The sequence below is a fragment of the Streptomyces sp. Ru72 genome (genome assembly GCF_002920635.1).
Lineage (GTDB): Bacteria > Actinomycetota > Actinomycetes > Streptomycetales > Streptomycetaceae > Streptomyces.
In genome coordinates this window covers 1-48,971 of sequence record NZ_PQSR01000060.1, presented here as the reverse complement: position 1 = coordinate 48,971, position 48,971 = coordinate 1, and the positions used below count along the sequence as shown (strand labels likewise).

The following is a 48,971-nucleotide window of genomic DNA, read 5'->3' as shown; positions in this document are numbered from 1 at the left end:
GGTCAGCAGTCCTGACCGGCAGTGGTCCGATCACCCGCCGAGACCGCGCAGGAGGCCGCCCGATGAGTGCCCGCCCGTTGCCCGTCGGCACACCCGCGGAGCAAGGGGTCGACGCCCGAGGGATCCATGGGGGCACTAGTGCCCCGGCAAGCAGCGTTCGCCCCGTCGCGACGCCCGGCACTCCTCCAAGCTCTTCGAGCAGGGGGTGCCCCCACTCTCGCCGCGCCGGCCGAAAGCCCGAGTACGTCCAGTACGAGGGCTTCCGGCCGGCACTGCCCCAAGCTCTTCCGAGCAGGGGGACCCCCAGAGCACGCACCGGACGCCGCTCCTTGACGGGCAAACGCTGCCTGCCGGGCACTAGTCGCGCTTGGGCCAGATGAGGCCCTGATCGGTCCAGATGACACCCTTGTTGCGGCAGAGGCAGAAGGGGTGGCCGATGGGGTCGGTGTAGACGCGGAAGCCGTAGCCTTCGGGGCCGGTGCAGTCCCGCTGCAGGGTCGCGCCCAGGGCCAGGACGCGGCGCTGTTCGGCCTCGATGTCGTCGACCTCGAAGTCGAGGTGGAACTGCTTGGGGTGCTCGCTGTCGGGCCACTGCGGGGCGCGGTAGTCCTCCACCTGGACGAAGGCGAGTTCGATCTCGCCGCACTGGATACCGGCCCAGTTCTCGTTACTGCCCTCCTTGACCGGGAGCCCCATCACCTCGGAGTAGAAGGCTGCCAGCTTCATCGTGTCCGGGCAGTCGATGATGAAGTCGGTGAGACGTAGCATCCCGCGATCTTGCCACAAGATCAAATGACCCTGACTTCGAGACAAGTCCCAGGGGCCTCTCGTTTGGATCATGCCGGGCTCCTGCGCCTTGCAGATGCACGCTCCCCCCCACGCTCGAACGAGCTCGCGCGGGGAGGAGCCCCATGGCCCCGCTCCCTGATCCGGCCTGATGCAGATGAAAGACCCTAGCCGAGCGTCTCCATCCAGTTGGCCGGGACCCGCCCCCGAGGGCCCGGCGCGGGTTGGTCCTCGGGGTGACAGGCCGGAGGAGCCAACTCGGGCCCGGCCTCGTACAGCTCGGACGTCTCGTAGTTCCAGAACCAGTCCTCGCCCGGCTCGAAGCTGCGGATCACGGAATGCCCGGTGGCATGGAAGTGCGCGGTCGCGTGCTTCGAGGGCGAGTCGTCGCAACACCCGATGTGCCCGCACTGCGCGCACCGTCGCAGATGGAACCACCATCCGCCCGCCGCGTCGCACTCCACGCACCCGGTGCCGCTCGGCGGGACGCTCGGATCGATCCCCTGCACTGTGCTCATGACGACGCCTCCGGTCCTGTCTCGGATTCCACGGCTGTGAGCGGCAGCCGTACCTGGAACCGCGTGTCGCCCGGTTCGGAGCGCACGCTCAGGCTGCCGTGGTGCTTGTTGACGACGATGCGCCAGGAGATGTCCAGGCCGAGCCCGGTTCCCTGGCCGACCGGCTTCGTGGTGAAGAACGGGTCGAAGATGCGGTCGCGGATCTCCTCCGGCACGCCCGGTCCCGTGTCGCGGAACTCCACGAGCAGCTGGTCGTGGTCGAGGGCCGTCCGCACGGTCAACGTGCCCTCCCCGCCCACGTCGTTCATGGCCGACACCGCGTTGTCGATGAGGTTGGTCCACACCTGGTTCAACTCGCCAGGATAGGCGGGGATGTTCGGCACGGACCGGTCGTAGTCCTTGACGACGGTGATCCGCTTGCCGATCTTCCCGGACAGCATCATCAGGGTGCTGTCGAGGAGTTCGTGCACATCGGCCGTCCGGTACGGCGCCCGGTCGAGCTGCGAGTACTGCCGGGCCGCGTTGACGAGCGTGGACACCCGGGTGGTGGAGTCCTCGATCTCGTTCATCAGCAACTCGGTCTCGACCGTGTAGTTGAGCCAGCGGACCGCACCTTCCAGCGTCCGCTCGTCGACGGCCGCCGCGACCTGGTCCAGCCAGTCGGTGTCGAGTCCCGCCTGAACGAACGTCGGCGCGAGCTGCCAGCCGCCGTCGATACCGCGGTCGTCGAGCCAGTCGGTGATCGCGTCCTCGCGGTCGGACGCCTCCAGCGGGCTGACCGGCGTGGCCTTGGCGACCTGTTCGGCCGTCCGCTCCTGGATCTCGACCAGTGTCAGCAGGGTGTCCGGCTCGTAGCGTCCGGCGGCGATCACGCCCAGCTTGTGCCGCATCCCGGCGACCCGCTCGCGCAGCGCCGAGGTGGCGCGCACGGCCGCCGCGGCCGGGTTGTTCAGCTCATGGGTGAGACCGGCGGACAGCGATCCGAGCGCCAGCAGACGCTCCCGCTGGTTGATGACCTGCTGGGTGTTCTTCGAGCCGAAGAACAATCCCTCCAGCAGGTGCACCGCCATCGGGAACCAGTCCCGCATGATCGAGGCGAACGTCTCCGAGGGCAGGACGAAGAACCGCGACGTCTCGGTGACCCGCATCGAGCCGCTGTACGACGCCGCGGCCCGGTCGCCCAGATACGCCTGGAAGGCGCCCGCGTACACACCGCGCTGCGACGTCCGGTTGACCTCCACGTCGTCGGCGCCGACCCGCCGCGACAGCACGACCGTCCCTTTGAGGAGGACGAAGAAACAGGTGGCGGGCTCGCCCTCGGTGTAGACCGGGCCGGGGTCGAACTCCTCCACCCGTCCTTCCCGGCACAGCCGCGCCAGCTGCTCGTCGTCCAGCTTCTCGAACAGGAAGAGCGTCTTCAGCTCCGCCCGGTCGCACGCCATCGGCCGGCCGCTCATCAGCGCTCCCCGCGTCGTGGGTTCATGACTGCTCCAGATACCGGTGGACGAGCATCACGGCCATGGCTCCCTCGCCCACCGCGGAGGCCACCCGCTTGGCGGACTCGGCGCGCGCGTCGCCCGCCACGAACACGCCCGGCACGTTGGTCTCCAGGTGGTACGGCGGCCGGTCCAGCTCCCAGCCCTTGGGCGGCCGCCCGTCGCTCGTCATGTCGGGGCCGGTCGGGATGAAGCCCTTCTCGTCCCGGAGCACCGTCCCCTCCAGCCAGTCGGTCAGCGGGGCAGCCCCGATGAACACGAACAGCCACTGCGCGTCCACGAGTTCGGTCTGCCCGGTCGCCACGTCCCGCAGCGTCAGCTTCTCCAGATGGTCCGAGCCGTGCGCCGCGTCCACCACGGTGCGGGTGCGGACGTGAATGTTCGGGGCGTCGTTGATCTGCTGGATCAGATAGTGCGACATCGACGCCGACAGCGACTCGCCGCGTACCAGGAGGTTGACCGACTTGCAGCCCCGGGACAGGTACATCGCCGCCTGGCCCGCCGAGTTGGCGCCGCCCACGATGTACACGTCGTACCCGGAACAGGCCGGCGCCTCCGTCAGCGCCGAACCGTAGAACACCCCGCACCCCGTCAGCTCGGCGAGCCCCGGCGCCTGGAGCTGCCGGTACGACACACCGGTCGCCAGGATCACGCTGTGCGCGCCGATCGCGGTCCCGTCCGAGAAACGCACGATCCGGGCGGCACCGTTCACCTCGAGAGCGGACACCTCCCGCGCGGTGAGGACCTCCGCGCCGAACTTCTTCGCCTGCCGGCGCGCCCGGTCCGTCAGCTGCGCGCCCGACACACCGTCGGGGAAGCCGAGGTAGTTCTCGATCCGGGAACTCTGCCCGGCCTGACCGCCGGTCGCGGACCGCTCCACGAGCAGCGTCCGCAGCCCCTCCGACGCCCCGTACACCGCCGCCCCCAGCCCGGCGGGCCCGCCGCCGATCACGACCAGGTCGTAGAACTCCGAGGTCGGCGTCGTCGCCAGGCCCACGTGCGCGGCCAGTTCCGGGTCCTCCGGCTCGACCAGCGGCGTGCCGTCCGGGGTGACGACGAGCGGCAGCCGCTCCCCATCCTGCCCGGCCGCCGCCAGCAGCCGCTGACCCTCCGGGGTCTCGACCGAGTACCAGCGGTAGGGCACCTGGTTGCGGGCCAGGAACTCCCGTACGTCCGACGAACGCGCCGACCAGCGGTGGCCGACCACCTTCGTGGTGGGAACCGGCCGGTAGTCCGAGGTCCGCCACGCCTCCAGCAGATCGTCCAGCACCGGGTAGAGCTTCTCCTCGGGCGGGTCCCACGGCTTGAGGAGATAGTGGTCGAGGTCGATCACGTTGATCGCGTCGATGGCCGCGTTGGTGTCCGCGTACGCCGTCAGCAGCACCCGCCGCGCGCCCGGGTAGACGTCCAGGGCCTGTTCCAGGAACTCGATGCCGTTCATCTGCGGCATCCGGTAGTCGGCGAGGATCACCGCCACCAGGTCGCCGCGCAGCTTCAGCTCCCGCAGCGCCTCGAGCCCGCTCTCACCGGACTCGGCGCGCACGATGCGGTACGACTCGCCGTAGCGACGGCGCAGATCGCGCGCCACGGCACGCGACACTCCCGGGTCGTCGTCCACGGTCAGGATGACGGTCCGTGCAGCTGCCCCCGCAGCCTGTGCCATAAGGTCTCCCGCCCCGAGCTCGTCCACGTCCCGGCCATCGTATGTTCGATCGTCCGGTTTCGCCCCTGAACCCGGTGAGCACCTGACCGGTGGCATGATCACCTCCACCGGAGCAGCGACAGGAAGGCAGCAGCATGACCCGCCCGATCACCGTGGGAGTGGACGGATCGCCGGAGAGCGTCGCCGCGGCGGCCTGGGCGGCCCGGGAGGCCGTGCGCCGAGGCCTGCCGTTGAGGATCGTGCACGCCTGGCAGTGGCAGGACCTGGACGTCCCCACGGCGGCCGACGAGGACGCCCAGGCCCGATGGGCCCGTGAGGTCGTGGAAACGGCCCGGGACACGCTCACCGAGCGGCACCGGGACCTGACCGTGACCGCCGAGGCGCACCGGGGAGCGCCCGTCGAGTCGCTGGTCGCCGAGACGGCCACGGCAGAACTGCTGGTGCTGGGCTCACGCGGGCACGGCGCGGTCGTCGGGTTCCTGATCGGGTCCGTCGGCCAGCAGGTGATCGCCGAGTCCACTCGGCCCGTGGTGCTGGTCCGCGCGGGAGACCGGCCCGCCGCCGAGGCGGCGGGCCGCGACATCGTCGTGGGACAGCACGGCGGGCCGGACGACAGCGCGCCCGCGCTCGCCTTCGCGTTCGAGACGGCCGCCGCCCGGGGCGCCGCCGTCCGCGTCGTACGGGCCTGGAGCCTGCCGCCCGTGTTCGCCTACAGCCCCGGCTCGCTCAAGCTGCTCGACGAGGCCGGTGGGCTGGAACAGTTCGAGAGGAAGGCACTGGACGAGGCGCTGCGCCCGTGGCGGGACCGGTACCCCGACGTGCCGGTGACCGAGCACGTGGAGATGGGCAGCGCCGCCCAGGTGCTGCTCTCCGCGGCCGGCGACGCCCAGCTCGTGGTGGCGGGACGCCGTGCCACCCGGTCCGTGGGGCCCCGCATCGGATCGGTGGCGCACGCGCTGCTGCACCACGCGCCCTGCCCGGTGGCGGTCGTACCGCCCGCCTGACCCGGGCTCCGCCTCACAGCGCGCGGTCGAAGAGGGCCAGCAGCTCCCGCCAGTGCCGCTCCGCCGCCTCGGCGTGGTAGCTGGACGTGTCCTCCTGGGTGTAGCCGTGCGGGGCACCCGGGTAGACCTCGCAGCGGTGACGCACCCCCGCTTCGGTGAGCGCCTTCTCCAGCCGCTCGATCTGCTCGGGAGGCAGGGAGTGGTCCTGGTCGGCGTGTCCGAAGTACGCCTCCGCGGTGATGCGGTCGGCCAGCAGATGGGGGCTGTCCGGCTTGTCGGTCGCCAGCTGCCCGCCGTGGAAGCCGGCCACGGCGGCGACCCGCTCCGGATGCGTGCCGGCGGTGCGCAGGGCCAGCCGGGCGCCCATGCAGTAGCCGGTGACGCCGACCGGGCCGTCGGCGGCCTGCGGGATGTCGGCGAGCCGGCGCAGATAGGCATCGGCATCCCGCTCCACACGCTCGGGCGTCAGCGCCCGCATCATCGGCATGACCTGCTGGAAGATGTCCGGGCGCGCCGACGGGTCGATGAAGTCGGGCAGCTCGATCACGGGCGCCCGGCCGTGCCGGTAGAAGACGTTGGGCACCAGCACCGTGTAGCCGTGCCCGGCGAGGCGGTCGGCCATCTTCTTCAGGGACGGGCGCAGTCCGAAGGCGTCCATGTAGAGCAGGACCGCGGGGTGGGGGCTGTGGTCGTCCGGGTGGGCGAGGTACGCGTCCGCCGTGCCGTCCTCGGTGGGGATGTCCAGAGACGTTCCACGGGTGGCGGTCATGTGTGGTTCTCCTGCCTGTCGACGTCCGGCCGGCGACGACCCCGGCCGGGCCTTGCGATCATCATCGCAACGCCGGTCGGCGGGTCGCTCAGGAGGGTCGAACCGGACCGTCCTCTTCTTCCTGTTCTTCCTGCGGGTCGGCCAGCGTCTCGCGGACCCTGGGCAGGATGTTGTCCACGTAGTCCTTCACGGCGATGTCCAGACCGATGTCGTGCTGGGCCCGCTCCGACAGATACCACCGGTGTTCCAGCAGCTCGTGGTACAGCTCCGCCGCATCCATCGACCCCCGCAGCTCCGGCGGCACCGCGCGCACGGTGGGCCGGAACACGTCCCGCACCCAGCGGTGGGCGAGCACCTCGGGCCGGGCGGCGAGGGGGTCGCCGGGCGCGTAGTCGTCCTGGGTGGCCATCCAGCTCTCCAGGTCGTTCAGCAGGCGCCGCGCCTGGTTCTCCTCGGTGTCGAGGCCGGTCAGCCGGAGCAGCTGCCGCTGATGGTGCCCGGCGTCGACGACCTTCGGCACGAAGGTCACGGTGTCGCCGTTGGAGGAGTGCGAGATCTGCATCTCCGCCACGTCGAACCCGAGGTCGTTCAGGCGGCGGACACGGCGGTCGATGTAGTGGTGCTTGCCCGCCGGGTACACGGAGGTGCGGGTCAGTTCGTCCCACAGCCCGGAGTACCGCTGGCAGATCTCCATGCCGAACTCGATCGGATCGACGGACGGGTGCAGTGCCCCGGAAGCCTCGAGGTCCAGCAGCTCACCGCTGATGTTGACGCGAGCCAGATCGAGGTCGTACTCCCGCTGTCCCGGGCTCAGCCGGGGGTGCAGCTCGCCGGTCTCGGCGTCCACCAAGTACGCGGCGAAGGCGCCCGCGTCGCGCCGGAACAGGGTGTTGGACAGCGAGCAGTCCCCCCACGCGAACCCCGCCAGATGCAGACGGACCAGCAGCACGGCCAGCGCGTCCATCAGCCGGTGCATGGTCGCCGGCCGCATGGTCGTCTCGAACATCGAGCGGTACGGCATCGAGCCGCGCAGATGCCGGGTGATCAGCACCGGCTCCAGGGGCCCGCCGTCCTTGCCGGTACGGCCGGTGACCACGGCGAGCGGGTCCACCGCCGGGATACCGAGCCGGTCGAGGTCCCGCAGCAGCTCGAACTCGCGCACCGCGGGCCGCTCGGCGAGCTCCTTGACGGCCACCACCTCCGTACCGGCGCGTGCGTAGCGCACCACGTGCCGGGAGATACCGCGCGGCAGCGGCACGAGGTAGTGCTCCGGCCACTCCTCCAGGGGCAGCTGCCAGGGCAGTTCGAGCAGGAGCGCGGGGTGCTCCGGATTGGTCGCGCTGATCTGCAGAGCCATCGATGAACTGTCCTCGCCTCACGGTCGGCCGACGTACCAAGGAGCATCACCGCACCAGCACGGCACCGGAGTCAACAGGCGGCCCGGATCTTGGACGGGATGAGCCCCCACTACCCGCGCGCCAGAACCTGCGACGCACCATCACCGCCGCCCCGCCGCGCCGCCAGCAGCAGCGCGATGTCATCCGGCCGGTCCGCCGCGCGCCGCGCCCGGTCCGTGAGCCGGTCCCCGAGTTCCGCCAGGGTGAGCCCCGCCCGCCGGTGGGACGCCTCCCACTCCTGCGACAGCGCCGCACGCAGTTCGCCGACCCCCTCGTCGATGTCCGCCCCCGGCCGCTCGACCAGCCCGTCCGTGTACAGCGCCAGCACTGCCCCCGGTTCCAGCCGCAGCCACATCACCGGATACCGGGCCTCCGGGTCCACTCCGAGCACCACCCCGCCGGGCAGGTCGAGTACGTCCGTACGCCCGTCCGGATGGCCCAGCAGCGGCTGCGGGTGCCCGGCCCGCGCGGCCCGCGCCACCCCCGTGACCGGGTCGAGACGGATGTAGCAGCAGCTCGCGAACTGCCCCGGGTCGAGGCCGATGAGCAACCGGTTCGTCCAGCTCATCACCTGGTCCGGAGAATGGTCGCCCAGCGCGAACGCCCGCACCGCGCTGCGCAGTTGACCCATGGTGGCCGCCGCCTGCACCCCGTGCCCCTGCACATCGCCGATGACCAGGGCGAGGCCGTCGCCGGCCTCCACCACGTCGTACCAGTCGCCACCCACGTCCATGCCCTGCGTGCCCGGCAGATAGCGGCCCGCGGTCTCCACCTGGGGGTGTGTGGAGAGCCGCTGTGGCAGCAGGGCCTCCTGCAGACCGCGGGCCAGGGCCGCCTCGGAGTCGTAGCGGCGGGCCCGCTCCAGGGCCTGCGCGATCAGCCCGGCGAGCGCGGTGAGCACCGTGCGCTCCTCGGAGCTGAAGGTCCGCGGCCGCTCGAAACCGAGGATGCACGAGCCGACCGGCCGGCCGGAGGCGATCAGTGGCAGGTAGGCCCGCGAACCCACCTGGGCGTCCAGCGGAATGCCCGGATAGGTCGCCTCAAGCTGCTGCATGGACTCGAAGAACAGGGGGCGGCCGGTGGTGAGCGTCTCCACGCCCGGCAGCCTTCCATCGAGCCCGACCCCCTCGAACTGGTCGAGGAACCTCGGCGGGAAGCCGGTCTCCCAGGCCAGGTACAGACGCCGCTCGTGCAGCAGGTAGATGGCGAGATGGCGCCCTCCGAACGCGGGCAGCAGCTCCCGCATCACCACCTCGGACACCTGACGTGCGGTCAGCGCCTCGGACAGTGCGATCGCGAGCACGATGGGGCGGTACACCGGGGCCAGAGCACCCTGCGCGCCGAGCGTCCCCGCGGCGGTCGTCGCCGCCGTCTCCTCCACCGATGCCGCCTCCGCCGTGTGCCCGAGCGGCACCACGCGGCAGGTCACGACGTCGGGGCCGGGATAGACGGACAGCGTGAGCCAGTCGCCGTCCCGCTCTCCGCGCGGCCCGGTCGTGGGGCGTTCGACCTGGAAGTGCACCGGCTCCGACGACAGCAGCGCCGCCCGCAGATGGTCCTCGTATGCGGGCTTGTCCAGCCAGGGAACGGCCTCCAGCAGCGGCCGGCCGACCAGTTCCGCCGACGGGCGCCCCAGCAGGCCGGCGGCGCGCGGGTTGATGTAGGTGATCAGGCCCAGCCGGTCGAACGCGAAGACCCCGTCAGGGAGCAGGTCCGTGGCGCCCTCCGCCGCCGGGCCGGATCCCGGATCGATGACGAGACCGCCCACCCGGTGCTTCCCGTGCTCCGGCCCCTCCGTCCAGAACTCCAGCAGCCGCTCTCCACCGTCCTCGGCCCGCACCCGCAACGGCCGCACCGGCGAGCCGCCGGCGGCCGTCTCGCGCAGCGCGGACAGCACCAGGTGCGCGTCGTCGGGGGAGACGGCTCGGGCGAGCGCCTCCGGCGACCGGACGACGTCGTCCGCGGAGGGCGCGGCCAGCCCCCGGAAGGTGTCGTCCGTGGTGACCGTGCCGTCGGCCGGGTCCCACACGAAGTGCCCGATGCGGCCCTGCGGCCGGCCGGCCACGGGGGGTCGTACGCACAGCGACGGCCCGTCCCACACCACCGGATCCCCGCGTTCCTCCAGGGCGGCCAGGGTGTGACCCAGGCGGTCCGCTATGGCCGTCAGCCGACCCCGGTCGGGCAGCGTCTCGCTCGTGGACGGCGCCGCGGGACGCAGCACCGTCAGCACACCGTAGGTAGTGGCACCGGCCCGCACGGGCAAGTACACCGAGCCGAAGCGGAACGGCAGCCCGGCGGACAGCTGCGGATAGCGCCGCATCGTCTCCGTGGCGTCGGTGAGCACCACCGGCACGCCCAGCCGGTAGGCGTCCGCGACGGGGAACGGCCGGTCCTGGTGCAGCCGCGACCACGGCCGGAGGAGTTTCGAGGGCAGCCCGCAGAGCACGGCCAGGCGCAGCACACCCGGCGTGCCGGAGCGCAGGTACACACCGCACGCCACACCGCCCCCGGCACGCAGCACGTCCGCCACCGCGCGGGTCAGCGCCGTGGCCGGCGTCCCGAGTGGGCTGCCCGTGTCGTCGATGCTCCCTCGCATCGCTCCGCCCTCGTCCCCGGCCGTCGGGTCCGTACCACAGTCAGCATGCGCCGCCCCGTCGTGCGCGCGCATCCCGGCGGACCGGCGGCCCGGGAAGCCGTCACCGCACGCGTCGGAACACGTCGTCGGAGTCGTCCCAGGTGGGCAGTTCCTCCAGCCGCCGCTCGCGTGGAACGCGCGACGCCGACTGGTACATGGCGTCGATCTCCACCGCGTACCGGCGGGCGATGACGCCCCGGCGCAGCTTCATCGACGGCGTCAGCAGCCCGCTCGCGACGTCGAACGGCTCCGGCAGTACCCGGAAGACCCGGATCGACTCGGACCGCGACACCGTGCTGTTGGCGGCGGCCACGGCCCGTGCGATCTCCTGCCGCAGCGCGTTCTCCTCCCGGGCGTCCCGCCCCGGGGTGTCCCCGCGCGTGAACAGGGCGCCGCGCCAGTGCGCCACGAACTCCGGGTCCAGGGTGATCAGGGCGCCCACGCAGGGCCGGTTGTCGCCCACGACGACCGCCTGGTGGATGAGCGGATGCACCCGCAGCCGCTCCTCCAGCGCCGCCGGGGCCACGCTCTTGCCTCCGCTCGTGACGATGATCTCTTTCTTGCGGCCCGTGATGGACAGGTATCCCTCGGAGTCCAGGTGCCCGATGTCGCCCGTGGCCAGCCAGCCGTCGCGCAGTGCCGCGCGGGTGCCGTGGTCGTCGCCCACATACCCCTGGAACACCGACGGGCCGCGCACCAGGATCTCCCCGTCCTCGGCCACCCGTACGTCGACACCCGCCAGCGGGCGCCCCACCGTGCCGGACTTCTCCCGCCCGATCGGCTGCGCGGTGATGCCTCCGCCCGTCTCGGTGAGCCCGTACCCGTCGTGGACGAGGATGCCGATGCCCGCGTAGAAGAGCGCGAGGTCCCGGTTCAGCGGGGATCCCCCCGACACCGCCCCGCACACCCGCCCGCCCAGCGCGGCGCGCAGCTTGCGGTACACGGCCTTGTCGTAGAGGGCGTGCTGCAGTCTCAGGTCGAAGCCGGGGCCGGGCCCGGTGCCCAGCCGCTGCCGCTCGGCCGCGAGCGCGTAGTCCTGCGCGGTGCGCACGGCCCGCTCGAACAGGGCGCCCCGGCCCGCCTGCTGGGCGGTCTGGAGGAACTTCTTGTACAGCTTCTCGAAGACGAACGGCACCGCGTACAGGTACGTGGGCCGGAATGTCAGCAGCGACGAGGCCAGGGCCTCCGCGGCCGGCTCGGGTTCGTGGCCCATGAGGATGCCGCCGCGCAGACACAGCTGCTGGAGCATCAGCCCGTACACATGCGAGAAGGGCAGGAAGACGAGGATGGAGGGCTGCTCGCCGGGCGGTGCCGCGGTGTGCCCCCAGCCGGCCAGCAGCGTGTCGCACGGGCTCGCCAGGTTGCGGTGGCTGAGCGCGCACCCGCGGGGGTGTCCGCTGGTGCCGGAGGTGTAGGCGACGATCGCGGTCGAGTCCGGCAGCACGATGCGGCGCAGCGAGTCGACGGTCGTGGCCGGGACCGGGCGGCCACGCTGCACGAGGTCGTCCAGCGCGCCCACGTCCAGTTGCCAGACGTGGCGCAGCCGGGGCAGTGAGCCGCACACCGACCCCACTGTCATCACGCCGTGCTCGTCCTCGACGACCACGGCGACGCAGCCGGCGTCCCTCAGGATCCACTCGACCTGCTCGTGGGAGGACGTCGGATGGATCGGCACCACCTCCGCGCCGATCGCCCACAGCGCGCAGCTCAGCAGAGTCCACTCGTAGCGGGTGCGCGCCATGATGGCCACGCGATTGCCGGGGCGGATGCCGGAGGCGACGAGTCCCCTCGCCAGATCGACCACTTCGTCCCGTAGCCCGGCCGCCGACACGGGGATCCAGGTTCCGTCGTCGCTGCGGCGTGCCACCAGGGGAAGCCCCGGGTTCCGGCTCGCCGTGTCGAAGACGCCGTCGGCGAGTCCGCCCGTCATCGCGGGCCCCGGCACCGGGTCCGGGGCGGCCGGACGGGCGTTCCCGAAGTCGCGCATGCGCCGCCCCCCGAGGCTTTCCTGCTTCGTCGCCGATGGCTGCGGCACCGGCGGTGCTCGAATGTAGCCCAGGTTCACGCCGGACGTGCCGGAAACGGCGACGAACCCGCCGGCCCTGCTCTGGCGGTGCCGGGTGGACGGGCGGACGATGAAGGGGTGGGAACCGTTCACTGCGGAGGGAGCGGTCATGCTCGAGGTGAAGCCGGCCGACAAGCCTGACGAGCGGCGTGATTTCCCGCGGGGCCACCTGGAGGCCGTCCATCTGACCGGACTCGACTTCGCGGTCGGGACCTTCGAGCCCGGCTGGCGCTGGTCGGAGTCCGTGGCCCCGATCGCAGGCACACAGAGCTGCCAGTTCCACCACAACGGCTATGTCGTCCGGGGACGGATGCACATCCGCATGGACGACGGGGCCGAGGAGGAGCTCGGACCCGGCGACGTCTTCGTGTGCTCGGCCGGGCACGACGCATGGGTCGAGGGCGATGAGCCCGTCGTGGTCCTCGACTTCGCGGGTCCCATGGCACAGGACTACGCGAGGGCGGACCGCGGATAGCGGCGGAGAGCGAAGGTCTACGGGGATCGGCCGGCGCCGTACGCGGGGAGCGTCGCCGCTGGGTGGAGTCGCGCCGTCCGCGGCGGCTCGCGGTGTCTGGAGCCGCGCCGTCCGCGGCGGCTCGCGGTGTCTGGAGCCGCGCCGAACGCGGGGTGCGCCGCCGCCGGGTGGAGATGCGCCGTGTCCGGGGTGGGTCAGCGCCGGGTGGAGATGCGCCGTGTCCGGGGTGGGTCAGCGCCGGGTGGAGATGTGCCGTGTCCGGGGTGGGTCAGCGCCGGGTGGAGATGTGCCGTGTCCGGGGTGGGTCAGCGCCGGGTGGAGATGCGCCGTGTCCGGGGCGGGTCAGCGCCGGGTGCCGGTCGGCTGTGCGCGTGTCCTGGCCGGGCGCCGCCGCGACCCGCTGCGGGCGGCCCCCGCCAGGCGCCGCCGCGCCGCACCGCGAGCGGCCCCCGCCAGGTGCCGTAACGTCACCAGCGGCCGGGTTGCGTACCCGTGATCGGGACCGAGGACCGGCCGTCCGGGCCGACCGGGACGTCCCCGGCGAGCATCACCCGGTGCATGATCCGGGGATGCTCGGGGGTGACGAGGTCGCTCGGGGCCAGATGGACGGTGGCCCGGTTGTCCCAGAAGGCCACGCTGCCGGCCTCCCAGCGGAAACGGACCGTGTACTCGGGGCGTGTGGCCTGCTCCAGGAGCATCTGCAGGATGTGCGCGCTCTCCGCGCGTGACAGGCCGAGGATCTGCTCGACGTAGTAGCCGTTGACGAACAGCAGCCGTTCGCCCGTCTCCGGGTGCACCCGCACCAGGGGATGCTCCGTGGCCACCTGGTGGTCCAGCAGATGACGCAGGTAGGCGTCGTCGCCGGGCCGCGGCTGGTACCCGACGCCGAGCCGGTGCTCGGCGCGCAGGCCGTCGACGAATCGCCGGACCGGCTCCGACAGACCCGCGTAGGCGGCGGCGAGGTTGGACCACTGGGTGTCCCCGCCGTACGGGGGCACGCTCTCGGCACGCAGGATGGTCGCGGCGGGCGGGTCGACGCGGGCACCGTGGTCGCAGTGCCAGCCGCGCAAGAGCGAGTGGCGCCTGCGCCGCAGCCACTCGTCGTGGTCCATGCCGTAGCGCCCGCCCAGTTCCAGCCGGTCGGCCGTGGTCTCCACCTCCGGGAAGTCCGGCGGTGAGGCGTTGCCGCGCCTGCCCAGGACGACGGGCTCGCCGAACCGCCGCGCGAGCGCGACGTGCGCCGCGTGGTCCAGTTTCTGGTCCCGGAAGAACACCACCTTCCAGCGCAGCACCGCCGACCTGATCGCGGAGACCGCCGCGTCCGGCAGGTCGCCGGCCAGGTCGACCCCGGTGATCTCGGCGCCGATGTGGCCCGCGACGGGCCTCACCTCGACCTCGGTGCCACTGTCCGTCGTCATACGGGCTCCGTCCGTGGTGGGGTCAGGACCTCGAGAGGCAAGCATCCCCCGTCCCCGGCTCGTGCGAAAGATCACACACGCTGCCTGCGTGTGATCCGTCAGTCCTCGCCACGCCGGTCCTTTTGCCGTCCCATTGCCCTCCCATGGGCAATGGGCGACACGGCGGTCGTCATGATGGTTCGGCACAAGTAAGGCATGCCTTCGCTAACCTGCACGACCGACGGCGGGGGGTACGCCGGGGAGGGCCGCATGTGGGATGACGCGTTTCCGAGCTTTCTCATCGGACTGAGGGAGGGGCTCGAAGGCGGACTCATCGTCTCCATCCTCGTCGCGACCCTCGTGAGAGCGGGTGCCAAGTCCCGGCTGCCCCAGGTGTGGACCGGTGTCCTCGCCGCGATCGCGCTCGCCATGAGCTTCGGCGCCGTGCTGACGTTCACCGCCGCGTCGCTGTCCGCGACCGCCCAGGAGGCGTTCGGCGGCACCCTCAGCGTGATCGCCGTCGCCTTCGTCACCGCGATGGTCTTCTGGATGCGCCGCTCGGCCCGCAGTCTCTCCGGTGAGATCAAGGAGAAGGTCACCGGCGCGCTTGCGATGGGCGCGGGCATGTTGATCCTCACCTCGTTCCTCGCGGTGGGCCGCGAGGGCCTGGAGACCGCTTTGTTCCTGTGGACCACGGCGCGTGCGGCCGGGGAGTCCGCGGGTCCGATGGCGGGCGCCGGCATCGGCCTCGTCCTCGCGGCGGGCCTGTGCTGGGGCCTGTATCGCCGCGTCCTGAAGATCAACCTGACCAGGTTCTTCACCGCGACCGGGGCCGTCCTCATCGTGATCGCCGCGGGGGTGCTGGGCTACGGCCTGCGCGATCTGCAGGAGGGCGGGGTCCTGCCCGGCGGCACCGCCTATGCCGTGGACCTCGGCGGCCGCGTCGACGCCGGCTCCTGGTACAGCACCCTGATCCAGGGCGTGTTCAATCTGACCCCGACGATGACGTGGCTGCAGGTCGTCGCCTACGCCGGATACCTCGCCGTGGTGATGACGCTGTTCGTACGCGGCGTACGCGGGGCCGGGGCCACGGGCACCCGGGTGAAGCCCGCGCCGGCCGACCGCGCGAAGCCCGCGGTGAAGGCGAAGGAGGACGTGAAGGCGGAGGAGGGCGGGCAGAGGCCCGCCGCGAAGGCACCGCGGCCCGCGTCCGCCTCCCCGGCCCGCCGCCGCCCCGTCTGGGCCGTCCCCGTCGCCGTCGTCGCCGTCCCCTCCGTCGTGGCCGGGCTGATCGTCGCCCTCAGCGGCTCCAAGCCCGCCGGCGCCCAGACCGTCGCCGTCTCCGAGACCGAGTGCGGCAAGGGCTTCACCGCACCCGAGCCGGGCCGGCAGACCTTCCAGATGCACAACACCGGCGACAAGACCTCCGAGGTGTACCTGGTCGACCCGGCCACCAACGCGGTGTACGGCGAGATCGAGGGCCTCGCTCCCGGCACCACGCGCGACCTCGTCGCCACCGTCGCGGGCGGCAGCTACGCCTGGCGCTGCGTGCCCACAGGAGGCAAGGCCGTCACCTCCAAGGCGGTTCGCGTGAGCGGCGGCGCCGGCGCCAAGGCCGTCGTCCCCGTCTCCGAGAAGGACCTCGCCGCGCCGCTGGCCGCATACAGGACGTACGTCGAACAGGGCCTGGCCACCCTCGTCACCCAGACCCGCAAGCTCAGCGACGACATCTCCGCGGGCCACCTCGACGCGGCCCGCGCCGACTGGCTGACCGCCCACCGCACCTACTCCTCGCTGGGCGCCGCCTACGGCACCTTCGAGGACTTCGACCAGAGGATCAACGGCCGCCCCGACGGCCTGCCCGCCGGGGTGAACGACAAGGACTTCACCGGCTTCCATCGCCTGGAGTACGGGCTGTGGCACGGCCAGTCCCCGGACCGGCTCAAGGCTCCCGCCCGGCAACTCGCCGATGACGCCGCGGGACTGCGGAAGGCGTTCCCCACCCAGACTTTCGACCCGGGCGACCTGCCCCTGCGTGCCCACGAGATCCTGGAGAACACCCTCCAGTTCGAGCTGACCGGCGACGCCGACCAGGGCAGCGGCACGGAACTGGCCACCGCGGACGCCAACCTGGCCGGGACGCGCGAGCTCCTCACCGTCCTCAAGCCTCTGCTGACCACCCGCGCCCCGAAGCTGCTGCCCACCGTGGACGCGGACACCGCCCGGGTGCAGAAACTGCTCGACGCCGCCCACCACGGCGACTCCTGGACCCCCGCCGACCGGCTCGACGAGACGGCCCGTGACCGGCTGAACGGGGCCACCGGGCAGCTCCTCGAGGACCTCGCTCCCATTCCGGACCTGCTCGAGATCCGGAAGTCCGCCTGATGGGGCGAAAGCGCGCCGCCGACGCCCGTACCGAAGCCGAGAACGCACACGCCGAAGGGAACCGCTCGATGCCGTCCGCCGAAACGCCCGCCCCCCAGGGCGGCTGCCCCGCCGGTCACGGTCGCCGCTCCTTCGTCAAGACGGCCCTGGGCGCAGGGGCCGCGGGCGCGGTCCTGGCCGGCGGCGGCCTCGCCCTCGGCCAGGCCGGCACCGCCGAGGCGCACGCGGCGGACGACGCGAACGCCACGAAGGTCCCCTTCCACGGCGCTCACCAGGCGGGTGTCATCACCCCCGCCCCGGCCGCCGCCACCTTCGTCTCCTTCAACGTCATAGCCGAGGACCGCAAGGGCCTCACCGACCTGCTGCGGACGATCACCGAGCGGGCCCGCTTCCTCACCTCCGGCGGCGCCCCGGAGGACCTCGGCGTGGGCGCGCCGCCCTCCGACAACGGAATCCTCGGCCCCGAGGTCCCCGCCGACGCGCTGACCGTCACCGTGGGCGTCGGCGCCTCCCTGTTCGACGACCGCTACGGCCTCGCCAAGGCCAGACCGCGCCGCCTCACCCCCATGCGCACGTTCCCCAACGACAACCTGCGTCCGGCCGAGTGCCACGGCGACCTGTCGCTGCAGATCTGCGCCGACCGGCAGGACACCGTGCTGCACGCGCTGCGCGACATCGCCCGGCACACCCGCGGCGCCATGCAGATCAAGTGGCGCATCGACGGCTTCCAGAACACGCCCCGCCCGAGCGGCGCCCAGCGCAACCTGCTCGGCTTCAAGGACGGCATAGCCAACCCCGACGTCACCTCCTCCCGGGAGATGAACCGTCTCGTCTGGGTCGACGAGGGACAGGGCGAGCCCGCCTGGGCGACCGGCGGCAGCTACCAGGTCATCCGCATCATCCGGATGCTGGTGGAGTTCTGGGACCGGGTCTCGCTGACCGAGCAGGAGAAGATGTTCGGCCGCCGCAAGGACACCGGCGCCCCGCTGGACGGCGCCCAGGAGACCGACGTCCCCAACTACGCCAAGGACCCGCAGGGCACGGCGATCCCGCTCGACGCCCACATACGGCTCGCCAACCCCCGCACCGCGAAGACCGACAACTCCCGCATCCTGCGCCGTGGCTACAACTACGACCGGGGTGTCGACAGCGTCGGCAACCTCGACATGGGGCTCGTCTTCTGCTGCTACCAGCAGGACGTCCAGCGCCAGTTCGAGGCCACCCAGACCCGGCTGATCGACGAGCCCCTCGTGGACTACATCTCGCCGACCGGCGGCGGCTACTTCTTCGCCCTGCCCGGTGTGAAGGACTCCTCGGACTGGCTCGGGCGGGGGCTCATGTCCGCCTGAGGGCCCCGCCGCCACCGGGGTGGTCAGCCGGCCGGCCGCCAGCCCAGCGCGGGCCCCAGGCGCGTGGCCATGTCGGTGAGGATCTGCACGTAGTCGTCGTGCTGGAAGGTGAACGGCAGCGCGAACGCCACTTCGTCCACCTCACGGAACGCGGCGTGAGCGTGCAACTGCTCCGCTATCTGCTCGGACGGTCCCACGAGGTCCGGCGCGAACATCATCCGCGCCGGACCCTGCGGCGTCGCCGTACGCGGCAACCGCTTCGCCGCGTACGCCTCGTACTTGGCACGCTGCTCCGCCGTGGCGCTGTCGGTGGGGATGACCACCAGCCCCTGGGAGACCCGGGCACGCTCACCGTCCGGGTGGTGGGCGCGGAAGGTGCGGATGTGGGAGAGCTGGACCTCGGCGAAGTCCTCGGACTCCTCCGCCTTGACGACGCTGGAGGTGAGCAGGTTCATCCCGTGCTCGCCGGCCCACTGGGCCGAGCGCAGGCTCCCGCCGCCGTACCACATGCGTCTGCCCAGGCCGGGGGAGTGGGGCTGCACACGGTCGGAGAACACCTCGAAGCCCGTCACGCCGCTGAAGTCGCTGGCGGGCTTGCCGCGCACAAGGTCCAGCAGTCGCCGCACCCGTTCGTAGCTGAAGTCCTCGACGTCGGCGGTGTCCGGGTAGAGCGCCTGCTTCACCTGCTCGTAGTGCATCGGCGGGCCTACGCTCACACCGGGGTTCAGCCGGCCCCCGGAGAGGATGTCGACGGTCGCCAGGTCCTCGGCGAGTCGCAGCGGGTTCTCCCAGCCGAGCGGGATGACCGCGGTCCCCAGCTCGATCCGGCTCGTGCGCTGGGAGGCCGCCGCGAGAACGGCGACGGGCGAGGATATGCCGTACTGCAGATGCCGGTGCCGCACCCACGCGCTGTCGAACCCCAGCCGCTCACCGAGCTCGATGATCTCCAGCGTCGACTCGTGCCCGCGGCCCGGATCCGCCTCGTCGAACAGGCCGATGGTCAGGAAACCCAGCTTCCGCAACGGTTGCGAGGTCGGCGGCACAGGGCTTCCTCCAGGGTCCGTGGCATGTCTGCCGTACGCCGGTGCTGTGTCCGATTCTCGCAGGTGATCGTTGCGCGGACGTGAACGAGTCGGTGAGGGCGACCGGGGTACCTCGCATCAGGCGTCGCGGCGGCGGAGCGTCACCGCCGCACCGGCCAGCGTCGCCAGCGCGTACAGGCAGAACACCGCGAACCCGGCCCACGGCGACAGGGTGTGCGGCTGCTGCTGGACGTGGAGGAGACCCTGGCCCGCCGTGCTCGGCAGATACGGGTTGATCGTGTCGAGCCAGGACGACGGCAGCGCCTGGGCGAGCACGGGAAGCACCAGCAGGACGGCGAAGAGGGTGGCGATCCCGCCCGCCGTGTTGCGGATCAGCGCGCCGAGCGCCACCCCGATCAGACCCACGACCATCAGATACAGACCGGCGCCGAGGACCGCGCGCAGCACTCCGGGAGAGCTCAGCGAGGTTCCCAGGTGTCGTCCGGACAGCGCGGCCTGACCCAGCAGGAACGCGGCCAGCGCGGCGCCCGTCATCAACGCCCACGCCACCATCGCGTACACCAGGGCCTTCGCCCACAGCACCGGAAGGCGGCGCGGCACCGCGGCCAGCGAGGAGCGGATCATGCCCGTCGCGTACTCGCCGCTCATCACCAGAACGCCCAGCACGCCCACGGCCAGCTGGGCCAGGAAGAAGCCGCGCAGACTGACCAGCGTCGGATCGAAGGCGAGTCGCTCCTGCGGCGGCAGGTCGTCCCAGCGGTGGGCGGTGAAGTAGCTGAACACACAGCCCAGTCCGACCATCGCGACGACGGCCGCCAGGAGCGTGAACAGGGTGGAGCGCAGCGACCGCAGTTTGATCCACTCCGAGCGGATCACCCGCAGCTGGGTCACCTCGCCCCGCTCCGCGGCGGGAATCACCGATGCCGTCGTCATGCCGCACGTCCTTCCGCGCCGACCAGGTGCGCCGCCGGTGTCTGGTACTCCACGGCGTCCCGGGTCAGTTGCATGAACGCCTCCTCCAATGAGGCCTGTTGCGGCGTGAGTTCGGCCAGTGCGATGCCGTGCTCGGCCGCGATCCGCCCGATCCGCTCACTGCCGAGCCCGGTCACCGTCAGCACGCCCGGTTCCTCGGCCGTGACGGACACGTCCGGGCCGGCCAGCAGACCGTGCAGCCGCTCCGCCTCCTCGGTGCGGACCCGCACCACCTCACCGGCGGCCCGCGCGACGAACTCCGCGACCGACGTGTCCGCGATCAGCCGTCCCCGCCCGATCACGATCAGATGCTCGGCCGTGAGCGCCATCTCCGACATCAGATGTGAGGAGACGAGGACCGTACGCCCCTCGGCGGCCAGCCCCTTGAGCAGATCGCGGATCCACCGGATCCCCTCCGGATCCAGGCCGTTGACCGGCTCGTCGAGGATCACCGTCGCCGGGTCGCCGAGCAGCGCCCCGGCGATGCCCAGCCGCTGCCCCATGCCCAGGGAGAAGCTGCCGACCCGTTTCCGTGCCACCGCTCGCAGCCCCACCAGGTCGATGACCTCCTCGACCCGGCGCCGGGAGATCCCGTGGGTCGCGGCGAGCGCCAGCAAGTGGTGGTGGGCGCTGCGCCCGGTGTGCACCGAGCGCGCCTCCAGCATGGCCCCCACCTCGTGCAGGGGGGCCCGATGTTCGGCGTAGTTCCTGCCGTTGACCACCGCCCGGCCGGAGGTGGGCGCGTCCAGGCCGAGCAGCATCCGCATGGTCGTGGACTTGCCGGCGCCGTTCGGCCCCAGGAACCCGGTCACGATGCCGGGCCGCACGGTGAAGCTCAGGTCGTCGACGGCGGTGCGCTCGCCGAAGCGCTTGGTGAGGGAATGGGCCTCGATCATGCCCTCCACCCTCGTACGACCGCGCCCGGCTGTCGCGCGGGACTGCTCCGGCCGGATGCCGGCCGCCCGCGCCGCCGGTGCGTCCAGGTCCTGTTGCGAAAGTGGCGCCTGCCGCGCGACGCCCGGCACGCTCCCCCAAGCTCTTCGAGCAGGGGGTGCCCCCAGGGCACGCACCGGACGCCGCGCGGCCGCCCTTCGGGCGACGACGCCACTTTCGTCAACAGGCCCTAAGCGCCGCTCCCGCGGAGCATGTCCTCGCGCTCGACGATCTTCACGCGTTCCCGGCCCTGGGGTTCACCGAGCGCCTTCTCCGCGGCGTCCAGGCGGTACCAGCCCTCCCAGGTGGTGAAGCGGACGTTCCGCTCGGCGAGGAACGCGTCCACGGCCTCGGGCGCGGGCGAAGCCGGCGTGTGGAGACGCCCGTTCGCGTGGTCGTCCAGCAGGTTGGCCACCGTCTCGTTGGCGTCGCCCTTGGTGTGGCCGATGAGGCCCACGGGTCCGCGACGGATCCAGCCGGTCACGTACGTCGACTGCAGATGCGTGCCGCCGTCCTCGATGACCCGCCCGCCCTCGTCCGGCACCGTGCCCGTCTCGACGTCCCACGGCAGCTTCGGCAGGGGCTCGGAGAGGTATCCGACGGCGCGGTAGACCGCGGTGACGTCCCAGTCCCGGAAGGTTCCGGTCCCCTTGACGTTGCCGCTGCCGTCCAGGGCCGTGCGCTCGGTGCGCAGCCCGGCCACCCGGCCGTCCTCGCCGAGGATCTCGGCCGGGGACTCGAAGAAGTGCAGGAACAGCTTGTGCGGCCGGTCGCCGACGTCGCGGATGGCCCAGTTCTCCAGCGTCTTGGCGACCATGTCCGCCTGCTTGTTGCCGCGCCGGGTCGCGATCGAGCCCTCGTCGTAGTCGATGTCCTCGGGGTCGACGATGACCTCTATGGAGGGGGAGTGGTCCAGCTCCCGCAGCTCCATCGGGCTGAACTTGGCCTGTGCCGGCCCACGGCGGCCGAAGACGTGGATCTCCCGGGCCCGGTTGGCCTTCAGCCCGTCGTACACGTTCGGCGGGATCTCGGTGGGCAGCAGCTCGTCCGCCGTCTTGGCCAGGACGCGGGCCACGTCCAGAGCGACGTTGCCGACGCCGAGGACGGCGACCTTCTCGGCTTCGAGCGGCCAGGTCCGCGGCACGTCCGGGTGCCCGTCGTACCAGGAGACGAAGTCCGCCGCCCCGTAGGAGCCGTCGAGGTCGATGCCCGGTATGTCGAGGGGCCGGTCGGCCATCGCGCCGGTGGAGAAGATCACGGCGTCGTAGAAGGCGCGCAGGTCGTCCAGGCTGATGTCGGACGGGTAGGCGACGTTGCCGAACAGGCGGATCTGCGGCTTGTCGAGCACCTGGTGCAGGGCCGTGACGATGCCCTTGATGCGCGGGTGGTCGGGGGCGACGCCGTACCGGATGAGGCCGAACGGGGCGGGCATCCGCTCGAAGAGGTCGATGGACACACCGGGTTCGGCGGCCACCTCGGACTTCAGCAGGGCGTCGGCGGCGTAGATGCCGGCGGGACCGGCTCCGACGATGGCTACCCGCAGGGGGCGGGGCATGATGAGGTTCCCTTCGAGCGGGGATGGACGGCTCGTCGGGAACCCTAAGCTAAGGCAATCCTAACTTGGTACGCGGGTCCGCTCTATGACCTCATAAGGCGGACTTATGGCTTTCGGCTCCGGGGTCAGCAGGAGCATCGTCACATCGTCCCGGACGCTGCCGCAGTGTTCCAGGAGATCGGTCCACACGCGCTCGGTCATGACCTCGGGGTCGTCGTCGGCGAGGCGGGGAAGCCGGTCGAGCAGCGGATAGAACGCGCCGCTGGAGTCCCTGGCCTCCCAGATGCCGTCGGAGGCGAGGAACAGCCGGTCCCCCCGCTGGAGCGGACAGATGGTCTCGTCGTACCCGCCCGCCTGGGGCAGGCCGAGCCCGAGCGGTGTTCCCGGTGTGACCTGCACCTCCGTGGCCTTTCCGTCCTGGAGCAGAACCGGCGCGGGACTGCCGCAGACGATGATCCGTACGGTACGGGCGTCGGGGGTGAACTCGAGCAGCACCACGGTCGCGAACAGTTCCCCGAGCCTGGCGTCCCCCGAGTCCACCAGGAGCCTGCGGTCGAGGCACGCGGCGACCGACGGCAGGTCGGGCTGGTCGAGTACGGCCTCCCGGAACGCGCCCAGCAGCGACGCGACCGTCGCCACGGCCGACAGTCCGTGGCCCTGGACATCGCCCATCACCGCCCGTATCCCGGCACGCCCCGGCCGCACGTCGTAGAAGTCGCCGCCGACGAGCGTCCCGCGCTGCGCGGCGCGGTACAGCCCGGTGCACCGGACCGGTCCGACCCGCGGCGGCAGCGGGGGCGCGAGGGCGCGCTGGGCGGCCTCGGCGACGGTGCGTTCCAGGTCGAGCTGGGCGTCACGGCGGCTGCGCACATACGACACGAACACGCTCAGCAGCGCCACGAAGCTGATGGTGAGCAGGTCGGTGTTGCCGGGGTGGTCCAGATGGAAGACCCGGATGTGCTGGAGGGCGATGACCAGGACGCCGAGCACGGCGGTCGTCGACGGCCCGTAGGACAGCACGGCGAGCGGCGGAATGGCGCCGAGCAGGAAGCCGATGTCCAGGGGCTCGGGGGCGACGAGCGTGGCGACGCACACGAAGACCAGCAGCGCCAGCGGCAGCGCCCGCACCGACCGCGGGGGCGGCGCCCCGCGCAGCCAGCTCCGGCTGTCGGTCTCCCGGCGCCCCGGCACGGCACGCACGCTTCGCACACCCCCAACGCTCCTACGCCGAGCGGCCCGCCGCACGTCGGCGCAGGGTCTCGTGGATACGCCGGGCCGCGCGTATCGTTCCGCCGTCCGATGCGTCAGGGCAGGCGTCGAGAGGTGACAGCGTGAGCGCGGACGGGGCGAGGAAGGCTGTGGTGACCGGCGGCAGCGGATTCGTCGGAAGCCATCTGGTACGACGGCTGCTGGAGCGGGACTACCAGGTGCACGCCACGGTACGCAGCGCCGCGCACTCGGCCAAGGTGCTGCCGTTGCACAGGCTCCAGCAGGAGTTCCCCGGCCGGCTGACCCTCTTCGAGGCGGACCTGCTCCGGCCGGGCTCCGCGACGTGGCCGACGCGCACATCGCCGCCGCGGAGCACCCCTCGGCGAAGGGCCGGTACATCGCCGCCGCCGAGACGATGACGTCCTTCCACGAGATGTCCCGCATCATCCGCACCCGGTACCCCCGCGACCTTCGCCTGCCCCGTACCGCGCTCCCGCACTGGCCGGTACGCGTCCTGGGCCCCGCGTTCGGGCTGACCCAGGACTACATCCGCAAGCACCTCGGCATCCGCTTCCGTGTGGACAACAGCAGGAGCGTGCGCGAACTGGGCATCACCTACCGCCCGATCGAGGAGACGCTGCTGGACCACTACGAGACCTGGCGGCGGCAACGCCGGGCACGCTGAGGCCGGGGCGCCCCGGCCTCAGGCGGGCCGCACCGCCCCGTGGATCGCCGACCGGCCGGCGTGGTGGAGGGACTCCTCGCGGACGTAGGCTCCCGGGCCCGGCGCGTGGATCATCATGCCGTTGCCGGTGCAGATGCCGACATGGCCGGCGCCGTCATCGAAGAAGACCAGGTCCCCCGGCTGGAGAGCGGTGAGGGAGACGGGCGCGCCCGTGGCCGCCTGATCGGGTGCGGAGCGGGGCAGCACGACCCCGGCGGCCTTCCAGGCGGCCTGGGCCAGGCCCGGGGCGTCGTAGGAGTCGGGCCCGGAGGCACCCCACACGCACGGTTTGCCGATCTGCGCCCGGGCGAAGGCGAGCGCCTTCGCGGCCTTGGTGCCGTACCCCGCATCGGCCACGCCGACGAAGGCGTCGGCGACCGGAAGCGCGGGGGCGACGGGCGCGGGGCCCGGGGCGGGCGCCGGGATGGCGAGAGGGGCCGTGGCGGCGAGGGTGTCCGGACCGGTGAGCGGCATCGGGGTGGTCGGAACGGGAGCGGTGACGGGGGGCGCCGACGTGGCGAAGGCGGGCATGGCGAAGGGGGGCGTGGCGGCTGGGCCGGGCTCGGTGGCCGGGGGTGCCGGCACGGCGAGCGCGGTCGACGTGTCCGGGGACGGCGGGATGGGCAGGGGGCCACGGCAGAAGGAACGGCGGTGAGGGCCGCGGCCGGGGACACACTCGGCAGGACCGCGGGGACACCGGCCGTCCGCCCCCGCTGCCAGGCCCGCCCGCTGTCAGCGAGCGTTTCCGGGGTTGCCCAGGTGCCGCCCGCCGGGCCCTGCTGCGCCGCATGCCGGTCCAGCATCTCCCGGGCCGCGGCGAGCTTGCGCCAGCTCCGCTCCTTGGCGGTGGTCGGCGTCGACCGCGCCGGCTCGCCGGGAGCCCCCGGCAGGGCCCGCGGCGTCTCCTGCCGCGACGCCGGCGCGGCAGGAGACATGGCCGGGGAACCTGCCGTCAACTCCGCCACCGGCCCGGCGGTCAACTCCCGGACAGGCCGGTCCGACCCGGAAGCCGGCCCGGCGGTCAGTTCCCGGACCGGCCGGTCCGCGCTCGCCCGCTCGAGCGCGGGCAGTTCGTTCCCCGGCCGCCTCGCCGGGATCACGGGCCGGTCCCCGGCCGCCCCACCCGGCATCCTGTCCGCCGGCAGCACCGCCGGAACGGTCGGGCCCAGCCTCGCGCGCGCCGCGTCGAACCACTCCCGGGCGACATCGTCGAGCACGGGATCATTGCGCCTGCGCTGCCTGCCGGCGAACGGGTCGGTGCGCCTGCGGCTCCCCGTCGACATCGCGCGGGTCGCGTTGAAGTTCCCGGTGGCGGTCTCGGCCCGGTCGTAGAGGCTCTGGATCCGCCGCTGGACCTCCTCGCGGCTCGGCCCCTCGGAGTCGCGCTGCGCCATGGGGACGTACTCCTTCCGTGCTCCGCCTGCCGGGTCGGCCGTGCGGCGCCCCCAGGCCGTTCGGGCACTGGGGGAGGGTCGGGCTGGAGGCTCCGGAAGGCGTGCTCTGTGGCCCGTGCCCTTGGCGGAGGCCGCGCGACCCGGCGAGGTTCGCCGGAGGGAGTCGTGCGGCCTGTCGGACAACCTAGCCAACTTGTGTGCCTCGCGTGAAGATTGAGCCGCGAAATGTCCAAGACGTCGGTGTGATTTTCATCTTGACGTTCAAGAAAAGGTTTTGACGCTCCGGAAGGTGTTCCGTCGGCTACCGTCTACGCCCCGGCGACGGCCGGCAGCGGCCGCGGAAGCGCGGCCCGGATGCGGCCGACCAGCGGCGGCAGGAACAGCGAACTCACCGTCGCCGCCGCCGCGGTGGACAGCGCGATGCCCCAGGCGAACGGGCCGAGCGGCGTGCAGCCGAAGAACTGGCTGAGCACCGGCGTCTGCACCACGGCCGCGAGCGCCGCCAGCGAACCGAGGGAGGAGCCGACGATCGCCCCGCTGCGGCCACCGGCCAGCAGCGTCTGCCCGAGCTGTGTGCCCACCAGCGCGACGAGGGCGACCGTACGGGCGCGCACGGCGCGGCCGGTGAACCGGGCGACGATCCAGGCGGCGGTCGCGCCGAGAGCGGTGGCGACGGCCCGGCACACGGTCTCCTCGGTCAGGGCCGTGCCCAGGGAGACCTCCGGTCCCTCGTGCAGCATCCGCTCGGCGGCCTCGGGGCGCGGCGGGCGCAGGGCGACCGCCATGGCCGGAGCCAGGTCCGTGAACAGGTTCACCAGCAGGAGTTGACGGGCTGTCAGCGGCGAGGTCCCGGTGGCGGCCGCGCCGAGGAGGGTGAAGGCGATCTCGCCCAGGTTGCCGCCGACCAGGATCGCCAGCGCCTGCCGCACGGACGCCCACATGGCGCGGCCCTCCACCAGAGCGGCGAGCACCGTCTCGAGCCGGTCGTCCGTGACCACCAGGTCGGCCGCCGCACGCGCCGCCGGCGTGGCGCGCGTCCCGAACGCGATGCCGACGTCCGCGAGCCGGATCGCGGGCGCGTCGTTGGCGCCGTCCCCGGTCATCGCGACGGTGCGTCCCAGCCGCTGGAACGCCTGCACCACACGCACCTTGTGCACGGGAGTACCTCGCGCGACGACCCCGACATCGGGCAGCAGGGCATCCAGCGCCCGGTCGTCCAGGTCGTCGAGTTCGGTGCCGGTCACCACCCGCCTGCCGTCCAGGACGCCCAGTTCGGAGGCCATCGCCCCGGCAGTGCCCGGGTGGTCCCCGGTGATCATCACGATGTGCACCCCGGACTCCACCAGGTGGCGCACCGCCTCCGCGGCGGTGCCGCGCACGCGGTCGGCGAAGGCCAGGAACCCGACGAAGTCCAGCCCACGCACCGTCTCGTCCCTCAGCTCCTCGCCGGCCGCCTCCCGCAGCTCCGCGACGGCGAGGATGCGATGGCCCTCGGCCGCCAGCTTCTCGCCGGCGGAGAGCACGTCCGCGCGCTCCCGCTCGTCCAGCGGCCGGCCGCCCCGGGTGGCGCAGCGCTCGACGACCTCCTCCGGCGCCCCCTTCACCGACAGGATCCGGCGTTCCCCGATCCGGCCCATCGTGGCGTGGAAGCCGCGGCTCGGCTCGAACGGCAGGCCGGAGACACGCCGCCAGCCGGGCACGTCCGTCGTCCGTCGCACGCCCGCCTCGTGCGCGCCGGCGGTGACGGCCCCGTCGGTCGCGTGCTCGAACCCGGCGCCGCCGTGCGGGTGAGGGGTGGCCCGCAACGCGGCGGCGAGGACGGCACGTTGCTCGTCGCCGAGGGATTCCAGGGATCGGCTCTCGCCGTCCGCCGAGACGGCGACGAGGGAGATCCGACCGTGAGTGAGGGTTCCGGTCTTGTCGAAGCACAGGACGTCGGTACGGCCGGCCGCCTCGATCGTACGGGGATCCCTGACCAGGGCGCCCCGTGCGGAAAGCCTGCGGGCGGAGGCGAGTTGGGCCGCCGACACCAGGAACGGCAGTCCCTCCGGGACACTGGCCACGGCCAGTCCCACCCCCGCGCCCACCGTCTCCCGCGTCGAGCGTCCGCGCAGCGTTCCGGCCACCATCACCGCGGCGGCCGAGCCGAGGGCCACGGGCAGTGTGCCGCGGGTGATCCGTGCCAGCCTGCGCTCCACCCCGACGGCCGGCATGGCCGCGCCCCGGCCCAACACCGCGGCCCGGCTGGCCTCCGTCTCCGTACCGGTCGCGACGACGACCGCGCGGCAGCGGCCGGCCGCGACGGTGGTGCCCTCGTACACCATGGACGTGCGCTCCGCGACGTCCGAGGCCAGCACGGGCGCGACGGCCTTGGCCACCGGCAGCGACTCGCCGGTGAGTGCCGACTCGTCGGTCTCCAGGTGGTGCGCCTCCAGCAGGCGCGCGTCCGCGGGTACGACATCGCCGGCGCTCAGCACCACGACATCGCCCACGACCAGCTTGTGGGCGGGCACGGTGGTCTCCCGCTCGTCCCGCAGCACCCGGGCCATCACGCCCGACTCGCGGCGCAGCCGGGCCACCGCCCGGTCGGTCCGGTAGCGCTGGAACCCGCCGACGAGCCCGGACACGGCGGTGACCGCCACGATGACGACGGCGTCGAGGACGGCGCCCACCGACGCCGACATGGCCGCCCCGGCGCCGAGGACGGGCGTGAGCGGGTTGGCCATCTCGGTGAGGTACGCCCGCACGGGCGACGACGTGGGGGCCCGCTCGCCGGGTGCGGTGCCCCGCGCCTGCGCCTCCTCGTCCGTCAGCCCGGCCTCGGCGCTCCCGGTCCGCTCGAGGACGGTGCCCGGGTCCATCGCGTGCCAGGGGCGACGGGACGCGGCGGTCACCGGGGAAGGACGCCGCAGCACTCGTACGGCCGACCAGACTCCGGTGCAGGTGGCGAGGGCGCCCGCCGCGTTGAACGCCGTCACGCCGCGCGCCGCGGGCCGCCCCGACCGCCCGGCCAGCGCCGCCGTCGCACCGACGGCGGCGGCCGCCTCCGCGATCCGGACTCCGCGCCGCGCACTGTCGCGGGCACCGCGGCAGGCCCGCACGATGACGACGGCCGCCGCCGCGGCGTCCACGTACAGATGCGCGCCCCAGGGCGGCGACCCCTCCGGGCCGACGACACCGACCCCTACGTCGGCCGCGCTCAGGGCCGCCCGGTCCCGGGAGATCAGCAGCACCCCTTCTCCATCACGCTGGAGGTCCCGTACGCAGTCCACCAGTCGTTCGTCCGCCGCGCGCACCGCGTGGGCCTCGCGCACGGCCGGGTCGGCGGTGTGCGCCCCGGCGACCACGACGCGCAGCCCGGCGGCGTGCGCCGCGGGGACGAAGGCCCCGGCGGCGTCGTGCATCTGCGGCACCGCACTGATCACGGCGAGCAGCCGCCGCCCGTGTGCGAGCCCCAGCACGAGCCGTGCCCCGTCGCGGTGCATCCGCTCCCGCTCGCGCGCTCCGGTGCGCCCCTGCACGGACAGGTGCTCGACCGGGCCCAGGGCCCATTCGCCGTCACGGGCGGGCTTGCCGGGCGCGGAGCCGTCGAAGAGCCGGTGTGCCCGCGCGGCGAGGTCGCCCACGGGCGCGTCGTCGTCGAGGGGCACCAGATCGGCCAGTACATGGGATCCGGTGGCCAGAACGCCGGTGTCCAGGAGCACGGTGCCGATCCGGTCCAGCCTGCGCAGCGCGCCGGAGTCCGCCACGAGAACGCCCCTGCGGGCCAGGCCCCGGCCGAGGGCACAGGCGAAGCCTTCGCGGGCCAGCAACGGTGCCTTGGGGATCGCCGCGAGCGCACCGCCGGCGGCCCTGGCCGGGCGCCGGGTGACCAGCAGCGAACCGGCGAACGACGCCGCCGCGACCAGGACGGCCTGGTCGGCGTAGCGCTCGACCGCCCCCGGCCGAAGCGGTGTCTCACGGGGCGGTGGGGCGGGCACGGGGCCATGGGATCCGGTCGTGGGACTGCCGGCCAGGCGCGGCTCGGCCGCGGCCCAGGCGGCGGCTTCCGCGTTCGCCTCCAGCACCCGCAGGGTGTGCCGGACGGTGTCCACGACGACCCCGACCACACCTCCCGAGCCCGCATGGCCCACCGCCCCCAGCAGGGGCAGCAGCACATTGGCGTTGTCGGTGCCGATCGCCCGGTCCACCACCGCCCGCAGCCTCGGGTGCACGTCGACGAGGGGGATGAGAGCCGTGACCGACGACGGGAGCGGCGCCCGGCGGGCCAGGCCCGTCACGGCGGCCAGGGGGGCGGCCGCCACCTGCACGGCCACGGCCAGGGACGCTCGCCGGGTCGTACGGCCGGAGGCCGGATGGTCGGGCAGGGGGTGCTCGAGCCCGTGGGCCTCCTCCAGCTCCTCGACCACGTCGATCAGGGCCGGCACCAGTTCCTCGGGGTCGAAGGAGTCGTCCGTGCCGACCACGGCGTGCCCGAGCACGGTGTTCGCCACGGCCCAGGTCACGCCCGGCACCCCGGTGAGCCGCCGCTCCACCTCCTCGGCCAGCCTCGCAGCCGAGGCATGGGGCAGCTCGCCGTGGCTCAGGCCGCGCACGGCGATGTGGAGGCGCCCTTCGAACCGGCGTACTCGTGTGCGTGTGCCGTCCCACAGCGAGGCGGTGGCGGAGGACACGACGGACCGCAGCAGTCGCCCTCCCGGCAGTGCCACAGCGCATCACCCGCTCCCTGCGGCCCGACACCCGCTCCGGATAACGCGAGTAGCCGCAAACCGCCGACTTCAACCTGAATGCTGACAAACCTCCTATTCCCACCGGATCGCAGAGCGCACGCCGAGCGGGGCGCGCGAGAATTGAAGTGGCACACCACACCGACTCCGTGAGAGGAGGGCAGGGGGATGGCCAGAACAGCGGCGACGGCACCGCAGGAAGAGACCCGGAGGCAGCCGGCGGAAACCCATGCGCACGAGGGGGGTGGCCTGCACCTCCACACGCGTACGGTGCACCCCTCGCTGAGGATTCCGTACATCACGAGGGACGACCTGACCAGCACCGCCAGGGAGGCGACGGCGCGGATGCCCGGCGCGCCGTCCGGCAAGGACCTGGTGTTCTACGGGGGGCTGACCGCGATGGCGGTCGCGGGGGCTCTGGACTGGCCGGTGGCGCTGGCCGTCGGCGGAGCCACCTGGCTGCTGCGCGGCGGCAGGACGCACGACCGTGGTGCCGAAACGGCGGCCGGGCACAACGGTGGGAGCCGTGCCTCGGCGAGGAGGACGGCCTGAGGCGACCCGGCGACGGCGCCCGGCGGCGGCACCGCTGCCGGGCGCCTGCGTGTGGCTGCGTGTGCCGCGGCGGGCCGTGGCGGTCGTTGCGTGTCAGGCGGCGGTCGGTGCGGTGGCCGTGCGCTGGTGCCGCGCGTACGCGGCCCACAGCTGCCACACAAGGCGCAGGATGAGCGCCTCGGCCAGCGCGGCGCCGATCTTCGTCGCGACGGCTACAAGAATCTGGCCCATGTCGGTCGACTTTCTGTGCTCGGATGCGGGTGTCCGATATCCGACAATGCAGGTCTTCCCGTGGCGACGGGTGCCATGGAGGAGCACTTGTGATGTCGCTTGGGTGAACAAACGGAAAACCCCCGGGTGGGGCCGCGGACACCGCGTCCGCACCTGGTCCCGGTCAGCGCGTCGGCAGCACGCGGGGGTGTTCGACCCCGTCCATCCCGGTGCCGGACCGGGCGAGCAGGTATGCCTTGGCGAAGTCGGTCGCGGCCGTGGACCGGTCGGTGAGCCGGCGCCGCCCGTCAGCCGGGGCCGGCGAGCGACAGGGTGAGGGTGGGGGTGATCACCAGTGCCCGGCCCGGGCGGGGAGCCCATGCCTTCCCACCCCGCCTCGCCGCCGGTGAAGCGGCCCTCGCGTGCCGCTCACCTCGCCCCGCGCACCGATGTCGTCCCGCAGCTGTAAACGGACGGACCTTGGGTACCCGCCGCAATGTGCCGAGATCCATGCGGCGGGCCGACACCCCGCTGCGGTCGATCAGTGAGAAGGAGGCGCAGATGAGCACGGTCAAGGAAACGGTGGAAGTCGACGTTCCGGTTCGCACGGCCTACAACCAGTGGACGCAGTTCGAGGAGTTCCCGAACTTCATGGAGGGCGTCGAGGAGGTCACGCAGCTCGACGACCGCCACAACCACTGGACCACCAAGATCGGCGGAGTGCGGCGGGAGTTCGACACCGAGATCGTCGACCAGCTCCCCGACGAGCGGATCACCTGGCGTACCACCAGCGGCGACACCCGGCAGAAGGGTTCGGTCCGCTTCCAGCGCCTGGACGACTCCCACACCCGCGTGGAGCTCGTGATGGACGTGGAACCCGGCGGAGCCGCGGAGAAGACCGCGGACATGCTGGGAGTGATCGACCGGCGCGTCAAGGGAGACATGCGCCGCTTCAAGGAGTTCATCGAGCAGCGTGGCGGCGAGTCCGGCGCCTGGCGCGGGCGCATCCAGCCCGGCGACGTCGGTGGCCCGTCCAGCTGACACCGTCCCACCGCAGAGCGCCCCGACCGCCTCCCGGGCGGCCGGGGCGCTTTGTTTGCAGGTCAGCCGAGTGTCGCCTCCGGCTCGCCGCGGGTCACCTCCGGGCTCCGCCGCGCCGGTGGCATGGTCGGCGGTCGCGGCCGGCTCCGGCCGCGGGAGCGCCGGTCGCCGCGATCGCGTACCGGCCAGAACAGGACATACGCCGTGGAGACGGCCACGAAGCCCAGACGGATCAGTCCGCGGGCCGAGTCGTCGGGTACGACGAACACACTGCCGTACAGCGTGAGCAGCGCGATCCAACTCCACCAGGGCACGAGGCGCCGCTGGCCGATCACGTCCCACAGCAGCGTGCCCAGCAGGACGGACGCGGTGTAGTACGTGTAGACGCTGGGGTCCAGCACGATCCGCGCGTTGGCGCCGAGCAGGACCACCGCGGCCCAGCGGCCGCGCCAGACGGCGACGCAGCCGAGCGTCAGACCCAGCACGGCCTGCGCGGGGCGGTCCCAGGGTGGTGTCTGGGGATCGCCGACGCCGAGCCAGCGCAGCGCGGACGCAGGCTGGTTGGGGATGGTGAAGTGCGCCGCCGCCATCGTGTGCGGGGAGCCGATGAAGAACGGCAGCCAGACGACCGCGACCAGGCCCGCGCACCACAGCCCGGCCCGCAGCCACTGGTGTCTCGGCAGCGCGAGCAGCAGCGGCAGGAAGGCCAGCGCCGTCGGTTTGGAGTCCATGGCCAGGGCCATGAAGACGCCGGCCCCCACCGCGTTGCCGAGGGTGACCGAGCGTACGGCCAGGGCGGTGAAGAACAGCGCGAGGACGTCGTCGAGGTGCCCGAAGCGGACCGACACCTCGATCCACATGGGTATGAAGGCCAGGCCCGCGATCAGCACGCGCTGCCGCAGCCGCTGGTGGTTGGTCCCGGTGCCCAGGAAGTACCAGGCGGCGCTGCGTCCGGCGAGTACCAGGATCACCAGACCGAGCAGGGACATCAGGGCCGCGGCCAGGAACTGTCCGAGGTCGTCGGGGAAGGGGTTGAACAGACCCGCCACCAGGAAGCTGAGCGGCCCCATCTGGAGCTCGGGGTGGTGCGCGTACAGGTTGAGACCGCCGTCGTCGCGGCCCGCGCCCTGATACAGCAGTTTCCCGCCCTGCTGCAGATAGTGCCAGGAGAACCCGCCGTGCCGCTCCACCACGGCGAACCAGACGATTGTCCAGGCGGCGAGCAGCACCAGGTGCACCCGCTGACTGATGACCGGCACGGGCCTTCCTTTCGGCTCCTGTCCCCTGCGACCGACCGGGAACGCCAGGGTCCCCCAGGGAAGATGATCGAACCGGTCCGGGGGTTCGCTCCCTTCCGACATCCGTTCCCGGACATCCAGAACGACGGTCGGGCAACGGGGCCTTGCCGGGGGCGAGCCTTTCGTCAGTCCACGCGGCGCCGGTCCTCCTCGTCCCACGCGCGGGTGTCACGTGGTTCGGTGTACGGCTCCTGGTCGGGGGGAAGACCGCCGGCGATCGCCCGCTGCCGCGCCGTCTCCGCGTCGAACTCCAGGCCCAGCAGGATCGCCAGATTGCCCATCCACAGCCACACCAGGAAGACGATGACGCCCGCCATGGTGCCGTAGGTCTTGTTGTACGAGGAGAACGCGGCGACGTAGACCGCGAACCCACCGGACGCGCCCACCCAGAGCACGAGCGCCAGCACGCTGCCCGGTGTGATCCACCTGAAGCCGTGGACCTTGGCGTTCGGCGTGGCCCAGTACAGGATCGCCAGCATGATCGTCACCAGGGCGACGAGCACGGGCCACTTGGCGATCGACCACACCACGAGCGCCGTGTGCCCGATCCCCAGTGCCGTGCCCACCTGGTGCGCCAGCCCGCCGGTGAACACCACGATCAGCGCGCTCGACAGGGCCAGCACCATGATCAGGACGGTGACGGCCAGCCGCAGCGGCAGGACCTTCCACAGGGGCCGGCCCTCGGGGATGTCGTAGACGGCGTTCGCGGTGCGGATGAACGCGCCGATGTAACCCGACGCCGACCACAGCGCCAGCGCCAGGCCCACGAACGCCATCACCGACCCGGCGCCGCTGTGTCCCTGCAACTGCGCCACGGCCCGGGTGACGATGTCGCGGGCCGCACCCGGGGCGAACTGTTTGAGGTTGGCCAGCACCTCGTCGGTCGCCGACCGCCCGGCGATGTCCAGCAGGGACACCAGCACGAGCAGGGCCGGGAAGAGGGACAGCACCCCGTAGTAGGTCAGGGCCGCGGCCCGGTCGGTCAGTTCGTCGTTCCCGAACTCGCGCAGCGTCCCCCTGAACACAGCCCACCACGAGCGCCGGGGCAGCTCGGTCGGCGCGTCCGGGGCCCTGCGCTCCACCTCCGGGTCCGGCCCGGGCGGCGCGGTGGCGGAATCCGCGGCGGGCTCGGTGCGGCGGCCCGCCGCACCCCGCCCGTGGCCGTGACGCGCCCGGTGATCCTTGTCTTCCCGTTTCAGCAGCCGTGTCATGGGTCGGCGGGTAACCCGACCGCGTAGGACCACTCCACCGGCGCGGCCGGTGGCGACTGCCGGACGCCCCTAGGGACGCAGACCGTCGAAGCCGACGGCCAGATGGCGCGGCCCGCGCAGCACCGCGTTCTGCCGGTAGGGCGGCGGGTCCTCGAGGAGACGGGGATCGTCGAGCCTGCGGGCCAGTTCGGACAGCGCGATCTGTGCCTCCAGCCGGGCCAGCGGAGCGCCGAAGCAGGAGTGGATGCCGCTGCCGAAACCGAGGTGCTGGATGTCGCCCCGGTACGGATCGAACCGGTCGGGGTCCTCGAACCGCTCCGGATCCCGGTTGCCCGCGGCCAGGACGAGCCAGATCCTCGAACCCTTCGGAATCGTGACCCCGCGCACCTCGATGTCCGCGATACAGGTCCGCTGCGGCACCAGCTGCACCGGAGGTTCGTAACGCAGCAGTTCCTCCACGATGCTGACGGCCAGGCCGGGGTCGTCGCGCAGTTTGCGCAGGTACTCCGGGTACCGCAGCAGAGTGAGCATGCCGTTGGTGATCAGGTTGACCGTCGTCTCGTGGCCCGCGATCAGCAGCAGCACCGAGGTGCTGAGCACCTCCATCGTCGTCATCGGGCCGTCCGGGCCGTGGCTCGTCACCAGCTCGGACAGCATGTCGTTCCCGGGTTCCCTCCTGCGTTGCTCGACCAGCTCCGCCAGATACAGGCCCAGTTGCACGCGCGCCTCGCGCGTGGACTGCAGGCGTTCCGCCTCGTTCTCACCCGTCTGCGTCTGCGGATCCAGACTGGCGACGATCGGTTCGACCCAGGCACGAAAGCGCGGTTCGTCCTCGCGCGGTACCCCGAGCAGCCTGCAGATGACGGTCACCGGGAAGGGGTACGCGAACTGGTCCACCACATCGATCTGCCGCGCGTCCCCGATGCCGTCGATCAACCCGGCGACGATCCCGGCCAGTTCACCGCGCATCGCGTCGATCCGGCGCGGGCAGTGCGGCGGCCCGAAGGACCGGTTGGCGATCCGCCGCAGCCGGTCGTGCTCCGGGGGGTCGAGCCGGATGAAGCTCGGCGGCAGGCCCGTCTCCTCCGCTCCGACGCCTTCGTCGGCTCCCGCCGCGGCGAGGTTGCCGGCGTCGGAGCTGATCCGCGGATCATGCAGCAGGCCCAGGATGTCCCAGTACGAGCCCACGAGGTAGGGACCGTCGTCCTCCTCGTGCAGCACCGGAGTCCTCCGGAGCTCCTCGTACAGCGGATAGGGGTTCGCGCGGTTGGCGTAATCGGTGATCCGGTGCAGGAGCGAGGCGTGCGTCATGAGGGGTCCTAGGGCGTGGAGTCCGTCAGGGCGGGGAGGCGCGGGGACCGGAGACGGTCAGTGGCGGGCCGGGGTGAACACCAGACGGCGGTCGCTCGGCGAGTAACCGCTGAGCGTCACGGTCGGGCCGTGTGTCGGCAGGGAAGGGTCCGGGAAGTCGGCGGGCACCGGCTGGCGGCCCTCGGGACGGCGGTCGACCGTCGGGAACTCCAGGGGGAACGGCGTGGCCGTCTCGATCAGCCGCTCGTAGAACTGGAGCCAGCGGGTGTTGTCGAAGCTCACCGCGGCGATGACCCGGCCCTGGTAGCCGTACGCCGCGACGAACCGGCGCTCGGCCAGGGACCCTTGAGTGATCATGATCTGTTCGCCCATGGACGGGACACCGACCGACTTGATGTTCACACCGAACTGCGACGACCAGAAGGCCGGCACCCACAGGTGCGGACGCCGGTCCGCACCGCTGCTGATCATGTTGTGGGCGGCCACCTCGGCCTGTGCGACGGCGTTGCCCCAGTGCTCCAGCGACAGGAACTGATAGCCGAACAGCGGATGCGGAGAGCGGGCCACATCGCCGGCGACATAGACGTCGTCGGTCACGATGCCCCTGAAGTCGAAGGCCCGGCAGCCCGCGTCGCAGGCGATGCCCCGGGGCCCCGCACCGAGCCCGGAGCCCTCCAGCCATTCGGTGTTGCGGGTCGCGCCGAGGCAGACGACCACGACGTCCGTCTCGACGACGCTGCCGTCGGACAGATGGGCGGCCCGCACCCGGCCCATCGAGTCGCCCTCAAGCGCGGTGACCATGACGCCGGTCCGCAGGTCCACACCGTTCTCCCGCTGCAGCTCCGCGGCCACCGCGCCGATCACCCCGCCGAGGGCACCCACCAGCGGTGCGCCCCCGCGCTCCGCGAGGGTCACCGGGACGCCCTGCTCCCGGCAGGCGGAGGCGATCTCCGAACCGGTGAATCCGGCACCGATGACGAACACCCGGCGCGGGGAGGCCTGCAGCCTCCGTAGGAGCGCGGCCGCGTCGTCGCGCGTGCGCAGCACGAAGACGCCGTCCAGTTGGGCCTCCGACTCCTTCGGCCAGGGCCGGGCACGCACACCGGTGGCGATCAGCAGCCGGTCGTACTCCACCTCGTCCCCGTCGGCCAGCCGTACCCGTTTGGCCGTCATGTCGAGGCCGGTCGCCGCGACACCCAGGCGCCACTTGGCGTCGATCTCGAGGCGCCGGGGCAGGTCGGTGCGGTGCGGTGACGCCTTGCCGAGCAGCACCGCCTTCGACAGCGGTGGCCGGTCGTAGGGCTCGTACGGCTCGTCACCGATCATGGTGAGCGAACCGGCGAAGCCCTCGGCGCGCAGGGTCTCGGCAGCCCGCAGCCCCGCCAGCGAGGCGCCCACGATGACGATGCGGCCCTCGCGTCTGAGCCATTGAAGGAAGTCCTCAGCGGGCATGGGGCGGCTCCTGCCCGGCTACGGCGGGCTCCGTGCCCACGTCGTCCAGCCCGTCGGCCAGGATGGCCTGCACCGGGCAGGCCGCCACGGCGCGGGCAAGTCTCTCCCGCTGCCCCTCATCGGCGTGGGGGTCGTAGACCAGCGACTCCTCGCCGTGCAGCGCGAAGACATCGGGTGCGAGGAACGCGCACTGCGCGTATCCCTGACACCTGTTGAGATCGACGACAAGCCTCATGAGCCCTCCGCCCCTTCGGCGGCCAGGTCCGCGGGACGCCGCTGTTGCGCGGCGCAACCGTCGGACGGCGGTCAGCTCCCCCACACCAGCATCGCCGGGCCGGACGGTGACGCGCCCGTCGAGGCGCGCCGAAGGAGTGACCGTCCGGGTGCCCGCTACGACGCCGCGGCGGTGCCCGGGCGGGGGCTTCGGCCCGCAGCGAAGACGAAGGCGCCGACGAGCAGCGACCACGCCGGGAACACCAGCTCCGACCAGGGCACACCCGCCGAGACGAACAGCAGTGTCAGGAAGGTGAGGAAACCCAGCAGACTGAGCCACCGCGGCAGCAGTCTCAGGCGATGGCAGATGACCGATGTGGAGCAGGTGAAGACCGCCGCCATCCGCGTCGCGTACTCGGTCAGCAGCGTGTACGCGAGGTGGCGGCCGAAATTCCAGGCGGGCAGGCCGGGAGTGCCGCCGGGAGCGTCCGTGGTGGCCAGCACACCCGCGGCCGCGGCGGCCACCCCGAACAGCGTCGCCACGAAGACCAGCCCGCTGCCGAGGAACACGGTGGCGAGGAACTGGTCCTCGGCCTCACCCATACGGGCCCGCAGCGCCCCCATGAACCACAGGAAGCAGATACCGGCCAAGGGCACCAGCGCGAGCGCGGCCTTCACCGCGCTGCGCCGCGTGGGGTCCGTGAGCCCCTGCAGAGTGTCCGACTCCGCGCCCTGGGGGATCGACAGCCGGATCAGCACCATGGCCGCCGCGAGCAGCAGCGCGAACACGACTCCGGCCAGCCCGGCGGCCCGCGGGGTCTGCAACGCCTGCTGCCCTGCCCGGATCTCGGTCATACGCGGCTCACTCCCTCTGGTGCCTTCTGGCACCAGCAAGCCGCCGTGCGGGAAGGCCCGCCACCGGGACGCGTCCGAACGGCAGATCGTCCTCGGCGAGGCTCACCTCCTGATCCCGCACGTGACGGCGTGACGCACGGCGTCGACCACCTCGCCGACCGGCCTGCCGCCACCGCTTCTTGGCGCAGTGACGGAGCTCGGACTCGGTCAACTCCTCGACCGTGAGGACGAGTAGGGTTCGCTCACAAGCGCCGGCACCTCCCGCTCCGGTGCCCACCACGGCCTTCCCGGCTGCCCGCGCCGGCCGGTGCGCGAACCCGAGTCGGTCCGCCAACTCCCGGGCGACAGTTGACTTCCCGCCGTTCGACGCCCGCTGTCAGCGTCACGCGCATCATGCCCATACCGGCGACCCCAGTGATCGCCGGAAGGTGACACGGGCCTTGCCGGGCGGTCCTACTGGTTCTGCTCCGGGCCGTCCTCGGCTTCGTTCGCCGTGGTCGTGTCGGCGGCGTCCGGTGCGGTGTAGAAGACAGCGGTTCCCTGCTTGGTGCGCTGGGCCTGATTCTTGGCCACCAGCCCTTCGAGCGTGGACCGCACGACGGTGGTCTTGATGCCACGCTCGGGATGGGCCTCACCGAGCGCGCCGGCGACCTCCGCGGCGGAACGCGGCTCACTCTGCTCGCTGAGGTGGGCGCGCACGAGTTCGACCAGTGTGGGCTGACCCGTCTTCGCTGCCTCCGTCTTCCCTAGCTCCGTCTTGCTGGTCTCCGCCTTCGTGGCTTCCGTCTCCTTGCCCGCGGCCTTCTTGCCGACGGCCTTCCGGCCCGTCGTGCGTGTCCGCCCGGCGGCGGCCTTCTTCTTCGCCTGCGGCTGCTTGCCCGTGCCGGTTCCGGCCGTGGACTTCTTCCGCGGAGCGGGCACCGTGGCGCTCTCGGGCGCGGCGACGGGCTCCACGGGTGCGGTCGGGATACCGAGTGCGTTCTGCATGGTCACGAGCACCGCGTGGTCGTGCTGCAGTGTCGCCAACTGCTCCTGCAAAGCCGTGATTTCGGCGCTGATGCGCTCCTGCTCCTTCACATTGCGCTCGAGATCGCCGGCCACTTGGGCGGCGTACTGCGACGTCAGTTCGGAAGTCGCGGTCGTGGTCTCGGACATGGCGTGACCCACCTTTCCTCGCCTACGGCGATGTTGCTGCACGGTGTCCCCCCGGTGCACAGATGGTACGAGCGCGGGGAGCCACTTGTTCCTCGGTTGGTCTGTCAGTCATCAGCGGCGGGCGGTGCTGACGCCTCATCAGCGGCCGAATCCGGTGCTCAAGCCCGCGCCCAAGGTCTGCTGCCCCCAAGGGCAGATGATGAACCGTTACTCCGACAGGGTTGTTCGTCATATGGTCGGTATGTCGAATCGATCCGACTTCGCGGCGATATGTAACTTCAGTCTCGCATCGGTTCACAGCCGACGTGTCTGAGACAGGAGAAGTGACATGGCAACGCGTTCCACTGCAGTGACCGCCGCGATCGCGGCTGGTGCGGCCCTGGTGGCCACCGGTATCACCTACGCCTCGGCCGCCTCCGAGCCGGCCCGCTCGGCCGCTGTCGTCCAGCAGGCCGCCGCCCCGGCCGCCGCCCTCGAAGGCAACGGGAACAACAACAACGGAAACAACAACAACGACAACAACAACAACGGCAAGGGCAACGAGGGCAACGAGCACCACGAGCACCACTACCGGCACCACCGCCACCACCTCGGCAAGATCCACATCAACGAGCGGGACTACCCGGCTGTGGTGGACGGCTGCGTCACCATCGTCAGCGGCCTCGGTTCCAACAGCCTGAACATCGTCAACGACAGCCACAAGACCGTCGAGGTCTTCAGCGGGGTCACCTGTGACAACGGCGCTCCCATCGCCATCGTCGGCCCGTGGAGCCAGAGCGATGGCGTGCGTCCCCGTCACGTCCACGGCGGCGTGAAGGTCAAGCACGGCGTGGTGGGCAGCTTCCGAGTGATCTGCGACCGCCGCGGCGGCGGCGGCTACGGCTACGGTGACGGTGACGGCGACGGTTACGACCGCTGCGACTACGGCAACGACTACGGCCACGACAACGACCACGACCACGGCGGCAAGGACCACGACAACGGCCGCGACTGGGACTGACCGAGTCACCGCCTGTCATGGAGAACGAGAACCCCGGCCCGCCGGAATCGGGCCGGGGTTCCGGTCTGTCCGGGTCTCGGTGACACGGTCGGTCAGCGATGAGGCGGCGGAGGCGACGGCAACTCCGTCGACGGGACCTCCTCCGGCCACACCAGTAGAACAGGACAGGGGGCGTGGTCGACGACGAAGCGAGTGGCAGGGCCGAGGCTGTGCGGGCCGAGCCGGGAACGGTCGCCGTCCCGTGCGCAGATCAGCAGATCCGCGCCGGTGGCCTCCTCGACGACCTCCCGCTCCGTACGGCCATGGGTGAGGACCTGACGGGCCGGGCGCCCCAGACGCCGCGCCGCGGCATCCAGCAGGCGCCGCGCGGCCGACTCCGACAGCCCCTCGATCCGGTGCCCGGGATCCCGCTCGGGACGACCACGGCCGAGGAGCCCGGCGAACGCGCCGTGCGCCGTCTCGGCGACCGTGTCGTCGCGCACGTACAGCAGCACGATCTCCTCACCGGGGGCGGCGCGGCCGAGCGCGGCGTCCACGCAGGCGGGCCAGGTCCCTTCGGTGATCCAGACGACGGCGCTCATGGGCGGCTCCGGTGTGGCGTGGTGGGTCGGGTGCCGATGGTGTGCAGAATCCCCACAACGCCGAGGGGTGGCAAGAAGCCCGGCCGTGACGGCCGCAGACCCCAACCGCCCACCGCGACACGGGGTCCGCAACCCGGCATTACCGGGACGGGGGGCTAGATTTCAGACCCGTACAATTGTGCGTTCTGGGGGCGTTGGGGGGGAAGTCCTTGCGTCAAGGGGTGGAAGGGCCTCACAACCGTGCCGATGACCACGGCACACGGGGCAGCGGACCACGCGGCGGTACGGCGCCGTCCGTCACGGGCGACGGCGGCCGGGAGAGAGTGGCCGCCGCACTGCGCCGCGCCCTGCTGTTCATCGTGCGCACGGTGCGGGGTGAGTGGCACGGTATCGTCGTCGACCCGGTACGGCAACTGCTGCGGCGCGGGCTGTCCGGGCTCGTGCTGGCCTTCGTCGCGGCCTTCGGTGTGATCTTCTTCCACGCGGTCGCACAGCATCCGACCGGCGCTGTGGCGGTACGGCTCCTGGGTGGTGTCTACGCCGACCTGCCGTTGTGGCTGGCTCTGTTACGCACCCCTGTTTCGCTGTACGTCCCGGCCCTGGACCTGCCGGTCTGGGCCGGCATCACCCAGTTGTTCCTCGCCTTCGCCCTGGCGGAACTGGCGTTGGGCCGCGCCCGCACACTGGTCGTCGCGTATGCGACCACACTCGCCGGCACCCTGACCGTACGGGTGATGATCGCGCTCGGGCCGGGCTGGTGGGGACTTGGACTGCCGCCCGAGATCGGGCGGGTGCTCGACACGGGACCGTCCGCCGCGGTCGTGGGACTGTTCACCTACCTCGCCGTCGTCCGGCGCGCCCCCGTCGTGTTCACCCTCACCGGCGGGTCGATGGTGTGGGAGTCCATCGCCATACCGAACCTGGCCGGCCGGGAGCACCTGATCGCGGTGGCCGCGGCGATCGTCCTGGGACTGCTCCACGGACAAGGCCGCCGCCTGCGCCGAGGGGTGCGGACGGTACTGCGGATCGGGAGCGGGCCCGCCCAGGCGCCGGCGCGGAGCGACGGCGAACGTACCGGCACGGCGGCGCTCACCTGGTGTGACGAGCCGTCAGCTGCAGTGCTGCCCCAGCAGCGGACACTCACCCGCCCGTCGGACTCGAGGACACACCGACGGGAGCACGCTGACGTCAGTCAATCGGCCGTGACGCGCCCCGCATCACCGCGGGCCGCTCCTGCGCAGGATCTGGTCCACACCGACCGCCACGACCACGAGGGTTCCGGTCGCCACATCCTGGTAGAGGCTGTCGATACCCGCCTGGGTGAGCCCGGAACGCAGCACATTGACGATGAGCGCCCCGATGAGCGTGCCGATCACGCTTCCGCGGCCGCCGAAGAGGCTGGTGCCGCCGAGGACGACCGCGGTGATGCTCTCCAGGTTCGCCGTCTGGTACGAGTTCGGGTCGGCGTTCGGGATACGGCCGAGGGACTGCCAGGCGGCGACGCCGTACAGCAACCCGGCTGTGACGTAGACCGAGAGAAGCGTGCGCCGTACGTCGATGCCGGTCAGGCGGGCGGACTCCGGTGCGTTGCCGACGGCGTAGATGTGCCGGCCCCACGCGGTCTGGGTGAGGACGTACCAGAAGAACCCGTACAGGCCGACGAGCAGAAAGGTCCCCCAGGTGAGGAACACACCGCCGATGCCGAGACCGTTGCCCCAGAAGACGAGCAGGCCGGAGGTCACCGGATAGCTGCGGGACTGCGAGTACAGTCTGGCGGCGGCGTAGACGACGGTCAGCGCCCCCAGGGTCACGATGAAGGGCGGCAGGCGCAGCCGGGACACGAGCAGTCCGTTCACCAGCCCGACGAAGGTCGCCGCGGTCAGGCCGAGCACCAGCGCCGTCACGGGATTGCCGCCGTCGAAGGCCAGTTTGGCCATGACGATCGTGCCGAGCACCGCGATCGCGCCGTTCGCGAGGTCGATGCCCGCGGTGAGGATGATCAGTGACTGGCCCAGCGCCAGTGTGCCGACCACGATGGACTGCTGCAGCACCAGCGACAGGTTCTGCGGTGTCAGGAACGTCTCCGTGGTGACCGCGAACGCCACCACGGCGACGACCAGAGCGGCCAGCGGGCCGACGGCCGGCGTGCGGAAGGCGTACCGCAGCATGTCCCGCGGCCGGGGGCGCGCATCACCGCCGGCGGCGGGGGTGGTGACGGGTGACCTCATGTGCTGTTCCGATCCCTTCGACCCGCTCGGTGACCAGGTGACTGGAGTACGTCATCCCCAGCAGTGCTTGAGCCCCCACGCCGTGCTCTGCGACGGCACACCGCGCACCTGCCTGTCCGTGATGAGCACCGTGCCCGTGTCCGTGAAGCCGGACGGCCGCTTCCCGCTCCTGGCAAAAGCGATCACGGCGTCCACGCCGTCGGTCGCCATCCTGACCGGGAACTGCATGACGGTCGCCGCGAGGGTGCCCGCCTTGACGTCACGGACCCCGTCACATGAGCCGTCGATGGAGCCGATGGTCACCTGGCGGGTCAGTCCCCGGTCCATGAGGGCCTCGTACGCGCCGGCCGCCACCGGTTCGTTGATGGTGTAGATGGTGTTGACGTCACTCGTGCGCAGCAGGAGGTTCTCCGTCGCGGCCTGCGCCGTGTTCCGGTCGCCGTTGGCGTTCGCCTGGCCGACGATCGCCGGTGAGCCGTCCTTGAGTCCGAAGCCGTCGAGGAAGCCGTCGTGGCGGTCCTGGCTGACCTCCGAGCCAGGCGTGCCGTCCAGCATGAACACCTTGGGAGCCCGGCCGGCGAGCACTGCCCTGACATACGCCCCCTGCAGGCGACCGGCCTTGAAGTTGTCCGTCGCGTACGTGGCGTCGACCGCGTTCTCCGGCTGCGTCGCGGTGTCCAGCGCGATCACCAGGATGCCCTGCCGACGCGCCTCCCTGATCGCGCCCAGGATCCCCGTCGTGTTCGACGGTGTGATGAGAATGCCGTTCACACCGCGCGCGATGAGGCTCTCCATGGCGTTCACCTGGCCCTCGTTGTCCCCGTCGAACTTGCCGGCGAGAGCGATCAACCGGGCGTCGTTCCTGTGCGCCGCGGCCGTGGCGGCATGGCGCAGCGCCACGAAGAACGGATTGGCCTCGGTCTTGGTCACCAGGCCGATGGTGATCCGATGTGCCCCCTGGCCATCACTGCCGTTACCCCCGGCGCAGGCGGCGGCACCGCTGACGAGCGCCCCCACCAGGAGGAGTGTCACCCCTCGCCGACGGCGCCGCCGGGCGCGTTCGTGGCCCGCACGGTCGTGTGTCATGGGTCAGCCCTCCTCCGGCCGGGGCCGGCGTCACACGATCCTCCGTGCTCTCCATCATGAGCTGAGATTATTAGCAAATGTGGAGGTAAGGGGGATTGGATGGACTATTACCACTCCATGTCTGATTCATCCCGATGGGGCGTCGCTCGGATACCCTGGTGATCAGTCCGGCCGTACGGCGTCACCCCGCCGTACGCAGAAGGTGAGGTTCACGTGACTGAGCCGCCTCTGCTGGCGCTGCGCCGCATCTCCAAGCGGTTCGGCGCCGTCCAGGCACTCAAGGACGTCGAGCTGGAGGTCCACCGGGGGGAGGTCGTCGCCCTCCTGGGGGACAACGGCGCGGGCAAGTCCACTCTCGTCCGGATCATCGCGGGCGTCGTCCCCGCCGACCAGGGCGTCATCGAGTGGGAGGGCCAGGCCGTGCAGATCAGGACGCCCCGGGCCGCCCGGCACCTGGGCATCGCGACGGTGTACCAGAACCTGGCCCTGTGCGACGGCCTCGATGTCGCCGAGAACCTCTACCTCGGCCGCGAACAGAGGCACCCCGGCGCCCTGGGCCGTTTCCTGCGGCTGATGGACAAGGGTGGCATGCGCAGGGAGGCGCGCCGACAGCTGGACGCCATGGGCATACGAGTCCCCGACATGCGCGCCCCGATCGCCTCCCTGTCGGCAGGGCAGCGGCAGACCGTCGCGATCTCCCGGGCACTGCTGGGCGAACCGAAGGCCGTCCTCCTGGACGAGCCGACCGCGTCACTCGGCATCCAGCAGGCCGGCCACGTCCTCGACCTGGTCGACGAACTGCGCGAGCACGGGGTCGGTGTCATCCTCATCAGCCACAACATGGGAGACGTCAAGGCCGTCGCGGACCGTGCCGCGGTGCTGCGGCTCGGCTGCAACAACGGCTTCTTCCATGTGCCGACCACCCCCCAGGACCGGATCATGTCCTCGATCATCGGCGTCACCAGCAGCCCCTGACCGGCCACGGCGGCGCCCCGACGGTCACCGCCGGTGCGGTCCGGTCTCCCCGTGGAGGTCACCGGGAAGACGGTAGGCGGCGAGCGCGGCGGTGTCGTCGTCGAGGTTCGCGTCGCTGTAGGCCAGCAGATCCTGGTGCAGTCGGTCGAGAAGCTCACCGGGAGGGAGAGCGCCCCACGACCGGATCCGCTCGGCCAGCGGGTAGAACGCCCCCGTACGGTCGCGCGTCTCCGTGACGCCATCGGTGTACAGCAGCAACTGTTCGCCGGGACGGAAGGGGCTCACCTCGACGTGGTAGTCGTCCCCGACCAGAACACCGAGGTTGATGGGGGGTGAGGGATCGGCAGAATCCAGTTCGGTGACCCCGTTCGGGCCGATGAGCAGGGGAGGGGGGTGGCCGCAGTTGACGATGCGGACCACGGGCTCGTGATCGGGGACCTCGGCGAACACCGCGGTGACGAAGCGTTCCGCCACGTCGCTGCCCGCGAGCTCCGTGGCCCTGCGGGTCATGCTCCTCTCGACCCGGCGCGCCACCCCGGCCAGGTCGGGCTCGTCATGGGCGGCCTCACGGAAGGCGCCGAGCATCGTGGCGGCCGTCTCCACCGCCACCAGACCCTTGCCCCGGACGTCACCGATGAGGAGGCGCACCCCGTGCGCGGTGGGCACCGCCTCGTAAAGATCACCACCGATCCGTGCCTCCGCGGCGGCGGACAGGTACAGCGTCTCGATCGACACCTGCCCGAGGCGCCGCGGCACCGGGCGCAACAGCACACGCTGTGCGGTCTCGGCCACGGACCGTACGGTCGCCAGGGTGCGCTCCCGGCGCGTTCGGCTCGCGGCCATGATCGTGCCCAGGACGCCGACCAGCACGGTGGAGATGTACGAGGCCACGTAGTGGCGCTCCCACAGGTACCCCACGGCACGGCCCGCGCAGCACGGGGTGCCGGCCAGCAGAGCCTCGAACCCGACGGCGAACACCGTGATGGCGGCGACGGCGGCAGGACCGTGGGCGTACGCGGCGACCACGGGGAGGGCGATCAGCAGAAAGCTCACCGGCCACTGCACCGGAGTGACCGGCTCGAGCACAAGGACACCCGCGACGTAGATCGCCGGCAGCCAGCGCAGCCACACAGGCGGACGCGGCATCTGCAGGCCGGTGCTGCTGAGCCGCGGCGCCCGGCGGCTTTCGGCCTCCCGGCGCGCCAGGAGTCTCATGGCACGCTCCCACCGGCACGGAGCAGGGACGGCGGGCAACCCGCGCGAGGGGACCGGCACGCCAGGGCGCCTCCCGGGACCGGGCGGCAGCCCCGGCGGATCCCTTCACACGGCCTGTTCACGCGAACTCCTGGCAGAGCCTGATCAAGACCACGGATCGGGTGCGGCTCGACTGGCGATCCGACGACTGCTCGGGCAGGGGTATACCCGGATCTTCAGTGCAATCCTAGACGTTGTGATCCGCGCGAGGGATGCCGAGCCGCAGCGCACACAACGGCCGCCCGGCACAAACCGCCGGGCGCGGACCGCGCGGCCACGGTGAAAAGGGCGGCGACGGTGCGGTGGCAGGCCTTACGGTGCTGCGATGGGCCTGTATCCGGAGATCGAACCGTACGACCACGGCATGCTCGACGTGGGTGACGGCAACCACGTCTACTGGGAGGTCTGCGGGAACCCGCGCGGCAAGCCCGCGGTCATGCTGCACGGCGGTCCGGGTTCGGGATGCGGGGCGGGATACCGGCGGTACTGCGATCCGGCGGCGTACCGCATCGTGCTGCTCGACCAACGCGGCTGCGGCCGTTCCACCCCGCACTCGAGCGCGTACGACACCGACATGAGCGTCAACACGACGGCCCACCTCATCGCCGACCTGGAGCGGCTGCGGCGGCACCTGGGAATCGGACGATGGCTCGTGTGGGGTGTGTCGTGGGGCTCGGTGCTCGGGCTCCGCTACGCCCAGACGCACCCGCAGGCGGTGTCGGAACTGGTCCTGACCGCGGTCGCCACGGGCTCGAACCGGGAAGTGGCCCTGCTCACAAGGGGACTCGGGCAGTTCTTCCCGGACGCCTTCCAGCGCTTTTTGGCCGCGCTGCCCGAGGACGACCGGGAGGGAAACCTCGCGGCGGCCTGCAACCGGCTGATCGAGTCACCGGATCCCGAGGTACGGTCCCGCGCGGCGCGGGCATGGACCGACTGGGAGACGGCGACGATCCCGGCGCCGCCGCGATCCGTCGAGCGCTACGAGGACCCCGTGTTCCGCATGGGCTTCGCCCGGACGGTCACCCACTACTGGGGCAACGACCACTTCCTGGGCGACGGCAACGACGAGGGCGTCATACTCCGCGACGCCCACCTCCTGAGAGGCATTCCCGGCACTCTGGTCCAGGGCAGCCTGGACTTCGGCAATCTGCTCGGCACGGTATGGCGGCTCCACCGCGCCTGGCCGGACAGCGAGCTGCTCGTGGTGGACGACGTGGGACACACGACGGGGGCACCCGGCATGGCGGACGCACTGGTGGCGGCGACGGACGCCTACGCACGCCACTGAACGAGCCGCGCGCCGACGCCGGTCGCCGACCAGCTCGCTCCGCTGTCACGCCCTGCCGTGTGACGCCGGCCCGCGCGCCGGCGAAGGACGGCACCGTGGACGCATCGACGCCGAACCGACGAACTCGGCAGCCGCCGGCTCGGACTTCCCGTCCCCGTACGCGGTGTTCAGCGGACGGGGAAGCCGAAGGAGTACCCCTGCTGCTTGAGCCACGGCAGGATCTCACGCAGGGCGGCCACGGTCTGGGAACGGTCCCCGCCCGCGTCGTGGAAGAGGAGCGTCGGACCGTTGTGGATCTCGCTCTTGACGGTGGCCACGATGGCGGCGGTGCCGGGACGCTCGAAGTCCTTGGAATCGACGTTCCAGCCCAGTGGCCGCATCCCGTGGGATGCGGCGAGGTGGCGGCTGTAGGGCGTGAAGGCGCCGCCCGGGGCCCGGTAGTACTGCGGCCGAACGCCCCCGGACGCCTGGGTGATCGCGCGTTCGGCGTCCAGGATCTGCTGCGACTGGTAGGCCTCGGGCTTCTTGTCCATGGCGGTGTCGTGGGAGACCGTGTGGTCACACAACCGGTGCCCGGCCGCCACCACCGCCTTGACCAGGTCCGGATGCGCCTGGGCCTGCGTGCCCACCATGCAGAACGTGGCCTTCACGCCGTTGTCCCGCAGCACCTCGAGCACCTGCGGCGTCCACACGGGATCCGGCCCGTCGTCGATGGTGATGTTGACGCCGTGGGTGCCCCGGTCGGAGGCGTGGACGATGTCCGCG

The 48,971-nt window shown here is 71.9% G+C and carries 41 protein-coding genes and 1 pseudogene; 13 read left to right on the top strand and 29 right to left on the bottom strand.

Going from position 1 to position 48,971, the window contains the following annotated elements; genetic code table 11:
- Nucleotides 1-357: 357 nt before the first annotated feature.
- The 4 genes from C3488_RS25020 to C3488_RS25005 form a co-directional block, all read right to left on the bottom strand.
- Nucleotides 358-768, bottom strand: a complete 411-nt coding sequence (locus C3488_RS25020; RefSeq protein WP_103843012.1) for a VOC family protein — start codon at nt 766-768, stop codon at nt 358-360.
- A gap of 185 nt (nt 769-953) precedes the next feature.
- The gene (locus C3488_RS25015) at nt 954-1,304 is read right to left on the bottom strand and encodes a UBP-type zinc finger domain-containing protein (protein WP_103843010.1); all 351 of its coding nucleotides are present in this window, start codon (nt 1,302-1,304) and stop codon (nt 954-956) included.
- Nucleotides 1,301-2,761 (bottom strand): ATP-binding protein, encoded by a 1,461-nt coding sequence (locus C3488_RS25010; protein ID WP_103843008.1) that lies wholly within the window; start codon nt 2,759-2,761, stop codon nt 1,301-1,303. Before C3488_RS25010 ends, C3488_RS25015 begins: the two co-directional genes overlap by 4 nt.
- Nucleotides 2,762-2,783: 22 nt before the next feature.
- Nucleotides 2,784-4,463 (bottom strand): FAD-dependent oxidoreductase, encoded by a 1,680-nt coding sequence (locus C3488_RS25005; RefSeq protein ID WP_103843006.1) that lies wholly within the window; start codon nt 4,461-4,463, stop codon nt 2,784-2,786.
- Between the two features lie 134 nt (nt 4,464-4,597).
- On the opposite strand from C3488_RS25005, the gene C3488_RS25000 reads away from it, so the two are divergent.
- Nucleotides 4,598-5,467, top strand: a complete 870-nt coding sequence (locus tag C3488_RS25000; protein ID WP_103843005.1) for a universal stress protein — start codon at nt 4,598-4,600, stop codon at nt 5,465-5,467.
- Nucleotides 5,468-5,480: 13 nt separating this feature from the next.
- On the opposite strand, the gene C3488_RS24995 is transcribed toward C3488_RS25000, so the two are convergent.
- The 4 genes from C3488_RS24995 to C3488_RS24980 form a co-directional block, all read right to left on the bottom strand.
- Nucleotides 5,481-6,236, bottom strand: a complete 756-nt coding sequence (locus tag C3488_RS24995; protein ID WP_103843003.1) for a dienelactone hydrolase family protein — start codon at nt 6,234-6,236, stop codon at nt 5,481-5,483.
- Between the two features lie 88 nt (nt 6,237-6,324).
- Nucleotides 6,325-7,593: a DUF4032 domain-containing protein gene (locus C3488_RS24990; protein ID WP_103843002.1), complete on the bottom strand. Its 1,269-nt coding sequence runs from the start codon at nt 7,591-7,593 to the stop codon at nt 6,325-6,327.
- A 110-nt stretch (nt 7,594-7,703) separates the two neighbouring features.
- On the bottom strand, nt 7,704-10,229 hold the full coding sequence (locus tag C3488_RS24985) for a SpoIIE family protein phosphatase (RefSeq protein WP_103843001.1): 2,526 nt from the start codon (nt 10,227-10,229) through the stop codon (nt 7,704-7,706).
- A 100-nt stretch (nt 10,230-10,329) separates the two neighbouring features.
- Nucleotides 10,330-12,255: an AMP-dependent synthetase/ligase gene (locus C3488_RS24980; RefSeq protein WP_374955456.1), complete on the bottom strand. Its 1,926-nt coding sequence runs from the start codon at nt 12,253-12,255 to the stop codon at nt 10,330-10,332.
- A gap of 187 nt (nt 12,256-12,442) precedes the next feature.
- Here C3488_RS24980 and C3488_RS24975 point away from each other — a divergent pair, with 187 nt between their 5' ends.
- Entirely contained in the window at nt 12,443-12,808 is a 366-nt protein-coding gene (locus C3488_RS24975; RefSeq protein WP_103843020.1) for a cupin domain-containing protein, read from the top strand.
- Nucleotides 12,809-13,275: 467 nt separating this feature from the next.
- On the opposite strand, the gene C3488_RS24970 is transcribed toward C3488_RS24975, so the two are convergent.
- The gene (locus C3488_RS24970) at nt 13,276-14,226 is read right to left on the bottom strand and encodes a TauD/TfdA family dioxygenase (protein ID WP_103842999.1); all 951 of its coding nucleotides are present in this window, start codon (nt 14,224-14,226) and stop codon (nt 13,276-13,278) included.
- Between the two features lie 249 nt (nt 14,227-14,475).
- Between C3488_RS24970 and efeU the strand changes: the two genes are divergently transcribed.
- Both efeU and efeB read left to right on the top strand, forming a co-directional pair.
- Nucleotides 14,476-16,590 (top strand): iron uptake transporter permease EfeU, encoded by a 2,115-nt coding sequence (gene efeU, locus C3488_RS24965; RefSeq protein ID WP_103842997.1) that lies wholly within the window; start codon nt 14,476-14,478, stop codon nt 16,588-16,590.
- 68 nt (nt 16,591-16,658) lie between these two features.
- Entirely contained in the window at nt 16,659-17,939 is a 1,281-nt protein-coding gene (gene efeB / locus C3488_RS24960; protein WP_103843018.1) for an iron uptake transporter deferrochelatase/peroxidase subunit, read from the top strand.
- Between the two features lie 23 nt (nt 17,940-17,962).
- On the opposite strand, the gene C3488_RS24955 is transcribed toward efeB, so the two are convergent.
- The 5 genes from C3488_RS24955 to C3488_RS24935 form a co-directional block, all read right to left on the bottom strand.
- Nucleotides 17,963-18,982 (bottom strand): LLM class flavin-dependent oxidoreductase, encoded by a 1,020-nt coding sequence (locus tag C3488_RS24955; RefSeq protein ID WP_103842995.1) that lies wholly within the window; start codon nt 18,980-18,982, stop codon nt 17,963-17,965.
- A gap of 117 nt (nt 18,983-19,099) precedes the next feature.
- Complete coding sequence (locus C3488_RS24950; RefSeq protein ID WP_103842993.1) at nt 19,100-19,915, bottom strand: ABC transporter permease; 816 nt, start codon at nt 19,913-19,915, stop codon at nt 19,100-19,102.
- Complete coding sequence (locus C3488_RS24945; protein WP_103842991.1) at nt 19,912-20,850, bottom strand: ABC transporter ATP-binding protein; 939 nt, start codon at nt 20,848-20,850, stop codon at nt 19,912-19,914. The genes C3488_RS24950 and C3488_RS24945 overlap by 4 nt, the downstream gene beginning before the upstream one ends.
- Nucleotides 20,851-21,077: 227 nt before the next feature.
- A complete protein-coding gene (locus tag C3488_RS24940) occupies nt 21,078-22,442 on the bottom strand; it encodes an FAD-dependent oxidoreductase (RefSeq protein WP_103842989.1) in 1,365 nt (454 codons plus the stop codon).
- A gap of 60 nt (nt 22,443-22,502) precedes the next feature.
- Complete coding sequence (locus tag C3488_RS24935; protein ID WP_103842987.1) at nt 22,503-23,651, bottom strand: PP2C family protein-serine/threonine phosphatase; 1,149 nt, start codon at nt 23,649-23,651, stop codon at nt 22,503-22,505.
- A 122-nt stretch (nt 23,652-23,773) separates the two neighbouring features.
- On the opposite strand from C3488_RS24935, the gene C3488_RS42700 reads away from it, so the two are divergent.
- Nucleotides 23,774-24,070 (top strand): GDP-mannose 4,6-dehydratase, encoded by a 297-nt coding sequence (locus tag C3488_RS42700; RefSeq protein ID WP_374955455.1) that lies wholly within the window; start codon nt 23,774-23,776, stop codon nt 24,068-24,070.
- Entirely contained in the window at nt 23,995-24,336 is a 342-nt protein-coding gene (locus C3488_RS42695; RefSeq protein WP_374955454.1) for a hypothetical protein, read from the top strand. Before C3488_RS42700 ends, C3488_RS42695 begins: the two co-directional genes overlap by 76 nt.
- 18 nt (nt 24,337-24,354) lie before the next feature.
- Here C3488_RS42695 and C3488_RS42690 read toward each other — a convergent pair whose 3' ends face one another.
- Nucleotides 24,355-24,960 (bottom strand): C40 family peptidase, encoded by a 606-nt coding sequence (locus C3488_RS42690; protein ID WP_374955453.1) that lies wholly within the window; start codon nt 24,958-24,960, stop codon nt 24,355-24,357.
- Between the two features lie 348 nt (nt 24,961-25,308).
- Here C3488_RS42690 and C3488_RS24920 point away from each other — a divergent pair, with 348 nt between their 5' ends.
- Nucleotides 25,309-25,707 carry a hypothetical protein gene (locus C3488_RS24920; RefSeq protein WP_103842983.1) on the top strand — a complete coding sequence of 133 codons (399 nt, stop codon included), beginning with the start codon at nt 25,309-25,311 and terminating at the stop codon, nt 25,705-25,707.
- Between the two features lie 370 nt (nt 25,708-26,077).
- Here C3488_RS24920 and C3488_RS24915 read toward each other — a convergent pair whose 3' ends face one another.
- Entirely contained in the window at nt 26,078-30,478 is a 4,401-nt protein-coding gene (locus C3488_RS24915) for a cation-transporting P-type ATPase (RefSeq protein WP_103842981.1), read from the bottom strand.
- A 186-nt stretch (nt 30,479-30,664) separates the two neighbouring features.
- Between C3488_RS24915 and C3488_RS24910 the strand changes: the two genes are divergently transcribed.
- Nucleotides 30,665-31,048: a hypothetical protein gene (locus C3488_RS24910; protein WP_103842979.1), complete on the top strand. Its 384-nt coding sequence runs from the start codon at nt 30,665-30,667 to the stop codon at nt 31,046-31,048.
- A gap of 93 nt (nt 31,049-31,141) precedes the next feature.
- Here the strand turns inward: C3488_RS24910 and C3488_RS40725 are convergent, their stop codons facing one another.
- Nucleotides 31,142-31,279, bottom strand: coding sequence for a hypothetical protein (locus tag C3488_RS40725; RefSeq protein WP_181139183.1), 138 nt, complete (start codon nt 31,277-31,279; stop codon nt 31,142-31,144).
- A gap of 540 nt (nt 31,280-31,819) precedes the next feature.
- On the opposite strand from C3488_RS40725, the gene C3488_RS24905 reads away from it, so the two are divergent.
- The gene (locus C3488_RS24905) at nt 31,820-32,299 is read left to right on the top strand and encodes an SRPBCC family protein (protein ID WP_103843016.1); all 480 of its coding nucleotides are present in this window, start codon (nt 31,820-31,822) and stop codon (nt 32,297-32,299) included.
- 62 nt (nt 32,300-32,361) lie between these two features.
- Here C3488_RS24905 and C3488_RS24900 read toward each other — a convergent pair whose 3' ends face one another.
- The 7 genes from C3488_RS24900 to C3488_RS24870 all read right to left on the bottom strand — a co-directional run bounded on the left by C3488_RS24900 (nt 32,362) and on the right by C3488_RS24870 (nt 39,794).
- Nucleotides 32,362-33,558, bottom strand: a complete 1,197-nt coding sequence (locus C3488_RS24900) for a hypothetical protein (protein WP_258053632.1) — start codon at nt 33,556-33,558, stop codon at nt 32,362-32,364.
- 164 nt (nt 33,559-33,722) lie between these two features.
- Nucleotides 33,723-34,808 (bottom strand): YihY/virulence factor BrkB family protein, encoded by a 1,086-nt coding sequence (locus C3488_RS24895; protein WP_103842977.1) that lies wholly within the window; start codon nt 34,806-34,808, stop codon nt 33,723-33,725.
- Nucleotides 34,809-34,877: 69 nt separating this feature from the next.
- Entirely contained in the window at nt 34,878-36,119 is a 1,242-nt protein-coding gene (locus C3488_RS24890; protein WP_103842975.1) for a cytochrome P450, read from the bottom strand.
- A gap of 57 nt (nt 36,120-36,176) precedes the next feature.
- Nucleotides 36,177-37,571, bottom strand: coding sequence for an NAD(P)/FAD-dependent oxidoreductase (locus C3488_RS24885; RefSeq protein WP_103842973.1), 1,395 nt, complete (start codon nt 37,569-37,571; stop codon nt 36,177-36,179).
- Nucleotides 37,561-37,806: a ferredoxin gene (locus tag C3488_RS24880; protein WP_103842971.1), complete on the bottom strand. Its 246-nt coding sequence runs from the start codon at nt 37,804-37,806 to the stop codon at nt 37,561-37,563. The genes C3488_RS24885 and C3488_RS24880 overlap by 11 nt, the downstream gene beginning before the upstream one ends.
- A 155-nt stretch (nt 37,807-37,961) precedes the next feature.
- Nucleotides 37,962-38,639 carry a hypothetical protein gene (locus tag C3488_RS24875; protein WP_103842969.1) on the bottom strand — a complete coding sequence of 226 codons (678 nt, stop codon included), beginning with the start codon at nt 38,637-38,639 and terminating at the stop codon, nt 37,962-37,964.
- 453 nt (nt 38,640-39,092) lie between these two features.
- Nucleotides 39,093-39,794, bottom strand: coding sequence for a hypothetical protein (locus C3488_RS24870; protein WP_103842967.1), 702 nt, complete (start codon nt 39,792-39,794; stop codon nt 39,093-39,095).
- A gap of 328 nt (nt 39,795-40,122) precedes the next feature.
- Here C3488_RS24870 and C3488_RS24865 point away from each other — a divergent pair, with 328 nt between their 5' ends.
- Entirely contained in the window at nt 40,123-40,794 is a 672-nt protein-coding gene (locus C3488_RS24865) for a hypothetical protein (protein WP_181139182.1), read from the top strand.
- 92 nt (nt 40,795-40,886) lie between these two features.
- Here the strand turns inward: C3488_RS24865 and C3488_RS24860 are convergent, their stop codons facing one another.
- On the bottom strand, nt 40,887-41,375 hold the full coding sequence (locus C3488_RS24860; protein WP_103842965.1) for a universal stress protein: 489 nt from the start codon (nt 41,373-41,375) through the stop codon (nt 40,887-40,889).
- 350 nt (nt 41,376-41,725) lie between these two features.
- Between C3488_RS24860 and C3488_RS41780 the strand changes: the two are divergent.
- A pseudogene (locus C3488_RS41780) lies at nt 41,726-42,442 on the top strand (hypothetical protein); the annotation flags it as partial.
- Between the two features lie 150 nt (nt 42,443-42,592).
- Here the strand turns inward: C3488_RS41780 and C3488_RS24850 are convergent.
- Both C3488_RS24850 and C3488_RS24845 read right to left on the bottom strand, forming a co-directional pair.
- Nucleotides 42,593-43,603, bottom strand: a complete 1,011-nt coding sequence (locus tag C3488_RS24850) for an ABC transporter permease (protein WP_103842963.1) — start codon at nt 43,601-43,603, stop codon at nt 42,593-42,595.
- Between the two features lie 51 nt (nt 43,604-43,654).
- Complete coding sequence (locus C3488_RS24845) at nt 43,655-44,689, bottom strand: substrate-binding domain-containing protein (RefSeq protein ID WP_103842961.1); 1,035 nt, start codon at nt 44,687-44,689, stop codon at nt 43,655-43,657.
- 213 nt (nt 44,690-44,902) lie between these two features.
- Between C3488_RS24845 and C3488_RS24840 the strand changes: the two genes are divergently transcribed.
- Nucleotides 44,903-45,664: an ATP-binding cassette domain-containing protein gene (locus C3488_RS24840; protein ID WP_103842959.1), complete on the top strand. Its 762-nt coding sequence runs from the start codon at nt 44,903-44,905 to the stop codon at nt 45,662-45,664.
- Nucleotides 45,665-45,688: 24 nt separating this feature from the next.
- Here the strand turns inward: C3488_RS24840 and C3488_RS24835 are convergent, their stop codons facing one another.
- Nucleotides 45,689-46,879, bottom strand: coding sequence for a PP2C family protein-serine/threonine phosphatase (locus C3488_RS24835; RefSeq protein WP_258053630.1), 1,191 nt, complete (start codon nt 46,877-46,879; stop codon nt 45,689-45,691).
- A 364-nt stretch (nt 46,880-47,243) separates the two neighbouring features.
- Between C3488_RS24835 and pip the strand changes: the two genes are divergently transcribed.
- Nucleotides 47,244-48,206, top strand: a complete 963-nt coding sequence (pip, locus tag C3488_RS24830) for a prolyl aminopeptidase (RefSeq protein ID WP_103842957.1) — start codon at nt 47,244-47,246, stop codon at nt 48,204-48,206.
- Nucleotides 48,207-48,373: 167 nt separating this feature from the next.
- Here the strand turns inward: pip and C3488_RS24825 are convergent.
- Nucleotides 48,374-48,971 (bottom strand): polysaccharide deacetylase family protein (locus tag C3488_RS24825; protein ID WP_103842955.1); only part of this gene is annotated, 598 nt, incomplete at its 5' end.

What these genes read in the sequence shown, in the direction of transcription:
- C3488_RS25020 (WP_103843012.1), bottom strand. Translation starts at nt 768, where the DNA reads ATGCTACGTCTCACCGACTTCATCATCGACTGCCCGGACACGATGAAG.
- C3488_RS25015 (WP_103843010.1), bottom strand. Translation starts at nt 1,304, where the DNA reads ATGAGCACAGTGCAGGGGATCGATCCGAGCGTCCCGCCGAGCGGCACC.
- C3488_RS25010 (WP_103843008.1), bottom strand. Translation starts at nt 2,761, where the DNA reads ATGAGCGGCCGGCCGATGGCGTGCGACCGGGCGGAGCTGAAGACGCTC.
- C3488_RS25005 (WP_103843006.1), bottom strand. Translation starts at nt 4,463, where the DNA reads ATGGCACAGGCTGCGGGGGCAGCTGCACGGACCGTCATCCTGACCGTG.
- C3488_RS25000 (WP_103843005.1), top strand. Translation starts at nt 4,598, where the DNA reads ATGACCCGCCCGATCACCGTGGGAGTGGACGGATCGCCGGAGAGCGTC.
- C3488_RS24995 (WP_103843003.1), bottom strand. Translation starts at nt 6,236, where the DNA reads ATGACCGCCACCCGTGGAACGTCTCTGGACATCCCCACCGAGGACGGC.
- C3488_RS24990 (WP_103843002.1), bottom strand. Translation starts at nt 7,593, where the DNA reads ATGGCTCTGCAGATCAGCGCGACCAATCCGGAGCACCCCGCGCTCCTG.
- C3488_RS24985 (WP_103843001.1), bottom strand. Translation starts at nt 10,229, where the DNA reads ATGCGAGGGAGCATCGACGACACGGGCAGCCCACTCGGGACGCCGGCC.
- C3488_RS24980 (WP_374955456.1), bottom strand. Translation starts at nt 12,255, where the DNA reads ATGCGCGACTTCGGGAACGCCCGTCCGGCCGCCCCGGACCCGGTGCCG.
- C3488_RS24975 (WP_103843020.1), top strand. Translation starts at nt 12,443, where the DNA reads ATGCTCGAGGTGAAGCCGGCCGACAAGCCTGACGAGCGGCGTGATTTC.
- C3488_RS24970 (WP_103842999.1), bottom strand. Translation starts at nt 14,226, where the DNA reads ATGACGACGGACAGTGGCACCGAGGTCGAGGTGAGGCCCGTCGCGGGC.
- efeU (WP_103842997.1), top strand. Translation starts at nt 14,476, where the DNA reads ATGTGGGATGACGCGTTTCCGAGCTTTCTCATCGGACTGAGGGAGGGG.
- efeB (WP_103843018.1), top strand. Translation starts at nt 16,659, where the DNA reads ATGCCGTCCGCCGAAACGCCCGCCCCCCAGGGCGGCTGCCCCGCCGGT.
- C3488_RS24950 (WP_103842993.1), bottom strand. Translation starts at nt 19,915, where the DNA reads ATGACGACGGCATCGGTGATTCCCGCCGCGGAGCGGGGCGAGGTGACC.
- C3488_RS24945 (WP_103842991.1), bottom strand. Translation starts at nt 20,850, where the DNA reads ATGATCGAGGCCCATTCCCTCACCAAGCGCTTCGGCGAGCGCACCGCC.
- C3488_RS24940 (WP_103842989.1), bottom strand. Translation starts at nt 22,442, where the DNA reads ATGCCCCGCCCCCTGCGGGTAGCCATCGTCGGAGCCGGTCCCGCCGGC.
- C3488_RS24920 (WP_103842983.1), top strand. Translation starts at nt 25,309, where the DNA reads ATGGCCGGGGAACCTGCCGTCAACTCCGCCACCGGCCCGGCGGTCAAC.
- C3488_RS24910 (WP_103842979.1), top strand. Translation starts at nt 30,665, where the DNA reads ATGGCCAGAACAGCGGCGACGGCACCGCAGGAAGAGACCCGGAGGCAG.
- C3488_RS40725 (WP_181139183.1), bottom strand. Translation starts at nt 31,279, where the DNA reads ATGGGCCAGATTCTTGTAGCCGTCGCGACGAAGATCGGCGCCGCGCTG.
- C3488_RS24905 (WP_103843016.1), top strand. Translation starts at nt 31,820, where the DNA reads ATGAGCACGGTCAAGGAAACGGTGGAAGTCGACGTTCCGGTTCGCACG.
- C3488_RS24895 (WP_103842977.1), bottom strand. Translation starts at nt 34,808, where the DNA reads ATGACACGGCTGCTGAAACGGGAAGACAAGGATCACCGGGCGCGTCAC.
- C3488_RS24890 (WP_103842975.1), bottom strand. Translation starts at nt 36,119, where the DNA reads ATGACGCACGCCTCGCTCCTGCACCGGATCACCGATTACGCCAACCGC.
- C3488_RS24885 (WP_103842973.1), bottom strand. Translation starts at nt 37,571, where the DNA reads ATGCCCGCTGAGGACTTCCTTCAATGGCTCAGACGCGAGGGCCGCATC.
- C3488_RS24880 (WP_103842971.1), bottom strand. Translation starts at nt 37,806, where the DNA reads ATGAGGCTTGTCGTCGATCTCAACAGGTGTCAGGGATACGCGCAGTGC.
- C3488_RS24875 (WP_103842969.1), bottom strand. Translation starts at nt 38,639, where the DNA reads ATGACCGAGATCCGGGCAGGGCAGCAGGCGTTGCAGACCCCGCGGGCC.
- C3488_RS24870 (WP_103842967.1), bottom strand. Translation starts at nt 39,794, where the DNA reads ATGTCCGAGACCACGACCGCGACTTCCGAACTGACGTCGCAGTACGCC.
- C3488_RS24865 (WP_181139182.1), top strand. Translation starts at nt 40,123, where the DNA reads ATGGCAACGCGTTCCACTGCAGTGACCGCCGCGATCGCGGCTGGTGCG.
- C3488_RS24860 (WP_103842965.1), bottom strand. Translation starts at nt 41,375, where the DNA reads ATGAGCGCCGTCGTCTGGATCACCGAAGGGACCTGGCCCGCCTGCGTG.
- C3488_RS24850 (WP_103842963.1), bottom strand. Translation starts at nt 43,603, where the DNA reads ATGAGGTCACCCGTCACCACCCCCGCCGCCGGCGGTGATGCGCGCCCC.
- C3488_RS24845 (WP_103842961.1), bottom strand. Translation starts at nt 44,689, where the DNA reads ATGACACACGACCGTGCGGGCCACGAACGCGCCCGGCGGCGCCGTCGG.
- C3488_RS24835 (WP_258053630.1), bottom strand. Translation starts at nt 46,879, where the DNA reads ATGAGACTCCTGGCGCGCCGGGAGGCCGAAAGCCGCCGGGCGCCGCGG.
- pip (WP_103842957.1), top strand. Translation starts at nt 47,244, where the DNA reads ATGGGCCTGTATCCGGAGATCGAACCGTACGACCACGGCATGCTCGAC.